At 63.0% G+C, this 56,921-nt stretch carries 52 protein-coding genes and 1 tRNA gene (2 of these 53 only partly in view); 22 read left to right on the top strand and 31 right to left on the bottom strand.

Translation table 11 applies throughout. The annotated features are described in order from the left end of the window. The 8 genes from hisC to AWB80_RS00610 form a co-directional block, all read right to left on the bottom strand. Positions 1–854, bottom strand: the 5' portion of a protein-coding gene (gene hisC, locus AWB80_RS00575) for a histidinol-phosphate transaminase (protein WP_061172701.1). The gene continues 214 nt to the left of window position 1, outside the view; 854 of the gene's 1,068 nt are visible here — the first part of the coding sequence; its start codon is at positions 852–854; the stop codon falls past the left edge of the window. Between the two features lie 13 nt (positions 855–867). Beyond that, a complete protein-coding gene (pth, locus tag AWB80_RS00580; RefSeq protein WP_061172702.1) occupies positions 868–1,470 on the bottom strand; it encodes an aminoacyl-tRNA hydrolase in 603 nt (200 codons plus the stop codon). 105 nt (positions 1,471–1,575) lie between these two features. Continuing rightward, positions 1,576–2,193 carry a 50S ribosomal protein L25/general stress protein Ctc gene (locus tag AWB80_RS00585; protein ID WP_061172703.1) on the bottom strand — a complete coding sequence of 206 codons (618 nt, stop codon included), beginning with the start codon at positions 2,191–2,193 and terminating at the stop codon, positions 1,576–1,578. Positions 2,194–2,344: 151 nt separating this feature from the next. Further along, a complete protein-coding gene (locus AWB80_RS00590) occupies positions 2,345–3,298 on the bottom strand; it encodes a ribose-phosphate pyrophosphokinase (RefSeq protein ID WP_061172704.1) in 954 nt (317 codons plus the stop codon). Positions 3,299–3,348: 50 nt separating this feature from the next. Beyond that, positions 3,349–3,425, bottom strand: a tRNA-Gln gene (locus AWB80_RS00595). Positions 3,426–3,478: 53 nt separating this feature from the next. Next, complete coding sequence (gene ispE / locus AWB80_RS00600; RefSeq protein ID WP_061172705.1) at positions 3,479–4,360, bottom strand: 4-(cytidine 5'-diphospho)-2-C-methyl-D-erythritol kinase; 882 nt, start codon at positions 4,358–4,360, stop codon at positions 3,479–3,481. Positions 4,361–4,379: 19 nt separating this feature from the next. Next, positions 4,380–5,006, bottom strand: a complete 627-nt coding sequence (lolB, locus tag AWB80_RS00605; protein WP_061172706.1) for a lipoprotein insertase outer membrane protein LolB — start codon at positions 5,004–5,006, stop codon at positions 4,380–4,382. Further along, complete coding sequence (locus AWB80_RS00610; RefSeq protein ID WP_061172707.1) at positions 5,006–6,865, bottom strand: tetratricopeptide repeat protein; 1,860 nt, start codon at positions 6,863–6,865, stop codon at positions 5,006–5,008. Before AWB80_RS00610 ends, lolB begins: the two co-directional genes overlap by 1 nt. Before the next feature lie 85 nt (positions 6,866–6,950). Between AWB80_RS00610 and mutM the strand changes: the two genes are divergently transcribed. After that, positions 6,951–7,781, top strand: coding sequence for a bifunctional DNA-formamidopyrimidine glycosylase/DNA-(apurinic or apyrimidinic site) lyase (gene mutM / locus AWB80_RS00615; RefSeq protein WP_061172708.1), 831 nt, complete (start codon positions 6,951–6,953; stop codon positions 7,779–7,781). Between the two features lie 6 nt (positions 7,782–7,787). Continuing rightward, entirely contained in the window at positions 7,788–8,852 is a 1,065-nt protein-coding gene (mutY, locus tag AWB80_RS00620) for an A/G-specific adenine glycosylase (RefSeq protein ID WP_061172709.1), read from the top strand. On the opposite strand, the gene AWB80_RS00625 is transcribed toward mutY, so the two are convergent. From AWB80_RS00625 to kdsD, 11 genes are all read right to left on the bottom strand, one after another. Then, positions 8,849–9,481, bottom strand: coding sequence for an LON peptidase substrate-binding domain-containing protein (locus tag AWB80_RS00625; protein ID WP_061172710.1), 633 nt, complete (start codon positions 9,479–9,481; stop codon positions 8,849–8,851). The two genes, mutY and AWB80_RS00625, sit on opposite strands and share 4 nt — an antisense overlap. 59 nt (positions 9,482–9,540) lie before the next feature. Continuing rightward, positions 9,541–10,413, bottom strand: coding sequence for an RNase adapter RapZ (rapZ, locus tag AWB80_RS00630; RefSeq protein WP_061172711.1), 873 nt, complete (start codon positions 10,411–10,413; stop codon positions 9,541–9,543). An 82-nt stretch (positions 10,414–10,495) separates the two neighbouring features. Then, the gene (hprK, locus tag AWB80_RS00635; protein WP_061172712.1) at positions 10,496–11,464 is read right to left on the bottom strand and encodes an HPr(Ser) kinase/phosphatase; all 969 of its coding nucleotides are present in this window, start codon (positions 11,462–11,464) and stop codon (positions 10,496–10,498) included. A gap of 187 nt (positions 11,465–11,651) precedes the next feature. After that, on the bottom strand, positions 11,652–12,143 hold the full coding sequence (gene ptsN / locus AWB80_RS00640; RefSeq protein ID WP_341866800.1) for a PTS IIA-like nitrogen regulatory protein PtsN: 492 nt from the start codon (positions 12,141–12,143) through the stop codon (positions 11,652–11,654). Between the two features lie 382 nt (positions 12,144–12,525). Continuing rightward, on the bottom strand, positions 12,526–12,885 hold the full coding sequence (gene hpf, locus AWB80_RS00645; protein WP_061172713.1) for a ribosome hibernation-promoting factor, HPF/YfiA family: 360 nt from the start codon (positions 12,883–12,885) through the stop codon (positions 12,526–12,528). A gap of 184 nt (positions 12,886–13,069) precedes the next feature. After that, on the bottom strand, positions 13,070–14,587 hold the full coding sequence (locus tag AWB80_RS00650) for an RNA polymerase factor sigma-54 (protein ID WP_061172714.1): 1,518 nt from the start codon (positions 14,585–14,587) through the stop codon (positions 13,070–13,072). A gap of 152 nt (positions 14,588–14,739) precedes the next feature. Then, entirely contained in the window at positions 14,740–15,507 is a 768-nt protein-coding gene (gene lptB / locus AWB80_RS00655; protein ID WP_087130909.1) for an LPS export ABC transporter ATP-binding protein, read from the bottom strand. A gap of 11 nt (positions 15,508–15,518) precedes the next feature. Next, on the bottom strand, positions 15,519–16,205 hold the full coding sequence (gene lptA, locus AWB80_RS00660) for a lipopolysaccharide transport periplasmic protein LptA (protein WP_061172716.1): 687 nt from the start codon (positions 16,203–16,205) through the stop codon (positions 15,519–15,521). 30 nt (positions 16,206–16,235) lie between these two features. After that, a complete protein-coding gene (gene lptC, locus AWB80_RS00665; protein ID WP_061172717.1) occupies positions 16,236–16,838 on the bottom strand; it encodes an LPS export ABC transporter periplasmic protein LptC in 603 nt (200 codons plus the stop codon). Between the two features lie 4 nt (positions 16,839–16,842). Next, on the bottom strand, positions 16,843–17,382 hold the full coding sequence (locus AWB80_RS00670) for a KdsC family phosphatase (protein ID WP_061172718.1): 540 nt from the start codon (positions 17,380–17,382) through the stop codon (positions 16,843–16,845). Next, positions 17,382–18,365 carry an arabinose 5-phosphate isomerase KdsD gene (gene kdsD, locus AWB80_RS00675; protein WP_061172719.1) on the bottom strand — a complete coding sequence of 328 codons (984 nt, stop codon included), beginning with the start codon at positions 18,363–18,365 and terminating at the stop codon, positions 17,382–17,384. The genes AWB80_RS00670 and kdsD overlap by 1 nt, the downstream gene beginning before the upstream one ends. 161 nt (positions 18,366–18,526) lie before the next feature. On the opposite strand from kdsD, the gene AWB80_RS00680 reads away from it, so the two are divergent. The 5 genes from AWB80_RS00680 to purU are packed head-to-tail and all read left to right on the top strand — an operon-like array spanning position 18,527 to position 23,521. Then, positions 18,527–20,521 carry a monovalent cation:proton antiporter family protein gene (locus tag AWB80_RS00680; RefSeq protein ID WP_061172720.1) on the top strand — a complete coding sequence of 665 codons (1,995 nt, stop codon included), beginning with the start codon at positions 18,527–18,529 and terminating at the stop codon, positions 20,519–20,521. 60 nt (positions 20,522–20,581) lie between these two features. Further along, entirely contained in the window at positions 20,582–21,148 is a 567-nt protein-coding gene (locus AWB80_RS00685; protein WP_061172721.1) for an adenine phosphoribosyltransferase, read from the top strand. Between the two features lies 1 nt (position 21,149). Beyond that, the gene (locus AWB80_RS00690; protein WP_061172722.1) at positions 21,150–21,764 is read left to right on the top strand and encodes a LysE family translocator; all 615 of its coding nucleotides are present in this window, start codon (positions 21,150–21,152) and stop codon (positions 21,762–21,764) included. A gap of 10 nt (positions 21,765–21,774) precedes the next feature. Beyond that, on the top strand, positions 21,775–22,620 hold the full coding sequence (locus AWB80_RS00695) for an NUDIX hydrolase (protein ID WP_061172723.1): 846 nt from the start codon (positions 21,775–21,777) through the stop codon (positions 22,618–22,620). Positions 22,621–22,651: 31 nt separating this feature from the next. Continuing rightward, positions 22,652–23,521 (top strand): formyltetrahydrofolate deformylase, encoded by an 870-nt coding sequence (gene purU / locus AWB80_RS00700; protein ID WP_061172724.1) that lies wholly within the window; start codon positions 22,652–22,654, stop codon positions 23,519–23,521. A 67-nt stretch (positions 23,522–23,588) separates the two neighbouring features. Here the strand turns inward: purU and AWB80_RS00705 are convergent, their stop codons facing one another. Both AWB80_RS00705 and uvrA read right to left on the bottom strand, forming a co-directional pair. Then, complete coding sequence (locus AWB80_RS00705; RefSeq protein ID WP_061172725.1) at positions 23,589–24,680, bottom strand: AI-2E family transporter; 1,092 nt, start codon at positions 24,678–24,680, stop codon at positions 23,589–23,591. Between the two features lie 91 nt (positions 24,681–24,771). Then, positions 24,772–27,645 carry an excinuclease ABC subunit UvrA gene (gene uvrA, locus AWB80_RS00710; protein WP_061172726.1) on the bottom strand — a complete coding sequence of 958 codons (2,874 nt, stop codon included), beginning with the start codon at positions 27,643–27,645 and terminating at the stop codon, positions 24,772–24,774. Between the two features lie 311 nt (positions 27,646–27,956). Between uvrA and AWB80_RS00715 the strand changes: the two genes are divergently transcribed. Both AWB80_RS00715 and AWB80_RS00720 read left to right on the top strand, forming a co-directional pair. Continuing rightward, positions 27,957–29,159 carry an MFS transporter gene (locus tag AWB80_RS00715; protein WP_061172727.1) on the top strand — a complete coding sequence of 401 codons (1,203 nt, stop codon included), beginning with the start codon at positions 27,957–27,959 and terminating at the stop codon, positions 29,157–29,159. A gap of 118 nt (positions 29,160–29,277) precedes the next feature. Beyond that, positions 29,278–29,820, top strand: coding sequence for a single-stranded DNA-binding protein (locus AWB80_RS00720; protein ID WP_061172728.1), 543 nt, complete (start codon positions 29,278–29,280; stop codon positions 29,818–29,820). Between the two features lie 81 nt (positions 29,821–29,901). Here the strand turns inward: AWB80_RS00720 and arsH are convergent, their stop codons facing one another. The 3 genes from arsH to AWB80_RS00735 form a co-directional block, all read right to left on the bottom strand. Further along, positions 29,902–30,624, bottom strand: a complete 723-nt coding sequence (gene arsH, locus AWB80_RS00725) for an arsenical resistance protein ArsH (RefSeq protein WP_061172729.1) — start codon at positions 30,622–30,624, stop codon at positions 29,902–29,904. A gap of 15 nt (positions 30,625–30,639) precedes the next feature. Beyond that, a complete protein-coding gene (gene arsB / locus AWB80_RS00730) occupies positions 30,640–31,701 on the bottom strand; it encodes an ACR3 family arsenite efflux transporter (RefSeq protein WP_061173070.1) in 1,062 nt (353 codons plus the stop codon). A 97-nt stretch (positions 31,702–31,798) separates the two neighbouring features. Then, positions 31,799–32,140, bottom strand: a complete 342-nt coding sequence (locus tag AWB80_RS00735; RefSeq protein ID WP_061172730.1) for an ArsR/SmtB family transcription factor — start codon at positions 32,138–32,140, stop codon at positions 31,799–31,801. A 555-nt stretch (positions 32,141–32,695) separates the two neighbouring features. On the opposite strand from AWB80_RS00735, the gene AWB80_RS00740 reads away from it, so the two are divergent. The 4 genes from AWB80_RS00740 (at position 32,696) to AWB80_RS00755 (ending at position 38,449) form a co-directional block, all read left to right on the top strand. Further along, complete coding sequence (locus AWB80_RS00740; protein ID WP_279628629.1) at positions 32,696–33,325, top strand: response regulator; 630 nt, start codon at positions 32,696–32,698, stop codon at positions 33,323–33,325. Positions 33,326–33,328: 3 nt separating this feature from the next. After that, positions 33,329–34,123: a response regulator gene (locus AWB80_RS00745; RefSeq protein ID WP_244206349.1), complete on the top strand. Its 795-nt coding sequence runs from the start codon at positions 33,329–33,331 to the stop codon at positions 34,121–34,123. 109 nt (positions 34,124–34,232) lie between these two features. Then, positions 34,233–34,883: a response regulator gene (locus tag AWB80_RS00750; protein ID WP_061172733.1), complete on the top strand. Its 651-nt coding sequence runs from the start codon at positions 34,233–34,235 to the stop codon at positions 34,881–34,883. A gap of 476 nt (positions 34,884–35,359) precedes the next feature. Next, complete coding sequence (locus AWB80_RS00755) at positions 35,360–38,449, top strand: ATP-binding protein (protein ID WP_244206350.1); 3,090 nt, start codon at positions 35,360–35,362, stop codon at positions 38,447–38,449. A 39-nt stretch (positions 38,450–38,488) separates the two neighbouring features. Here AWB80_RS00755 and AWB80_RS00760 read toward each other — a convergent pair whose 3' ends face one another. Then, positions 38,489–39,424, bottom strand: a complete 936-nt coding sequence (locus AWB80_RS00760; protein ID WP_061172735.1) for a LysR family transcriptional regulator — start codon at positions 39,422–39,424, stop codon at positions 38,489–38,491. A gap of 443 nt (positions 39,425–39,867) precedes the next feature. On the opposite strand from AWB80_RS00760, the gene AWB80_RS00765 reads away from it, so the two are divergent. The 3 genes from AWB80_RS00765 (at position 39,868) to AWB80_RS00775 (ending at position 42,605) form a co-directional block, all read left to right on the top strand. Then, the gene (locus AWB80_RS00765) at positions 39,868–41,025 is read left to right on the top strand and encodes a porin (protein ID WP_061172736.1); all 1,158 of its coding nucleotides are present in this window, start codon (positions 39,868–39,870) and stop codon (positions 41,023–41,025) included. A 208-nt stretch (positions 41,026–41,233) separates the two neighbouring features. Next, the gene (locus AWB80_RS00770; RefSeq protein WP_425266828.1) at positions 41,234–41,647 is read left to right on the top strand and encodes a CHRD domain-containing protein; all 414 of its coding nucleotides are present in this window, start codon (positions 41,234–41,236) and stop codon (positions 41,645–41,647) included. Positions 41,648–41,675: 28 nt separating this feature from the next. Then, positions 41,676–42,605 (top strand): alpha/beta hydrolase, encoded by a 930-nt coding sequence (locus tag AWB80_RS00775; RefSeq protein ID WP_061172738.1) that lies wholly within the window; start codon positions 41,676–41,678, stop codon positions 42,603–42,605. Here the strand turns inward: AWB80_RS00775 and AWB80_RS00780 are convergent. Further along, positions 42,575–43,423, bottom strand: coding sequence for an EcsC family protein (locus AWB80_RS00780; RefSeq protein WP_061172739.1), 849 nt, complete (start codon positions 43,421–43,423; stop codon positions 42,575–42,577). The two genes, AWB80_RS00775 and AWB80_RS00780, sit on opposite strands and share 31 nt — an antisense overlap. A gap of 105 nt (positions 43,424–43,528) precedes the next feature. On the opposite strand from AWB80_RS00780, the gene AWB80_RS00785 reads away from it, so the two are divergent. After that, positions 43,529–45,124, top strand: a complete 1,596-nt coding sequence (locus AWB80_RS00785; protein WP_061172740.1) for an MFS transporter — start codon at positions 43,529–43,531, stop codon at positions 45,122–45,124. Between the two features lie 17 nt (positions 45,125–45,141). After that, positions 45,142–45,612, top strand: a complete 471-nt coding sequence (locus AWB80_RS00790; protein WP_061172741.1) for a MarR family winged helix-turn-helix transcriptional regulator — start codon at positions 45,142–45,144, stop codon at positions 45,610–45,612. On the opposite strand, the gene AWB80_RS00795 is transcribed toward AWB80_RS00790, so the two are convergent. Then, on the bottom strand, positions 45,609–46,883 hold the full coding sequence (locus tag AWB80_RS00795; protein ID WP_061172742.1) for an amino acid deaminase: 1,275 nt from the start codon (positions 46,881–46,883) through the stop codon (positions 45,609–45,611). The genes AWB80_RS00790 and AWB80_RS00795 overlap by 4 nt on opposite strands. Positions 46,884–47,028: 145 nt before the next feature. On the opposite strand from AWB80_RS00795, the gene AWB80_RS00800 reads away from it, so the two are divergent. The 3 genes from AWB80_RS00800 to AWB80_RS00810 are packed head-to-tail and all read left to right on the top strand — an operon-like array spanning position 47,029 to position 49,816. After that, positions 47,029–47,925: a MurR/RpiR family transcriptional regulator gene (locus AWB80_RS00800; RefSeq protein ID WP_061172743.1), complete on the top strand. Its 897-nt coding sequence runs from the start codon at positions 47,029–47,031 to the stop codon at positions 47,923–47,925. A gap of 2 nt (positions 47,926–47,927) precedes the next feature. Then, entirely contained in the window at positions 47,928–49,406 is a 1,479-nt protein-coding gene (locus AWB80_RS00805; protein WP_061172744.1) for an N-acyl-D-amino-acid deacylase family protein, read from the top strand. Positions 49,407–49,438: 32 nt separating this feature from the next. Continuing rightward, positions 49,439–49,816: a RidA family protein gene (locus tag AWB80_RS00810; protein ID WP_061173071.1), complete on the top strand. Its 378-nt coding sequence runs from the start codon at positions 49,439–49,441 to the stop codon at positions 49,814–49,816. 99 nt (positions 49,817–49,915) lie between these two features. Here the strand turns inward: AWB80_RS00810 and AWB80_RS00815 are convergent, their stop codons facing one another. From AWB80_RS00815 to ilvA, 4 genes are all read right to left on the bottom strand, one after another. Further along, on the bottom strand, positions 49,916–50,578 hold the full coding sequence (locus AWB80_RS00815; RefSeq protein ID WP_061172745.1) for a hypothetical protein: 663 nt from the start codon (positions 50,576–50,578) through the stop codon (positions 49,916–49,918). Positions 50,579–50,764: 186 nt separating this feature from the next. Beyond that, positions 50,765–51,589, bottom strand: a complete 825-nt coding sequence (gene queF / locus AWB80_RS00820; RefSeq protein WP_061172746.1) for an NADPH-dependent 7-cyano-7-deazaguanine reductase QueF — start codon at positions 51,587–51,589, stop codon at positions 50,765–50,767. Next, a complete protein-coding gene (locus AWB80_RS00825) occupies positions 51,586–52,500 on the bottom strand; it encodes a 5'-nucleotidase (protein ID WP_061172747.1) in 915 nt (304 codons plus the stop codon). Before AWB80_RS00825 ends, queF begins: the two co-directional genes overlap by 4 nt. Before the next feature lie 9 nt (positions 52,501–52,509). Next, the gene (gene ilvA / locus AWB80_RS00830) at positions 52,510–54,033 is read right to left on the bottom strand and encodes a threonine ammonia-lyase, biosynthetic (protein WP_061172748.1); all 1,524 of its coding nucleotides are present in this window, start codon (positions 54,031–54,033) and stop codon (positions 52,510–52,512) included. Between the two features lie 519 nt (positions 54,034–54,552). On the opposite strand from ilvA, the gene AWB80_RS00835 reads away from it, so the two are divergent. Continuing rightward, positions 54,553–56,921, top strand: partial view of a DUF3683 domain-containing protein gene (locus AWB80_RS00835; RefSeq protein ID WP_061172749.1) — the 5' portion only. The gene runs 1,726 nt beyond the window's last position; 2,369 of the gene's 4,095 nt are visible here — the first part of the coding sequence; it begins with the start codon at positions 54,553–54,555; the stop codon falls past the right edge of the window.

Consider the following 56,921-nt stretch of genomic DNA (forward strand, 5'->3'; position numbering starts at 1 on the left):
GTCTGTAGCTGCGAGGTCAACCGCTCACGACTCGCGACGACCTTCGCGCAGCCTGCTTCAAACCACGCCTGATCTTCATACGACGCGAGCGCCGCGACTTGCGCGAGGCGATCCAGTGGATACGAATTGAAGCTGTCCTTCACGCGCGTGAGCGCTTCGATCAGGGCCGCATCGCCGAACGCGAAGCCGACGCGCATGCCCGCGAGCGAACGTGCCTTCGACGTCGTCTGCACGACGAGCAGGTTCGGATAGCGATCGATCAGATTCACCGCCGATTCCGCGCCGAAATCCACATACGCTTCATCGATGATCACCGGCGCATCCGGGTTCGCGTTCAACAGCACTTCGATTTCCGCAAGCGGCAGGGCGCGGCCCGTCGGCGCGTTCGGATTCGGCAGCAGCACGCCGCCGGACGGCGCGCGGTAATCGTCGACATCGATGGCGAAATCCGCGTTCAACGGCACGGTTTCGTATTCGACGCCGTAAAGCTGCGCATAGACCGGGTAGAAGCTGTAGGTGATGTCGGGAAAGCGGATCGGCCGGTCGTGCTTGAGCAGCGCCTGGAACGCGTGCGCGAGCACTTCATCGGAACCATTGCCGGCGAAGACCTGCTCGATGCGCAGCCCGTGATGTTTCGCGACCGCTTCGCGCAAGGCTCGCGCGGTCGGATCGGGATACTTTCGCAACGACGCGCCGTCGCCGCCGAGTTCGCCGCGAATCGCCTCGACCACGCGCGGCGACGGCGGATACGGATTCTCGTTGGTGTTGAGCTTGACGGGATGCGCCAGCACAGGTTGCTCGCCCGGCACATACGGCGTCAGACGATGGACGATATCGCTCCAGAAACGGCTCACAGTGGGCTCCAGATCAGGAATTACGGTGCAGGTTCATCATCGCACGCTCGGTTTCGCCGGCGACGACGAAAGGCATCACGGCGAGCGCGCGCTCGATCGACTGATCGATCACATCCTGTTCGTCGCGGCGCGGCGGCTTGAGCACGAAGTTCGCGACATCGGGCTTCGCGCCTGCGCGCGCGCCTTCGGGAATCAGGTCGCGCGGATGCCCGATGCCGATGCGCAAGCGCCAGTATTGCTGCGACGACAGATGCGCGGAAATATCCTTGAGGCCGTTATGTCCGCCGCTGCCGCCGCCGAGCTTCATCTTGACGGTGCCGGGCGGAAGGTCGAGTTCGTCGTGCGCGACGAGAATCTCGTCGGGCAGGATCTTGAAGAACTGCGCGAGCGCGACCACCGATTGACCCGAACGGTTCATGAAGGTCTGGGGTTCGAGCAGATGGATTTCGTGGCCGTGCAGGCGTCCCTTGCCGTAGAAGCCGTGAAAGCGGCGTTCTTCGCGCAGTGTCGCGCCGGCGTCGCGTGCGAACTGGTCGACGAACCAGAAGCCCGCGTTGTGCCGTGTCGCGGTGTATTCGGCGCCCGGATTGCCCAGGCCGACGATCAGCTTGATCATGTCGAATCGTGTAGAGCGAAAAAAAACCCGCCGGGGCTTGCGCGCCGGCGGGTCACGTCGACCGCTCTTGCGAACGGATCGAGAGGATAGCGGTGTTCCGCGTGCTTACTCGGCTGCCGGCTTTTCGCCTTCAGCTTCGCCAGCCCCTTCCGACACGACAGCAGCCGGAACGGTAGCCGAAGCCACGACCGGGTTTTCTGCCTCGACGGAAACCGTCAGGCTCACGCCCTTCGGCAGCGGGATGTCCTTCGCGTGCATCGTCTGGCCGGCTTCGATCTTCGCCAGATCGATTTCCAGGAACTCAGGCAGGTCTGCCGGCAGGCATTCCACTTCCAGTTCCGTCACGACGTGCGAGATCACCGCGCCCGCCAGCTTCACGGCCGGGTTGGTTTCCTGGTTCATGAAGTGCAGCGGCACCTTGGTGTGCAGCTTCTTCTTCGCGTCGACGCGCTGGAAGTCCACGTGCAGCACGAGCTGCTTGAACGGATGGTATTGCACGTCGCGCAGCAGAACCTGTTGCGACTTGCCGGCCAGTTCCAGATCGAGAATCGACGAGTGGAAAACTTCTTTCTTCAGGGCGTGCCACAGGGCGTTGTGGTCCAGTTCGACCAGTTGAACGTCCGTTTCACCACCGTACACGATACCCGGGGTCTTACCCGAGTTGCGCAGGCGGCGGCTCGCACCCGTACCTTGCTTGCTACGCTCGAAAGCGACGACTTTCATGTCTGACTCCTATATCTGCCCGCGACCAGGCAGGGAAACCGGGATCATCGAAAAGGTGTGATCCCACAACAAGCGACGCGAACCTTCGTACGTTCGCATCGATCATGCAAAAACGCGAAGCATGCGCCTCGCGTTCCTTGCTCAATTCTGTTTAACCTTCGGCGAAGAGCGACATCACCGAGTCGCCGCGCCGGATTCGCGAGAATGTCTCCGCGAGCAGGCCCGCGCTCGACAGCAGACGGATCTTCGGGCACGCGAGCGATTCGGCCGACAGCGGAATCGTGTCCGTGACGACGAGCTCGTCCAGCTGCGACGCCGCGATGCGCTCGCCCGCGCCACCCGAGAGCACCGGGTGCGTGGCATACGCGAAGACCTGCTTCGCGCCGCGGTCCTTCAGCACTTGCGCGGCCTTGCACAGCGTGCCGGCGGTATCGACCATGTCGTCCATGATCACGCAGGTGCGTCCTTCCACTTCACCGATGATGTTCATCACCTCGGCGACATTCGCCTTCGGACGGCGCTTGTCGATGATCGCGAGGTCCGTGTTCAACTGCTTGGCGAGCGCACGCGCGCGCACCACGCCGCCCACGTCCGGCGACACGACCAGCAGATGGTCATGGTTCTGCTTGCGCAGATCGCCGAGCAGAACGGGCGTGGCGTAGATGTTGTCGACGGGGATGTCGAAGAAGCCTTGAATCTGGTCGGCGTGCAGGTCCATGGTGATCACGCGATCGACGCCGGCAATTTCCAGCATGTTCGCGACGACCTTCGCCGAGATGGCCACTCGCGCGGAACGCGGACGGCGATCCTGACGCGCATAGCCGAAGTAGGGGATGGCTGCGGTGATCCGGCCTGCGGATGCGCGCTTGAGCGCATCGACCATGATCATCAGTTCCATCAGATTGTCGTTCGTGGGGGCGCAGGTGGACTGCAGAACGAATACGTCTTTACCCCGAACGTTTTCCTGAATCTCGACCATGATCTCGCCGTCTGAGAAGCGGCTGACCATTGCTTTGCCGAGAGGAATTCCAAGGATTTTGACGACTTCCTGTGCAAGCGCGGGATTTGCGTTGCCAGTAAAAACCATCAGGCCGTCACTGCTCATCGTGCACCTGTCTGCGGCTGGAGGCGAGAGGAAAAACGCGAGAAAAGGAATGGCAGGGGAGGAAGGACTCGAACCCTCGCATGCCGGAATCAAAATCCGGTGCCTTGACCAACTTGGCGACTCCCCTACACAACTCTGAGTCTCGCCGGGAAGTGTAGGACATACCCGACGAAACGAAACCTATGACGCGAAAGCGAAGAGAGGATGAGAATCCAGACTTGCTGTCACTACGCTCTTCCAGCTTGCCGGCAGTTTGGCTTGCGCCATTTCTGCTTCGGCTCGGCTGGCGAAAGCGGCGAACACGCTTGCTCCAGATCCGGTCATTCGCGCCGGTGCGAGATTGACAAACCACTCGAGCACCTGTGCAACTTCCGCGTACTTTTCTGCAACTACAGCCTGCATGTCATTTCGACCGAAGCTGTCTGGCCAGTTAGTGTCTGACCTTTGCGCTGCAAGAAAGTCCATCATTTTGGCGGCTTTCGTGTTCCGTGTCAAGCTTTTTTCGGAGAAAATCGCCGCGGTGGGGACGTGAGCATCGGGCGTTACAACCAGGAAGAAGCGTTTCGGCAGATCGACTGCCTGCAGCGCCTCACCCACACCTTCTGCGAATGCATTTTGCCCGAAGACAAAAAACGGCACGTCCGCGCCGAGTTGCAGGCCGAGATTCTGCAGAATCTCACGCGAAAGATCAACACCCCATAGACGATTTAACGCCAAAAGTGTTGTCGCCGCGTCGGAACTGCCTCCGCCGAGGCCCGCTCCCATCGGCAGACGCTTGTCGATCTCGATTTCCACGCCGAACGTCGTGCCCGTGTGTTGCTGGAGCAGGCGCGCGGCACGCACGATGAGGTCGTCGGCTTCGGGCACGCCCGGCACGTCCGTCTTGCGCGTGATGATGCCGTCGTCGCGGCGCGTGAAGTGCAGCCGGTCGCCCCAGTCGAGCAACTGGAAGACGGTCTGCAGTGAGTGATACCCATCCGGGCGGCGGCCCGTGATGTGCAGGAAAAGGTTCAGCTTCGCGGGCGCGAGGCAGTCACGGAGCGAATCGGTCGATGAGGGCATGCGTGTTGCAACTGCGAGGTTATTGATCGAGCACCAGCTTGATGTCGAGCGGCGGTTCGTTGCGCATCAGATTCACGCGCTTCACGCCGGTCGCGGGCGCGTCGGCGTAAGCGAGGTAATCGATCGTCCATCCGTCCTGCCTGATTTCCTTCGGACGGCCGTTGTTCGATTCCGGATCGAGCGTCGTCTGCGCGCGCGAACTCGGCGCGGCGGACGGCTGCAGCCAGTAACGCAGGCCTTCCACCGGCAACGCGAAACCGAGCGTGTTCTGCATCAGCAGGGATACGTTGTCGGCGCTCACCGGCTGGCGGTTGGGAAGTTCGAGCGTGGCGAGCGACGGCGACGACGTGACGATCGCCATCGTCTGGCCGAGCGGATTGCGCAGTTGCAGCGTGACGGTATCGCCCGTTTCCTGCCAGTCGAAGTTGCCGTACGCGTTGCGCTGCACGCCGTTTTGATCGTTGTACTGCACGGCGAAGCGTCCGTGATACGCGCGGCTCGTCTGCGTCGCGAGGGAAGTGCTTGCGTTCGTCGTCGTGGGGACGCGCGGCTGGACCGCGCAACCCGACATCACCAGCGCGGCCGCCGCCGCCAGGCCGAGCGCGCCGCGTCGAAGCGATGCGCCGGCAAAGAATTCAAAAGCCATCAAAGGTCGTTTACCTGGAGTCGTTTTAGCGTTTTGACGAGCGTGTCGTTGTCCGGTTCGAGCTTTAGCGCCTGCCGCCACGTGTCGCGCGCCTGATCCTGCTGACCGGACTTCCACTGCACCTCGCCCAGATGCGCGCCTATTTCGGCATTCGGCTGAAGGGTGTACGCGTTCTTCAGAATCTTCTCCGCTTCGGCCGAATTGCCCTGACGGAAACGCGCCCAGCCGAGACTGTCCATGATGAACGCGTCGTTCGGCGCGAGCGAAACCGCCTTTTCGATCAGCTTTACCGCTTCATCGAGCCGCTGGTTGCGGTCGACGAGCGAATAGCCGAGCGCGTTGTACGCCTGCGGGTTGTTCGGCTGCGTGCGCATCAGCGTGCGTAATTGCGTTTCCATCACGTCGTAATGACCGTTCTTTTCGGCGGCCATCGCGTAGTCGTAGATGAGATCGGGATCGTCGGGGAACGCGGCGACCGCTTTCGCGAGATTCGCTTCCGCTTCCTTGTACCGATGCGCCTCGAAGAGAATCGCGGAGTCGGTGCGCGCGAGCAGCGCGAGATCGCGCGGATCGGAGCTTTGCAGGCTACCGAGCAGCGCACGCGCGTCGTCCACCTTGCCCTGCTTCGCGAGCAGTTGTGCGCGCGTGATCTGCGCGGGCAGATACTGCTGGCTCGTGCGCGGAATCTTGTCGAGCCACTGGCTCGCGGCGGCTTCGTTCTTCTGCTCCAGCGCCAGTTGCGCGAGATAGATGTACGCCTGACCCGGGTCCGCGCCCGGCGTGCTTTCCGCCGTCTTCGCGTAGAGATTCAGAAAATCCTGCGCCTTGTCGAACTGCTTCTTCTGAATGTTGATGAGCGCGAGCGCCATCAACGGCGTCAGGTCTTTCGGGTCGTTCTTGCGCATGATCTCGAACTGCTTCTGCGCATCGTCGAGCCTGTCGGACGACAGATACAACTGCGCCAGCGCGAGCCGTGCGTCATGCGATTTCGGATTCTTGTCGAGATACTTTTCGAACGAAGCGATGCCTTCCTTGCGCTCCTCCGGACCCATGCGCGCGAGCGTGAGCGCGGCGGGCAGGTAATCCGGCTTCAGTTGCAGCGCCTTTTCGAGCGATGCCTTCGCGCCCGGCTGATCGTCTGCGATCAATTGCTGGCGCGCGAGCGCGAGCTGCACTTCGGGCCGGTCCTGATCGTTTTTCGTCAGATCCTTGAGCACGTTCAGCCCGCCGACGCGATTCGGTCCACGCGCGAGCAGCGACTGCAAGGAAAGAATGGCCTCGCCGCGCTGTTCGGGCGACACCTTCGCGAGTTCGCGCTCGAGCGTGGGTTTCGCGTCGTCAGGCTTTCCGCTGACGATCAACAGCGATGCGCTCAATTGCGCCGCGCGCTCCGAATGCGGCGCGAACTGCTGCCAGAGCTGCGCCGACGTAAGTGCATCGTTAGGGCTTTGCGCCGCGATCGCGATTTCGGTCGCACGCTGCGCGAAACGCGGATCGTGCGTGTCGCGGGCGAGCGAAAGATAGGTCTGGTAAGCGGGAGCGGGCTGGCCGCGTTGCAGCGCGACTTCGGCCGCCAGCACCTGGAACACGATCTGGCTGGACATTGCCACGTTCGGCAAGTCCTGCGATTCAGCACCGCTCACCGGTGCGGTCAGCAGATCGGCCGCGCTTTGTGCGTCGGACTGATCGTCCTCGCTCGGAACGGGCGACGCGTTCGGGGCCTGAGCGTGCGCGGGTGCGAATGCGAGCGCGGCCATCGCGAGCGCGACGGCGCCGGCGATTCGCGACATGGGCACGGCGAACGAATGCGCCAGGCCGGCGTGACGCTTGGCAAACAGCTTCATGACGAACGAGTTCATGGAATTCCAGACGATGTTTCGGTCGATTGTAACGCGGTCGCTAAAATACCGGCACAACCGTCCCAGCAAGTCTCTCTCCAGAAAAATGCCCGAATTGCCGGAAGTCGAAGTCACCCGCCGGGGAATCGAACCCTATGTCGCCGGACGGCGTGTCGAGCACGTGGATGTGCGCACACCGGCGCTGCGCTGGCCGATCCCGCCGCATCTTCCGAAGACGCTCGATCATCTGAAGATCGAGCGGGTCGAGCGGCGCGGCAAGTATTTGCTGTTCGAGACGGTGCAAGGGTGGCTGATCGTTCATCTCGGCATGACGGGCACGTTGCGCGTGCTGCGTCACGTACCGAAGCCGCCCGAGGCGGCGAAACACGATCACGTCGATATCGTGTTCGACGACTTCATCCTGCGCTTTCGCGATCCGCGCCGCTTCGGTGCGATCCTCTGGCATCCGCGCGCGGACGGCGACGTGCTCGATCATCCGCTGCTCGCGAGTCTGGGCGTCGAACCGTTCTCGCCGGAATTCTCCGGCACGCTGCTGTTTCGCGAGACGCGCGGGCGCAAGGTGTCGGTCAAGCAGGCGCTGCTCGCGGGCGATATCGTCGTGGGCGTGGGGAACATCTACGCGTCGGAGAGCCTCTTTCGCGCGGGCATCCGGCCGACGACCGCGGCCGGGCGCATCTCGCTCGTGCGCTACGACCTGCTCGCGGATGCGGTGCGCGTGACGCTCGCCGCTGCCATCGACAAGGGCGGCAGCACGTTGCGCGATTTCGTCGGCAGCAACGGCGAGTCGGGCTATTTCCAGCTCGACTATTTCGTCTATGATCGCGCGGGCCTGCCGTGCCACGTGTGCGGCACCGCGATCAGACAGATCGTCCAGGGCCAGCGCTCCACGTACTTTTGCCCGCGTTGCCAACGCTAATTTCCGATGCTCGCACTCACCGATTTTTCGTCGCGCCTCATCGCGTGGCAACGCATTCACGGCCGGCACGACCTGCCGTGGCAGAACACGCGCGACGCGTATCGCGTCTGGCTGTCGGAAGTCATGCTGCAGCAAACGCAGGTCTCGACCGTCATTCCGTACTACGCGCGCTTTCTCCAACGCTTTCCGACGGTGACCGCGCTCGCCGATGCGCCCATCGACGACGTCATGGCGCTCTGGGCCGGGCTCGGCTACTACTCGCGCGCGCGCAATCTGCATCGCTGCGCGCAGGTGGTTGCGCACGAGCACGGCGGCGCGTTTCCGCAGACCGTCGACGCGCTGGCGATGCTGCCGGGCATCGGACGCTCGACGGCGGCGGCGATCGCGTCGTTCGCGTTCGGCGCGCGCGCGACGATCCTCGACGGCAACGTGAAACGCGTGCTCGCGCGCGTGTTCGGCATCGAGGGTTTTCCGGGCGAGAAGCGCGTCGAGAACGCGATGTGGGCGCTCGCGGAATCGCTCTTGCCGGACGCCGCGAACAAGGACGAAGTGACCGCGTACACGCAAGGCCTGATGGATCTGGGCGCGACGCTCTGCGTGCGCGGCAAGCCGGATTGCGCGCGCTGCCCGTTCGCATCGGATTGCGTGGCGAAGGTGGAAGGACGGCAGCGCGAGCTGCCTGCCGCGCGCCCGAAGAAAGCCGTGCCGACGCGCAAGACGTGGATGCTGATACTGAAGGACGGCGATTCGGTCCTGCTGCAGAAGCGGCCGTCGATCGGCATCTGGGGCGGGCTCTGGAGTCTGCCCGAAGCGGCGGACGAGGCTGCGTTGACGGAAGTTGCGAACAATCTCGGCGCGAGCTATCAGCCGCTCCAGCGTCTCGCGCCCTTGTCGCACGCGTTCACGCACTTCAAGCTGGATATCGAGCCGCGGCTCGGCGAAGCGCGCGAAACGCCGCGCGAGTTGATGGATACGGAAACGGTCTGGGCGCCGCTCGCGCGGATCGATTCATACGGCCTGCCCGCACCGGTGCGCAAACTGCTCGACGCGCTGTCCGGCTCGCTGATCTAAAGCAACTGATGGTGCTGCATGTAGTGATGCACCACGTCGATGCGCGCGCCGGCGTCCATCAACTCCATGAGTTTCTGGCGGGCGCGCATCGGAATCGGCAGGATTTCTGCGAGGCGATTGGATACCCAGGTGGGATCGTCGTATAGAAACGGTTCGACGAACGGAAGGTTCTGCGGCTCGCGCTCCTTGATCGTGTCGACGATACGCTCCAGCACTTCCGCGCACGCGCCGAACTTCGCGAGCGTTTCGGCGCCCTGCAGCGGTTCGTCATCGCCCAGCAACTGGGCTGTGCCGACGAGCAGGTTGCTCGGCTCCACGCGATGATCCGTCAGCCTGAAGCGCGCGGTGCCGCGCGCCTGAACGAGCAGCAGGCCGAAAGTATCGACATCGCATTCCGAAATCTCGGCGAGGCAGCCGATGCTTTCCGGCACCGACGGATCGCCCGGTGACGCGACCTCGTGCCCGCTCTTCAGCAAACACACGCCGAAGGGCGTTTTCTCGCGCAGACACTCGCGCGCCATATCCAGATAGCGCGCCTCGAAAATCTTGAGCGGCAGCAAGCCGCCGGGAAACAGCACGGTGTGAAGCGGAAACAGCGGCAAGTCGGCCAGAACGGGATTCGAAGACATCGCGCCCCTCCAGGGTGGACCGCCAGCGTGGCGATCGGGTTCGCGTGTGAGGCGCGCTGTCACCCAGCCGGGATGGGCGCGTCACGATGCCGCACGATCACGTTTGCCGTCTCGCAAAAGCGCGCGGCGAGCGCCTCCGCGATGAACACCGAACGATGCTGGCCGCCCGTGCAGCCGATCGCGACGGTGAGATAGCTGCGGTTGTCGTCGCGAAAGCGCGGCAGCCATTTGCCGACGAACGCGCCGATATCGTCGATCATCTCGCCGACCAGCGGCTGCGCGGTGAGGAAATCGATGATCGGCTGATCGAGGCCCGTGAACGGGCGCAACTCGCGGTCGTAGTAGGGATTCGGCAGCGTGCGCACATCGAACACGAGATCGGCGTCGAGCGGCACGCCGCGCTTGAAACCAAACGACTCGAACATCAGCGTGAGATCGGCGGCTTCGGTCTCGACGAAGCGCTTGACCCATGCGCGCAGCACGTTCGCGCGCAGGTTGCTCGTGTCGATCTGATGACCGTACTCGGCAAGACCCGCGACCAGTTCACGCTCACGCTCGATCGCTTCGGCGAGCGAGTTCAGCACGCCGACATCGGCTTCGCGCATCGGCGGGCCGGACAGCGGATGCCGCCGGCGCGTCTCGGAGAAGCGTTGAATCAGCGATTGCGTGCTGGCGTTGAGAAACAGCACGCGCAGGTCGTAATCGTGCGATAGCTGTCGGATGATGGCCGGCACTTCATCGAGCGAGAGGCTCGAGCGCGCGTCGATCGCGACGGCGAGGCGCGCCTGGCCTTCTTTCGCGAGATAGGCGGCGAGTTCGGGCAGAAAACGCGGCGGCAGGTTGTCGACGCAATAGTAGCCGCCATCTTCCAGGGCGTTCAGCGCGACGGACTTGCCGGAACCGGAGATGCCGGTGATCAGGATGATACGCATGGGTCTCGAGGGATTCGCTTTCTCTTAGCTTAGCACCTGCGCCCGATTCGATCCGGCACGCGCGACGCGGTGCATCGCGCGATCAGATCAGTTTGCCGGGAAACTGGCTGTCGGGGTCCTGCATCGCAAGGCGCTGACGATCCATGAAATCGCGCAGGGTGTCGATGCCGCGCAGTTGCAGGATCGTGTTGCGCACGGCGGCCTCGACCAGCACGGCGAGGTTGCGGCCGGCCGCCACCTGAATCGTCACCTTGCTGATGGGCAGACCGAGCACGTCGACAGTCTGGCTCTCCAGCGGCAGGCGCTGGAATTCGCCGTCCGGGCGGCGCACGAGCTGCACGATCAGTTTGAGCTTCATCTTCCGGCGCACGGCGGTTTCACCGAAGATCGTCTTGATGTCGAGCAGCCCGAGACCACGCACTTCGAGCAGATTCTGCAGGAGCGGCGGGCAGCGGCCTTCGACGAAGTCGGGGCCGAGGCGCACGAAATCGACGGCGTCATCGGCCACGAGGCCATGTCCCCGGCTGATGAGTTCGAGTCCGAGCTCGCTTTTGCCGAGACCGGAATCGCCGGTGAGCAGCACGCCCATGCCGAGAATGTCGATGAACACGCCGTGCAGCGTCGCGCGCGGTGCGAGGATGCGCGACATATAAGCGCGCAGGCTGTCGATTACGGCCGCCGCCGACATGCGCGTGGTGAAAAGCGGCGTCGACGAGCGCGTGCAGCGCAGGACGAGTTCCGGCGGCGCGCCGACTTCGCCCGCGACCACCAGAAACGGCGGCTCGAGCGCGATCAGCTCGGCCATGTGGCGGGAGCGGTCTTCGTCGGACTGGCGCTGGTAGTAGTTGATCTCGGCGTCGCCGAGCACCTGGATACGGTTCGGGTGAATCAGGTTCAGGTGGCCCACGAGGTCCGCGCTCGATGTCGCGTTCGCGACCGTCTCGCTCGAGAATCCGCGTTCCCAGCCCTCGTGCCCGGTGAGCCAGCTGAGCTTCAGAGTGGCGGCGTTATCGTCGAAAATGCTTTGGGCGTTGATGCTGGACGTATCCATGAGGCCGGAACTCCGTTGGAAGCCGGGAGCAGCCTTCGCGGAACGACGAAGCGGGTCGCTTCGATACGCCGCATGGCGCTGCGTTTGACCGATTGTGCCCTAGAAGCTTCGCGTAAGCGAGGCGCCCCGTGGCGCAAGAGCGGCGCGGGGCGGGCTACAGACGCGATTCGCTATGTTCGCGTGGGTGTCACGGTTGCCATTGCGTGAGCACTTGATAAAGCGCGTCACGATTTTCTTCCTTGTGCAGACGCTCGCGCGCCTCGCTGTCGGAGAGCAGTTGCGCGATCTCCGAGAGAATTTCCAGATGCTGCTGCGTCGCCTGCTCGGGCACGAGCAGGAAGATCAGCAGAGAGACCGGCTGGCCGTCGGGCGATTCGAACGCGACCGGTTCGGCGAGGCGCACGAAGGCGGCGAGCGGTTGCTTCAGCCCCTTGATGCGGCCGTGCGGAATGGCGACGCCTTCGCCTAGGCCGGTCGAGCCGAGGCGCTCACGAGCGAAGAGATTGTCGGTGACGATGCTGCGGGCGATGCCGTTCTGGTTCTCGAAAATCAGGCCCGCTTGCTCGAATACACGTTTCTTGCTGGTAACGGACAGTCCGAGAACGACGTTCTCGATGGGAAGAAATTTGGCTAAACGATTCATGTTGGCAGGCTGATGCGTGGCCTGATAGCTCCTCATCGTAACCGCTGTCTGAAAGCGCTCACGGCGATGGTGAAACCAAAAGTGCGCTGGCGGCGTTCCCAAGCAGCGTTCCCGGCGGCGACCCCAAAAAATTACCGGACCATTATAGAACAGGGCAGCGCCCTATGGTGCGCCGCGCCATTGCACCGATCTGCGATCCAATTTGCAGGACAAAGCCCTGAAAATCAATGGCTTGTGCCTCCTAACGGCGAAAATCCAACAAAAAAGCCGCCAGTCGGGGCGGCTTCGGTTCGATGCGGGCGCGAGTTCGATCGGTTTCGGATGTTTGAGCATTTCCTCGAATCATGCCCGCCGTCCTGTGGCGGCGGGCTTCGCGGTCATCCGGCGATCAGGCGGCGCGCTCGCGGGCAGTGAACGTTCACTGCGACGGCGCTTCCACTTCTTGCGGTTCGCCGCGATATTTCACGGCTTCATGGGCGTGACCCTGGATCTTGCCCTTGTGCTTGATGACCTGCCGGTCGAGCTTGTCGACCATCAGGTCGATCGCCGCGTACATATCAGCGTCACAACTCTCGATAAAAATGTCCTTACCCTTTAGGTGCAGGTTGATTTCTGCCTTCTGCCTCTTTTCCTTTTCCCTATGATTGTCGACCGAGAGGACAACGTTGCCGTCGATCACTTGATCGAAATGACGGAGCACCCTGTCCAGTTTCGTGATCACGTACTCGCGCAACGCAGGCGTCAATTCGAGGTGGTGTCCACTGATCTTCAGATTCATAGTTGCTCTCCAAGCTAATGGCCGTGAGATCACGTCGGCTCGTCCGATACCGGTCGGCTATGCATTCCGTCAGCGCGTCATCCCGGCGCGACTGAAAAACGGGATGCATCGGCCGGCACGTCCGCGCTCTCGCGATGCGGCCGGGAAACGCCCATCGCAACACGCGATGGACTACAGAGACGGGTCATAGAGACTTGCGCAGATTCACTGCCGGGATCTTGAGGGCTTCGCGATACTTGGCGACGGTGCGCCGCGCGACCACGAATCCTTGTTCCGCCAGCAGTTCGGCGATGCGGCTGTCTGAAAGAGGAGTTTTGGGGTCTTCCGCTCCTATCAGTTGCTTGATGAGGGCCCGGATCGCCGTGGACGATGCCGCGCCTCCCGTGTCGGTCGAAACGTGCGATCCAAAGAAGTACTTAAATTCAAGCGTCCCGAATGGGGTGAGCATGTACTTCCCTGTCGTCACACGAGAAACCGTCGATTCGTGTAATCCCAGCGTATCAGCAATCTCCCGCAAAACCAAGGGGCGCATGGCGATTTCGCCATGTGCAAAAAAGTTCTTTTGACGCTCAACAATGGCCTGCGCGACACGCAGAATCGTCTCGAACCGCTGCTGGATATTCTTGATGAGCCAGCGCGCTTCCTGAAGCTGCTGACGCAGCGAACCGCTGCCGGGGTCGCCGCGATTGTTGCGCAGGATATTCGCGTACAAATGGTTGATCCGCAGCTTCGGCACGATTTCCGGGTTCAACTCCGCCGTCCAGCCGCTCGCGCTCTTGCGCACGAGAATGTCCGGCACGACGTAATCCGCTTCGCTCTTGCCGTACGCGGCGCCGGGAAAAGGCTCCAGCGACTTGATCAGCAAATGCGCGTCCCGCAGGGCGTCGTCGCCGGCCTTCAGTTGCTTGCGCAGGCGCGTGAAGTCGCGCGCGGCGAGCAGTTCCAGATGATTCGTGACGATCTCGAGCGCAAGCGTGCGCGTGGCCGAGCCGTCGAGCCGCAGCAACTGCAGCTTCAGACATTCCGATGCCGAGCGCCCGCCCACACCGGGCGGATCGAAACTTTGCAGCAACGCAAGCGCTGCGCTGAGTTCGTCGAGATCGACTTCGAGTTCCTCGGGCAGATCCGTCTGAACCTCATCGAGCGATGAAGTCAGATAACCGTCTTCGTCCAGCGATTCGATCAGAAACGTCACGAGCGCGCGATCGCGCTGATTCGCCGCGGTCATGCGCAACTGCGCCGTCAGATGGTCGCGCAGCGTCGTGGTCGATTCGTGGATTTGCAGCGGCGGGAGATCGTCGTCGTCGGACGCGTTGTTCGAGCGGCCGTAGTCTTCGAGATTCCATGAACTCGAATCCTGGCCGCTATCCGAACCCATGCCGTTGTATTCGTCGACGCCTTGCGGTTCGCTGTTTTCCGAACGTTCGGAACTGGACGTGCTCGACGACGAGCCATTGCTCATCATCGACTCGGACGGCGCGTTCTGCGTCGCCGGCGATGCAATCAGCGATCCGTCCGCGGCAACGCGCAGCGGGCTCGCGATCCAGTCGTCCTCGTTCTCGAGCAGCGGATTCTGGGCGATGGCCATCGCGACTTCCTGCTGCAGTTCGAGCGTCGACAACTGCAGCAGCCGGATCGACTGCTGAAGTTGCGGGGTCAGCGCAAGATGCTGCGAGAGGCGGAGTTGGAGGCTGGCTTTCATGGCAAAGTTTTATTCATTGTAGAGAGTTTGCCACGCGCGCGAAACCTCGCGGCGATTCCAAAAAAGCGCATGCCGCCCGGGAAGGGCGGCACGTAAGATTTGCTGCTTCGGCTTGATGCGGCGCACTAATTCCGCATGTCATCCGGCCGCGCTCACATGCGGAAGTGTTCGCCGAGATAGACGCGGCGCACGCTTTCGTTTTCGATGATCTCGCTCGGCGCGCCCGCCGCGAGCACGGAGCCGTCGCTGATGATGTACGCGTGATCGCAGATGCCGAGCGTTTCGCGCACGTTATGGTCGGTGATCAGCACGCCGATGTTGCGCTGCTTCAGAAACTTCACGATCTTCTGGATTTCCAGCACCGCGATCGGGTCGACGCCCGCGAACGGTTCGTCGAGCAGAATGAAGCTCGGATTGGTCGCGAGCGCGCGCGCGATCTCGACGCGACGGCGCTCTCCGCCCGACAGCGACAGCGCCGGATTCTCACGCAAGTGCGCGATCTGCAGTTCGTCGAGCAAGGCTTCCGCGCGCTGGGTTATGGCGTCTTTGGACAGGCGCTTGCCGGATTCGTCCGTTTGCAGTTCGAGCACCGCGCGGATGTTCTGCTCGACCGTGAGCTTGCGAAACACCGAGGCTTCCTGCGGCAGATAAGACAGGCCGAGATGCGCGCGCTGATGGATGGGCAGCAGGCTGATCGAATTGCCGTCGAGGTCGATCTCGCCGGCGTCGAGCGGCACGAGGCCGACGATCATATAGAACGACGTGGTCTTGCCCGCGCCGTTCGGGCCGAGCAGGCCGACCACCTCGCCGCTCTTCACATCGAGCGAGACGTCCTTTACCACGGTGCGCGACCCGTAACGCTTCTTCAGATTACGGACGACGAGCGAACTCGACTCGCCTTCCGGCTTGCGGTGGGGCATGGCGGGCGCATTCACTGCTGCGGGTTTCCTTGAATGGTGTTCGACGGAGCAAGCGTGGCAGGCGACCCGTTCAGCGGCGCGGCGCCGCCCGAGCGCGGCGCGAGCATCGCGCGCACCCGGCCGCTCGGATTGCCGGGACTAGCCTGGTCCTTGCCCGCGGTTGCCGTATAGAAGTCCTTCTGGCCGTCGTACGTGATCACGCTGCCGTGCACTTCGTCCTGCACTTTCGTCAGGCCCTGCAGGCGGCGCACGACGGCGCGCGTCGTGAGCTTGGTGAAGTCGTTCTTGCCGTCGTAGTCGATGCGCACCGCGTTGCCGTCGATGTACTCGTCCAGGCCGTCGCGCTTCTGGCGGAAATACGAGAGATTGTTGCCCGTCGACGTGCCGGTCGCGTACTGATAGCCCTGCGGATCCTGCGTGACTTCCACGCGATCCGCCTTGATGACGATCGTGCCTTTGGTCGCGACCACGTGACCGGTGAAGACGTTCTTCTGGCCGAGATCGTCGTAAGACATGTTGTCCGCTTCGATGTTGAGCGGCTTGTCGCGGTCTGCCTTCTCGGCGTGCGCCGGCAGCGCGGCCAGCGCGAGCCCGGCAGTCAGGGCGGCAGCGAGCCCGGCCCGCACGGCGTGCGTGGCGCGGCGCGCGAGCGTTGCGCGCGCATGGCCGCCATCGGGACGAGGGAACCTTTCGTTCATGCAGTCACAATTCGGATGGGAGTGCCGGGGTTATTTCGACGAGCCGCCGTTGATATCCGTGGCGGCGATCGCACCGCGCACGTTACCGAAGAGCTTCATTACCCGGGTCACGTTGTTGTAGTTCATGCCATCGGCCGTCATCACGGACGGGCCGCGCTGAAGTCTAACCGGTTTTTCCGTTTCGATGACATCGTCGTTCACCAGCACGCGAAAATGCTGGGAATCAGCCTGCATCTGCGGATCTCCGTAGCCGGCCGCGCGCAGGATGCGCGCGTCGTCGTAGAGATCGACGATCGAGACGTCGCCGTTGACCGTGCCGCGCAGAGCCGTGGCCGTGACGGTGGGCTTCTGCGGCTGGAACATGCGCATCGCGGGCAGCGTCAGGTCGCTGATTTCGTCGTCTTCGTAATGCACCATCGACTTCGCCGTCAGACGATATTGCGTCGTGCCGGTGGCGTCGAGTTCGGACACGGAAAAGTTGTTGGCGAAATAGTCGGGCGTGTGGCGCTTTTCCGGCGGCGGCGCCTGGCCGGCCGATGGCAGCGATGCCTGCAACAGCCAGTAAGTGCCGCCGGCGAGCGCCGCCACGGCGACGAGCGGCAGAAGCGAGGCGAGCTTTCCGGGACGCTGCATGGACTCAGCCTCCGAGCGCCGCCGCGAGCAGCGCGTCGTAGCGATGCTGCGCGCGCAGGATCGCATCGCAGACTTCGCGCACCGCGCCGTGTCCGCCGCGCGCTTCCGCCACCCAATGCACGCGCTGGATCACTTCGGGATGCGCGTTCGCGGGCGCTGCCGCGAAGCCGCAACGGCGCATTACCGCGAGATCGGGCCAGTCGTCGCCCATGTAGCCGCATTCGTCGGCCGCGATGCCGGTCGCGTCGAGCAACTCGGCGAGCGCGACGGTTTTATCCGCGACACCCTGATAAAGATGCGTGATGCCCAGTTCGCGCGCACGCGCCGCGACGATGCCGGATTGCCGACCCGTGATGATCGCCGTCTGCACGCCGACCGACTGCAGCATTTTCACGCCGTGGCCGTCGAGCGAATTGAACGATTTCATCGTGTCGCCGTCGGCGCTGAAGTAGAGGCTGCCGTCGGTGAAAACGCCGTCGACGTCGAACACCATCAGCTTGAGCCGGCTCGCGCGTTCGGCGGCGGTGGGAGGCTTCTGCGCCATCAGATTACCTTCTTGGAGAAGAGGTCGTGCATGTTCAGTGCGCCGATCAGCGTCGCATCGGTGTCCACGACCAGCATCTGATTGATGCGATAGCGCTCCATCAGTTCCACGGCTTCGACCGCGAGATGGTCCGGCGCGATCGTGCGCGGATTACGGCTCATGACGTCGGCGATCTTCAACGCGCGGAAGTCGCCGTCGCGCTGCAGGACGCGGCGCAGGTCGCCGTCGGTGAAGATGCCGTGCACGTGACGCTTTTCGTCGATCACGGCGGTCATGCCCATGCGCTTGTCGGTGATCTGGAAGAGCGCGTCCGAGACGGTCGCGTCGAGCAGGACGACCGGCACTTCGTCGCCCACGCGCATCACGTCCCGCACGTAAGTAAGCAGGCGCCGGCCGAGCGCGCCGCCTGGATGCGAGCGCGCGAAATCGTCGGGACCGAAGCCGCGCGCATCGAGCACGGCGACGGCGAGCGCGTCGCCGAGCGCCATCGCGGCGGTCGTGCTGGCGGTGGGCGCGAGATTCAGCGGGCACGCTTCCTTTTCGACACGAGCGTTCAGATGCATGTCCGCCAATTGCGCGAGACTGGATTCGGGACGGCCGGTGATTGCGATCAACTTCGCCCCGAGCCGCTTGATGAGCGGCAGAATGGCGACAAGCTCCTCGGTTTCGCCCGAGTTCGACAGCGCGATGAAGATATCGTCCGCGGTGACCATGCCGAGATCGCCGTGGCTCGCTTCGGCCGGGTGCACGAAAAACGCGGGCGTGCCGGTGCTGGCCAGTGTCGCGGCGAACTTGCGCGCCACATGGCCCGACTTGCCGATGCCCGAAACGACCACGCGGCCGCGACAGCCGAGCAGCGTTTCGACCGCGTTCGTGAAGTTTTCGTCGAGAAGTTCGGCAAGCCCGCGAACGGCGTCGGCTTCGATCTGGATTACGTCGCGAGCCAGCGCCAGCGCCCGGTCGCCATTGATTTTCGCTATCATGCGCGGAGTATAGCAAAGGCGATTCCGGGCCGCCCCTTAGGCCGTCCGGCGCGCCGCCGCCTATCCGCCCCCCGCGGGCCCCGGCGTCAGGGGCTTTTTCAAGATACCGGAGCGCGTCAACAAAGCGCTTCGGCTCGCCGCCGAACGAGGACGCTAGACGGATGACATCTCCGCTCGAAATGACGCTGTTGCTGCTGCTCTGCTCCGTGGCAGGCGTCGTCGTATTCCGCTATTTCAATCTGCCGCCGATGCTCGGCTATCTGGCGGTCGGCATCATCGTGGGGCCGCACGCAGCGGGTATCGCGCCGGATTCGGACCGCGCGCAGCATCTGGCCGAATTCGGCGTTGTGTTCCTGATGTTTTCCATCGGGCTGGAGTTCTCGCTGTCGAAGCTGCGCTCGATGCGGCGCATCGTGTTCGGACTCGGCGCGAGCCAGGTCGCGGCGACCATCGCGCTCGCGCTCCTGTTCGGCTGGATCGCGCATTTCTGGGTCAACATGACATGGCAGGCGAGCTTCGCGCTCGGCGGCGCGATGTCGATGTCGTCGACGGCCATCGTCAGCAAGCTGCTCGCGGAACGGCTCGAACTCGAAGCGGAGCACGGCCGCAACATCTTCGGCGTGCTGCTGTTTCAGGATCTGGCGGTCGTGCCGCTGCTCATCATCATCGCGGCGTTCGGTAACGGCAATTCGTCGCAGCTCGCGATGTGGCTCGGCATCGCCGCGGTGAAGATCGTCGTCGCGTTGACGGTGCTCCTGTTCGTCGGCCAGAAGTTCATGACGCGCTGGTTCGATATCGTCGCGCGGCGGCGCTCGCAAGAGCTGTTCATGCTGAACCTGCTGCTCGTCACGCTGGGCGCGGCGTTCATCACCGACAAGTTCGGCCTGTCGCTCGCGCTCGGCGCGTTCATCGCGGGCATGCTGATCGCGGAGACGCCGTACCGGCATCAGGTGGAAGAGGATATCAAGCCGTTTCGCGACGTGCTGCTCGGTCTCTTCTTCGTGACGACCGGCATGCTGCTCAATCCGCGCGTGATCTGGGAGCATCCGTTTCTGGTGCTCGGCTTCTTCGTCGTGCCGATTCTGCTCAAGGCCGTGATGATCACCGGTCTCGCGCGGGTCTTCGGCGCGTCGCCGGGCGTCGCGATGCGCACGGGTCTCGGGCTCGCGCAGGCGGGCGAATTCGGCTTCGTGCTGCTGAACCTGATCCTGGACTCGCATCTCGTCGACCCGATCATCCTGCAGGCGATTCTCTCCGCGATGCTCCTTTCGATGCTCGCCGCGCCGTTCATCATCCAGAACGCGGACCGCATCGTGCTGCGGTTGTCGTCGACGGAATGGATGCTGCAATCCTTGCAGATGACGAAGATCGCGACGCAGAGCCTGAAGCAGAGCGGCCACGTGATCATCTGCGGCTACGGCCGCGCGGGGCAGAATCTGGCGCGCATGCTGGAGCAGGAAGGCATTTCCTACGTCGCGCTGGATCTGGACCCGGACCGCGTCGCGGCGGCGGCGGCGGCCGGCGAATCGGTCGTGTTCGGCGATGCCGGGCGGCGTGAGTCGCTGCTCGCGGCGGGCCTGCATCGCGCGGCGACGATCGCGATCACTTATGCGAACACGCCTTCCGCGATGCGCGTGCTGCACAACATCCACGAGCTTGCGCCGACCTTGCCCGTGATCGTGCGCACGGTCGACGACGCCGATCTCGAAAAGCTCACCGCCGCGGGCGCGACGGAAGTGATTCCGGAGATCGTCGAAGGGAGTCTGATGCTCGCGTCGCACACGCTCGTGCTGATGGGCGTGCCGATGCGCCGCGTCGTGCGGCGCGTCGAGGAAATGCGCGATGCGCGCTACAGCCTCCTGCGCGGCTATTTCCGCGGCGCCGACGACGATGACGACGACGATGGCCACGAGCAGGTGCGGCTACAATCCGTACCGATCGACGCGAATTCCGAAGCCGTCGGGCATTCGCTCGACGATCTCGGGCTCGTCGGCGAGGGTGTCGAGGTGACCGCGATCCGGCGCCACGGCATCCGGGGCGTCGAACCCGACCCCGACACCAAGCTGCGCGCGAACGATATCGTCGTGCTGCGCGGCCTACCCGAAGTGCTGGCGCAAGCCGAAGAACGGCTCTCGCGCAATCGCCGGGCGGCGTAGTCTTCCTCTTTTGTCACCAAGGCGAACGCGCGGCCTCACGGCGCGGACTCCGGAGAAGTCATGTCCCTTACCCTTTCGAACGCCCAGCTCGACGCCGCGCGTTTCATCAAGGAGCGCGTGCGCACCGTCGACGGCTGGCCGCAGCCCGGCGTGCAGTTTCGCGACATCACGCCCGTCCTGCAGGATCGCCGCGCGCTGCGCACGCTGATCGACCTGTTCGTGCAGCGCTATATCGACGAGAACATCAATGTGATCGCCGGCATGGACGCGCGCGGTTTCATCATCGGGCCGATCCTCGCGTACGAGCTGAGCCTCGGTTTCGTGCCGATCCGCAAGAAGGGCAAGCTGCCCTACAAGACGCTCTCGCAGTCGTACGACCTGGAATACGGCAGCGCAACCGTGGAAATTCACGAGGATGCGTGCAAGCCGGGCGATCGCGTGGTGATCGTCGACGATCTGGTCGCGACCGGCGGCACGATGATGGCGGGCAAGATTCTGCTCGAGCGGCTCGGCGCGAACGTGGTTGAAGCGGCGGCGATCATCGACCTGCCGGATCTCGGCGGCTCGAAGCTGCTGCGCGACAACGGCGTACCGCTCTACACCGTGTGCGAATTCGGCGGACACTGATATGCCCAACTTCCTGCTCTTTCTGGCGGCATCGGTCGCGATTACCGTCGCGCCCGGTCCGGACAATCTTCAGGTGCTCGCGCGCGGTATTTCGCAAGGGCGCCTCGCGGGCGTGGTCGCGGCGCTCGGCTTCGCGTTCGGCGTGATCTTCCACACGACGCTCGCGGCGCTCGGCATCGCGGCGCTGCTGCGTTCGTCGCCCATGGCGTTTCAGGCGGTGAAGCTCGCGGGCGCGGCGTATCTCGTGTGGATCGGCATCAAGGCATTGCGCAGTCATGGCCTCGCGACCGCGCACGCGCGCCCGAGCCAGCCGCTTTCGACGGTGTTCCGGCAGAGCGTGATCGGCAACATGCTGAATCCGAAAGTCACGCTGTTCTTCATCGTGTTCCTGCCGCAGTTCGTCGATCCGCACGGCGCGCAAAGCGTGATGCTGCAAATGTTCGAACTGGGCGGCATGTTCATGTTGCAGACGGTCGTCGTGTTTTCGCTGTTCGGCCTCGGCGCGGGGATGATCGGCGCGTGGCTGAAGCGCCGTCCGCGCCTGGGCGTGTGGCTCGACCGGCTCGCGGGCGTGACGTTCATCGCGCTGGGTATTCGCGTCGCGTTGCGCGACTGAGGGTTTGCGCATGACTTTGCCCGCCATCCTCGCCGCGCGCCGTTTCGACGCTACCGCACACGCGCCGTTTTTCATCGGCGCTGAACGCGTCGGCTGGATTCGCCATACCGACGTCGACGCGCTGCGCCGCTGGCCGGACGTGTTCGAGATCGACGCGGCATCGGTACGCCTGCACGCATCGCTCGCCGATGTGAACACGCGCAGCGCCGCGCTCGGCGCGGTCATCGGCGCGCTTTACGCCGAAGGCCAGATCCCCGGCTGGCGCGACGAAACCTACGCAATCCGCAATGACTTCGATGCGCCGCCGCTCGCGTTCATCGAGCGTGCGGCATCGCGCTTCTTCGGCACGATGACTTACGCGGTGCATCTGAACGGCATCGTAAAATATCGGGATAAGGCGCCGCAGTTGTGGATCGCGCGCCGCAGCGACACCAAGGCGACCGACCCCGGCATGCTCGACAACATCGTGGCGGGCGGTATCGGCTGGGGCTTCGAGCTGATGCCCACACTCGTGAAGGAATGCTGGGAAGAGGCGGGCATGAGCGCGGAACTCGCGCAAGCCGCCGCGCGCGGACGCACCTTCCATGTGCTGCAGTCCGTGCCCGAAGGCACGCAGGCCGAGCAGATCTTCGTCTACGACGTCTGCCTGCCGCCCGATTTCGCGCCGCGCAATCAGGATGGCGAAGTCGGCGAGCATGGTCTCGCGCGCATCGAGGATGTCGCGCGCTGGATCGAGGAGGGCGCGCTTACCGTCGACGCCAGTCTCGCGACGCTCGACTGCATGCTGCGCCACCAGTGGATAGACGAGGACGCGTGCGAAGGCCTCGGCGCGCTGTTCGATCCGCCGCCGCTCTGAACATCAAGAATCAAACGAACGAGGAAAGGTCATGTCGACCGAACATAGTTTCTATCTGAAGTTGTCGTGCCCGGATCGTCCGGGGATCGTGCATGCCGTGTCCGGCTTCCTGTTCAACCTCGGCGCCAATATCCTCGACTCGGCGCAGTTCGGCGACAGCCGCACCGGCGAGTTCTTCATGCGCGTGCATTTTCAGGAAGTCGGCGGCGATCCCGGCCTCGAATCGCTGCGCAAGTCGTTCACCGATCTCGCCGATGAATTCGGCATGCGCTGGGAGTTGCATGATGCGTCGGTGAAGCCGCGCGTGGTCATCATGGTGTCGAAGATCGGCCATTGCCTGAACGATCTGCTGTTCCGTTATCGCACCGGCCAGTTGCAGATCGAGATTCCGGCGATCATCTCGAATCACAAGGATTTCTATCAGCTCGCCGCGAGCTATGACATTCCGTTCCATCATCTGCCGCTCCTGAAGTCGACGCCCGAAGCGAAGGCCGCGCAGGAAGCGCGCGTGCTGGAAATCGTCGATCAGCACGATACCGATCTCGTCGTGCTCGCGCGCTACATGCAGATCCTGTCGGCGAACATGTGCGAGCAGCTCGCGGGCCGCGCGATCAACATCCATCATTCGTTCCTGCCGAGCTTCAAGGGCGCGAAGCCGTACTATCAGGCGTTCGATCGCGGCGTGAAGCTGATCGGCGCGACCGCGCACTACGTGACGTCCGATCTCGACGAAGGCCCGATCATCGAACAGGAAGTGGAGCGCGTCGATCACAACATGACGCCGGATCAGCTGACGGCGATCGGCCGCGATGTCGAATGCGTGACGCTCGCGCGCGCGGTGAAATGGCACGCGGAGCATCGCATTCTGCTGAACGGACACAAGACTGTCGTGTTCCGTTAAAAAACGTGCTTCAGACGCAAAAACGCCCGCAAGAATATTGCGGGCGTTTTCATTTGCGGGCGGCGCTTCAGACGAGCCGCAGATAAATCAGCTCGCGCTTGATATATCCGTAGAAAATCGGCGCGGCGATCACGCCGGGAATACCGAACGCCGCTTCCATCGCGAGCATTGCGAGAAGCAGTTCCCACGCGCGCGCCTCGATCTGGCCGCCGATAATGCGCGCGTTCAGGAAATATTCGAGCTTGTGGATCAGGATCAGGAACGCGAGCGACGCAACCGCGGTGCCAAACGACACCGACAGCGAAATCCCGACGATGATCGTGTTGGAAATCAGATTGCCGATCACCGGCAACAGCCCGACGATGAAGGTGATCAGCACCAGCGTTTTCGAAAGCGGCAACCGCTCGTGAAAGAGCGGCAGCGCGACGAGCAGATACAGCGCGGTGAAAACGGCGTTGATCGCGGAAATCTTGATCTGCGCGAACACGATGCGGCGGAAGGCGTCGGCGAAGCGCGACACGCGTGCGACGAGCGCCGTGGACAGCGGCAGCCGATGATGCATCGCGCGCGGTGCGCTGACCGCGATGATCGCTCCGACGATCATGCCGATCACGATATGCCCGAAGCCGCGCGCCATTTCCTTGCCGCCTTGCTGCAGCATTTCGGCGTGCTTGTGCATCAGTTCGGTGGCTTTGTCCTTCATCTGCACGGTGTCCACGGGCAGATAATTCGCGATCCAGTCCGGCACGCTGAGACGCGCGCTGGACGTGATGCTCATCAGCTGGTCGAGCAGTTTTTGCAGGCTGGGGAAATCGCGCTCGAAATGTTCGATGGTGGCGATCGTCGCACCCGTCAACCCGCCGACGATGATCGCGGAGATCAGCCCGACCGCGATGAGCCGCGCGCCCTTGCTCACGACGTGACGCTCGATCACGGGCGCCATCATGTGCGTGAGCTGGAACACCAGCATGCCGGCGAGCATGCCGCCGAGCAGTTGCAGCCTGAGCGTGAGGTACAGCGCCAGCAGCGCGAGGATATAGCTGCCGATTTCCACCGCCGACAGCTTCGGCAAGCTCATGTCGCTCGTCAGCCTGACGTGGCGCGTCGGCAGGTCCCGTACCCGTGCCTCCTCGTTGGCCGCTTCGTTACGCTTCGCCATGACTGCGTTCCTTTCCCCTGCTGCGTACGACGGTTATTCGTGCCGCGGCGCGCGCGGCGCATTTCCACGGTCTGGCGCGGCGCCCCTGCGCTCAGGCCGCTGATTTGGCTCGTTGCAACAAGGGTGCCAGATATCTGCCGGTGAAACTCGCTTTCGATTTCGCGACCTGCTCCGGCGTCCCCTGCGCGATGATCTGCCCGCCACCCGCGCCGCCTTCCGGACCGAGATCGATCACCCAGTCGGCGGTTTTGATTACGTCGAGATTATGCTCGATGATGACGACCGTGTTGCCCTGATCTCGCAGCCGATGGATCACTTCGAGCAAAAGCGCGATGTCGTGGAAGTGCAAACCGGTCGTCGGCTCGTCGAGAATGTACAGCGTCCGACCGGTATCGCGCTTGCTCAGTTCCAGCGAAAGCTTGACGCGCTGGGCCTCGCCGCCCGACAGCGTGGTCGCGGACTGGCCGAGCCGGATGTAGCCGAGACCGACGTCGAGCAGCGTTTTCAGCTTGCGCGCGACCACCGGCACCACCTTGAAGAACTCGTGCGCGGACTCGACCGTCAGGTCCAGCACCTCGCTGATGTTTTTGCCCTTGTACTGGATTTCCAGCGTTTCGCGGTTGTAGCGCTTGCCGTGGCACACGTCGCAGGGCACGTAGACATCGGGCAGAAAGTGCATTTCCACCTTCAGCACGCCGTCGCCCTGACACGCCTCGCAGCGTCCGCCCTTGACGTTGAACGAGAAGCGGCCGGGATCGTAACCCCGTTCCTTCGCCGCCGGCACGCCCGCGAAAAGCTCGCGGATCGGCGTGAACAGGCCGGTGTAGGTGGCCGGATTCGAGCGCGGCGTGCGGCCGATCGGAGATTGATCGACGGCGATCACCTTGTCGAAGTGCTCCAGACCTTCGATCGATTCGTATGGCGCCGGCTCCGTCGAGGAGCCGTACAGGTGCTGCGCGACCGCGTGCTGAAGGGTGTCGTTGATAAGTGTGGACTTGCCCGAGCCGGACACGCCCGTCACGCAGGTCAAAAGTCCGACAGGCAGATCCAGCGTCACGCGCTTCAGATTGTTGCCGTGCGCCTCGGCGATGCGCAGCATGCGCTCGTCCGGCGCGGTGCGCTCGGCGGGGTAGCCGATCGTGCGCTTGCCGGACAGATACTGGCCGGTGATCGAATTGGCGTCTTTCTGCACCTGAACCGGCGTGCCCTGGGCGACGATCACGCCGCCGTGCACGCCCGCGCCCGGCCCCATGTCGACGACATAATCGGCCATGCGGATCATGTCCTCGTCATGTTCGACGACGATCACCGAATTGCCGATATCGCGCAGATGCTTGAGTGTATTGATGAGCCGGTCGTTGTCGCGCTGATGCAGGCCGATGGACGGCTCGTCGAGCACGTACATCACGCCGGTGAGCCCGGAGCCGATCTGCGACGCCAGCCGGATGCGCTGCGCCTCGCCGCCGGACAGCGTTTCGGCGCTGCGTTCCAGCGACAGATAATCCAGCCCGACGTTGTTGAGGAACGAGAGCCGCGCAACGATTTCCTTGACCACCTTGTCGGCGATTTCGCCCTTCGCGCCTTCGAGCCGAAGCGTCTGGAAGTAGCCGAGCGCGTCGCGCAGCGGCCAGCCGCTGATTTCGTAGATGCCACGCGCCTGGTCGTTCGCGCCGACTTTCACGAAACGCGCCTCGCGCCGCAGACGCGTGCCTTCGCATGCTGGGCAGGGCTGATTGTTCTGGTATTTCGCGAGTTCCTCGCGCACGGCGGCCGAATCCGTTTCGCGGTAGCGCCGCTCCAGATTCGGGATGATCCCTTCGAACGCATGCTCACGCACCGATGCGCGTCCGCGCTCGTTGATGTACGAGAACGGAATCGCCTGCTTGCCGGACCCGTACAGAAGGATCTTTCGCACTTTCTCGGGTAGATCCTCGAACGGCGCGTCGATCTCGTATTCGTAGAATGCCGCGAGGCTCTGCAGCATCTGGAAATAGAACTGGTTGCGCCGGTCCCAGCCTTTCACCGCGCCCGCCGCCAGCGACAGCGACGGATGCGCGACCACGCGCTTCGGATCGAAGAAGGTGATCTGGCCGAGCCCGTCGCACTCGGGGCACGCGCCCATCGGATTGTTGAACGAGAAGAGGCGTGGCTCCAGTTCCGGCAGCGAGTACGAGCAGATCGGGCACGCGAACTTCGAGCTGAACAGCTTCTCCTTTTCGGTGTCCATTTCGAGCGCGATCGCGCGGCCGTCGGCGAGACGCAGCGCCGTTTCGAACGATTCCGCGAGACGCTGCTTCATGTCCGGCCGCACTTTCAGGCGGTCGATCACGACATCGATCGTGTGCTTGTCGTTCTTTTTGAGCTTGGGCAGCGAATCGACTTCGTAGATTTTCGCGACGCCCTCGTTCGCCGTGCCGCCGCCCGAACGGATGCGAAAACGGATGAAACCCTGCGCCTGCATTTCCTCGAACAATTCGACGTGCTCGCCCTTGCGATCCGCGACGACGGGCGCGAGGATCATCAGCTTGGTTTCCTCGGGCAGCGCGAGCGCGGCATCGACCATTTGCGAGACGCTTTGCGCCTCCAGCGGAATCAGGTGATCCGGGCAATACGGCGTGCCGACGCGCGCGTACAAGAGACGCAGGTAGTCGTGGATTTCGGTGACGGTGCCGACGGTCGAGCGCGGATTGTGCGAAGTCGCTTTCTGCTCGATGGAAATGGCAGGCGACAAACCTTCGATCAGGTCGACGTCCGGCTTTTCCATCAGCTGCAAGAATTGCCGCGCGTACGCCGAAAGACTTTCGACGTAACGGCGTTGGCCTTCCGCGTACAGCGTATCGAATGCGAGCGACGACTTGCCCGACCCGGACAGCCCCGTGATCACAATCAGCTTGTGGCGCGGCAGGTCGAGATTGACGTTCTTCAGATTGTGGGTGCGAGCCCCACGAATGCGAATTTCTTCCACGAGTGTGTTCCGGGGTTCTCTCTGGTGTTTTCAGCGGCGCTTTCATCCGCTCCGGCGGGCCATGTTGCCTGTGCCGGGCGGAAAGAGAGGGGGCCAAACCTGCTACTATAACGACTTTTAAAGGGCGCAGCGCCCGAGCCCGAAGGGCTGGATGCGCGGCGATCGGCCGGCGCGGGGGCTTGCTGGCGAGGCACGCGGCGGGCCCAGGCCGTGCGTCCCATATAGTGCCGTTTCGAGCAAGAACAAGGCGACCGCGCCTGGCTGCACCGCAGGCCAGGCCAGACGCGACTCTCATCCATTTCCCGTTTCTGATGTCCAATCCGTCTGCCACGTCCACACGTCTGAGCGCGCCGGAACTGCGCGCGACCGTGTCGCTCGCCGCGATCTTCGCCCTGCGCATGCTCGGGCTCTTCATGATCATGCCGGTGTTTTCCATCTACGCGAAAACCATCCCCGGCGGAGACAACGTGCTGCTCGTCGGCATCGCGCTCGGCGCGTACGGCGTCACGCAGTCGATGCTCTATATCTTCTACGGCTGGGTATCCGACAAGTTCGGGCGCAAGCCGGTCATCGCATTCGGTCTGCTGGTGTTCGCGCTCGGCAGTTTCGTCGCAGCCGTCGGGCACTCGATGGCGTGGATCATCGCGGGGCGCGTGATTCAGGGCATGGGCGCGGTGTCATCGGCGGTGATTGCGTTCATCGCGGACCTGACGCACGAGGAAAACCGCACCAAGGCAATGGCGATGGTCGGCGGCAGCATCGGCGTGTCGTTCGCGGTGGCGATCGTCGGCGCGCCGATCGTGTTTCACTGGGTCGGTATGAGCGGGCTTTTCACGGTGATCGGCGTGCTGTCGATTCTCGCGGTCGGCGTGGTTTTCTGGGTCGTGCCAGATCCGCCGGCGCATCCCGTCCACGTCAAGGCGCCGTTCGCCGAAGTGCTGCATAACGTCGAGTTGTTGCGTCTGAACTTCGGCGTGCTCGTGCTGCACGCCACGCAGACCGCGCTGTTCCTCGTCGTGCCGCGCATTCTGGAGGAAGGCGGGCTGCCGGTCGCGTCGCACTGGAAGATTTACCTGCCCGTGATGGCGCTCGCGTTCGTCATGATGGTGCCGGCCATCATCGCCGCCGAGAAACGTGGAAAAATGAAGAGCGTCATGCTGAGTGCGATCGGGCTTATCCTGATCGGCCAGTTGTTATTGGGCGCCGCTCCCCATACGCTGTGGTCAGTGGCCGCCATTCTGTTCGTGTACTTTCTCGGCTTCAACGTGCTGGAAGCGTCGCAGCCTTCGCTGGTGTCGAAACTCGCACCGGGCACGAGAAAGGGCGCGGCAGCGGGCGTGTACAACACGACGCAGTCGATCGGCCTTGCCATGGGCGGGGTGATCGGCGGCTGGCTGCTCAAGCTCGACGGGCCGAGCGCGGTGTTCTTCGCCTGTTCGGGGCTGGTGCTCGCGTGGCTACTGGTCGCGGCCTGGATGAAGCCGCCGCCGCGCCGGACCGAGCGCGCGGCCTGAGCGAATTTTTGAACCATCGAATCAAACCGGCGCGGTGCAGCCGAAGTCACGTCTGAAGACGGGATCGGCCAATCGCATCGCACGGTTGACAGTTAGCAAGGAATCTACCGGAGAAATCATGGCATCAGTCAACAAGGTCATTCTCGTGGGCAATCTGGGCGCCGACCCGGAAACCCGCTATCTCCCGAGCGGCGACGCCGTGGCCAATATCCGTCTCGCGACGACGGACCGCTACAAGGACAAAGGCTCCGGCGAATTCAAGGAACTCACGGAGTGGCATCGTGTGGCGTTCTTCGGCCGGCTCGCCGAGATCGTCAACGAGTATTTGAAGAAGGGCTCGTCGGTGTATATCGAAGGGCGCATCCGTACGCGCAAGTGGACCGACCAGTCGGGCCAGGAGCGTTACTCGACCGAAATCGTCGCCGATCAGATGCAGATGCTCGGGGGCCGCGGCGGCGCGGCCGGTGGCGGCGATGACGGCGGCTACAGCCGCAGCGCACCGATGGAGCGCTCGGGTGGCGGTGGCGGCGGTGGCGGCGGCCGGGCGCCGGCGGGCGGACGCCCGAGCGGCGGCGCTGGTGGCGCGGGAGGCGGTTCGAGCCGCCCGAGCGCGCCGGCGGGCGGCGGCTTCGACGACATGGACGACGATATTCCGTTCTGAGGTTTCGCAACCGAAAGCGTAAAGATCAACCCCGCCTGCGTGCGGGGTTTTTCTTTATCTGTCTGGGCAAAATCGCCAGCATCATTTGTGTTCCATCGCGATTGCCGCGAGCGAGCTTGCCTGCTCAGGCCGCGCTTCCTTGCGTTCGCTATAGCGATTCGTGAGGTAATCCGAGCGGTCACGCACCAGCAGCGTGAACTTCACGAGTTCTTCCATCACATCGACGACGCGATCGTAGTAGGACGAAGGTTTCATCCGGCCGGTCTCGTCGAACTCCTGCCAGGCCTTGGCCACCGACGATTGATTGGGGATGGCGACCATGCGCATCCAGCGGCCGAGCACGCGCAACGCGTTCACCGCATTGAACGACTGCGAACCGCCGCACACCTGCATGACGGCGAGCGTGCGACCCTGCGTCGGTCGAATTCCGGCTGACTCCAGCGGCAACCAGTCGATCTGGTTCTTGAACACGGCTGCGAGCGTGCCATGACGTTCGGGGCTGCACCAAACCTGTCCTTCTGACCATTCGGAGAGCTTGCGCAGTTCGACCACCTTCGGGTGATCGGGCGGCACACTGTCGACCATTGGCAGACCGGACGGATCGAACACACGCGTCTCGGCCCCGAACGTTTGCAGCAGACGTTCGGCTTCCAGCGTGAGAAAACGACTGTACGACGTCGGTCGCAGCGAGCCGTATAACAACAGGATCCGCGGTGCGTGCGTCGAGATCGATTGAGGATGCAGTTTCTCGTTGTCGGGGATGTCTGTGTGGGCAGCGTTCAGGTTCGGGAGATCTGGAAACATGTCGGTGAAAAGTGTTCAGGCGGCTTCATACCAGCGTTGCGAGCGATTGACGACGCCCACCACCAGCAGCATGACCGGCACCTCGATCAGCACGCCGACGACCGTGGCGAGTGCCGCACCCGAATGAAAACCGAACAAACTGATGGCTGTGGCAACGGCCAGCTCGAAGAAGTTGCTCGCACCGATCAGGCTCGACGGTCCCGCGACACAATGCGCGACAGCGAGACGGCGATTGAGCAGATAAGCAAGGCCCGAGTTAAAAAACACCTGGATCAGGATCGGGACCGCGAGCATCGCGATGATGAGCGGTTCTCCGACGATTGCTTCGCCCTGGAAGCCGAACAGCAGCACAAGCGTCGCGAGCAGTGCAGAGATCGACCACGGAGCCAGGCGGGCGACCGTGTTCTTGAAGTAGGCTTCGCCGCGAGCGAGCAGGTGCTTGCGCAGCCATTGGGCAAGCAGCACCGGAATGATGATGTACAGGCAAACCGAAACGATCAACGTACCCCACGGCACCGTGATCGACGACAGCCCGAGCAGCAGCGCCACCAGCGGTGCGAACGCCACGACCATGATCGTGTCGTTGAGCGCGACCTGCGACAGGGTGAAATACGGGTCGCCCCGGCACAACTGCGACCACACGAAGACCATCGCGGTGCAGGGCGCGGCCGCCAGCAGGATCAACCCCGCGACGTAGCTGTCGAGTTGATCGGCAGGCAGCCAGGCGGCAAACACGTGGCGCACGAAAATCCATCCGAGCAAAGCCATCGAAAACGGCTTGACCAGCCAGTTCACGAGCAAGGTCACACCGATGCCGCGCCAATGCCTACCCACCTGCGCGAGTGCCGCGAAATCGATCTTGACCAGCATCGGAATGATCATCACCCAGATCAGCACGCCGACAGGCAGGTTGACTCGCGACACTTCCATGCTGCCGATCGCGCGAAAAAGTCCCGGAAAGATCTGCCCCAGGCCGATGCCCGCGACGATGCATAGGGCCACCCACACCGTCAGATATCGCTCGAAGAAGCCGATCGCCGGCGTCGCGTCAGTGCGCATGGTGTCCTTGGTGCTCATCGGATTTTTCGACGGGTTGTTGGCCATCACGCGCATCTCTTGTAAACGCGCGCGCTCCCGTCGAGATCCTGAACCGACACTTGGATATGAATGCGCTTCATGCTGTGTCTCCGCAGCAGTCCGATGGATGACTGGCGTCGCATGGCGCGCCCGCGCAGCAGTTTTCCGTCAGAAAACCAATCAGGCGGTTCATGGCTTCGAAGTTGGCCGAGTAGAAAACAAAGCGACCTTCCTGGCGCGCGGTGACGAGTTCAGCGTGCGCGAGATCCTTGAGATGAAACGACAGGCTCGATGGTGCGAGCCCGACTTGCTGCGCGATCTCGCCAGCGGCCATGCCGTCGGGGCCCGCAACCACGAGCGTTCGAAACACCGCGAGCCGCGATTCATGAGCGAGCGCGCCGAGCGCGCCGAGCGCGCGTACAACGAGATTCGAGTCCATGTCTGACACGATAGCGCAGTCATTTCGATATTTCAATAAATATCGAAATGAGAGCCCCGCTCAGTGGTGGCTGGAACCGTTCTGACCATCCCGCAACAATTTGCGCACATCGAAAGATGGGCCTCCGGCCTTTATAGCCCGAGGCCCATTTTTTTCATTGCGGCAAGGCGCCGTCCGAATTATGACCCGCGCCCACCCCGTTTTCCTCCGCCGCATATTAATCTCTCGCCATCGTGTCTTTGACTGGGTGCGACCTGATTCGAAGTCGAAAGTTTGTGGGAGCCTAATCGGATTTTTCCTATGGTATGCGAATTAATCGCATCCTATTTTTGAAGCAATTATTCAAGAGAATAAAACCACCATTTGTTTGCTTAATGTCATTGAATTTGGCTGCTTTTTCGGCGTGTTGTTTATCGCACTTCAGTAAACGCCAACTCAATGAAAGGGTGGTCGAGTCTGCTGGCGGGGAGGTATTCCCACGGGTGAGCTCGCTGCTGCAGGCAAATTCCAAAAACCCACAAAATAACCGGGGGCCTCTTGAAGCTTCGAATCGTATTGGCTGACGATCATCCTTTCGTTCTTCTCGGGATGAAAGCGCTCTTTGCCAGCGACGACGGAATGGAAGTCGTCGGCGAGGCAAATAACGCGAGCACGTTGTTGTCCGAACTCGCCATCAAGCCTTGCGACATCCTGGTGACGGATTTCGCCATGCCCGAGCCGGGCGTGGATGCCAACGACGGATTGCTGCTGATTCGCAAGGTGCGACAGGATTTTGCGAACATCAGCATCGTTGTGCTGACCAGCGTAAGCAATGTCGCCATCCTGCGTTCCATTCTGAACGCCGGCGCGATCAGCCTCGTCAACAAAGCCGAGCCGATCGAACTCGTGGCGACGGCCGTGCGGCATGCGAGTGTCGGGCGGCGGTTCGTGAGTGCGTCGTTCGTTGCGGCGCTCGCCGAGGCGGGCACAGAGACGGACTTCTCCTCGGACGAGCCGCGTCTTTCGCCGAGAGAGATCGAAGTCGTCCGGTTGTTCGCCAAGGGACATTCGATCACGGAGATCGCGAAAGAGCTCGATCGAGACGTGCGCACCATCAGTCGACAGAAGCGCGATGCGATGAACAAGCTCGGGGTCAGGAACGATCCTGGATTGTTCGCATTTGTTCGCGCACGCGGACTGGGATGATTTTTGATTGTTTTATTTCGGATGCATCTTATGTATCTCAATGTTTCGGTATCCGATGCTTGTGCTTCGTTTTTGGATGTGGATTTTATTTCGCGTGACGCGAAGGGGTTTGAGTCGATGGAATTCGGGAACGGAAGCCAGGTGTTCTCGCACGCTAAACGGATAAGGCTCGCAATAGCGGATGATCATCCCCTCGTCATCCTCGCAATCGAGCGCCTCGCTGGGAATTTTCCCAATGTCGAAGTGGTGAGTCGCAGCATGAATTCGACTCAGCTCGACGAGTCGCTCGCACGGGGCGAATGCGACGTGGCGATCATCGATTTCTTCATGCCGGGCGGACGCCATGGCGATGGCATCGATCTGATCCAGCACGTGGCGGCACAGTATCCGGAGGTTCGCACTGTCGTTCTGTCACGCAGCGACGACGCGGCGATCGTCAAACACGCGCTGGAAGCAGGAGCCCATGCGTTCCTCAGCAAGGAAGATCGGCTCGATCTGATATATGTGGCCATTGTTTCGGTCATCGCCAACGAGACGTATCTCGGTCCCGCCATTCGCCGCCGCCTGACGCTCGCGGATGCCGAAAGTCATGCGCGGTTCATTCGCCAGAGGCTCACGAGCCGCGAGCTCGAAGTCATCGAGCGCTATGCGCGCGGCGCCAACGTCACCGAGATCGCCAAAGAATTGGAGCGCAGCGTGAAGACGATCAGCGCGCAGAAATGCGCGGCCATGCGAAAACTGGATCTGTCGACGGACGCCGATCTCTATCGTTTCATCGCGGACAGCGGCTTGATCTAGAAGCGGTGTTCGCAAAGCGCGCACGACGCGTGACCAAAGACCGGAGGAGACGACGCACAGTCCGTTAAGGATCGATGCGTGCCGGGCAATCTCAACAAAACGCACAAAAATGAGAAAGAAAACGCCGCTACGGGCGATCGTTGCCGACGACCATCCTGTCGTCGTCAAAGGCATTCAAAGCCTCCTCGAGCGTGATGGGGCATTGCGAGTCGTGGCCACCGCGCGCGACACATTGGAACTCGCAGAAGCAGTCGACACCACGCCGTGCGACTACGTCTTTTCGGACATCGGCATGCGCGGCATCGACGGCGAGAACAGTTCGATCGGATTCCTCCGGCGCCTGTCGTGGCAGGAGCGCAGACCGAAAGTCATCGTGCTCACGATGATTTCTCAGACGCGAATGCTGGCGGGGCTCGTCCAGATGGGCGTGGACGGCGTAATCGACAAGCGCGACGGTCTCGCATGTCTCAGCGATGCGATATCCGTGGTCGAAGCCGGTGGCCGCTTCCTTTCTCCAGGCGTGGAAGCGGCGGTGCGACATCTGCCGGTTACATCGCCGGCGCGCGCAGGCGTGCTGAGCCGGCGCGAATGGGAAGTCTTTCAGCTCTACGCCAGCGGCCTTCTGGTGCATGAGATCGCCGATTATTTCGGGCGAAGCCGCAAGACCATCGCTACGCAAAAGCGAAGCGGCATGCGCAAGCTAGGCCTTGAAAGCGAAGGGGAACTGGTCGCTTATCTGCAGCAGATCGGTTTGATCTGACGCTGGCCCGACCGTCGATCGTGCTTATTTTCTGTGCAAATTGGGACGGTTCCGATTCGATTCTGATCTATTGCGGTTCAGACTCGAATCATTTGCATTCGACAGGCAAGCACGAAGCGCGCGGACGGCCGAGTCACATGTGACGAACCGGTGTCCTCGCGGCCTTGCTCAGCCGGCGATGCGACTTTCGTTGCAAGCGTCGGCCCGCATCTGAGGGGTTCGCATTGAGATCATTGTTCGGGCGTTGGCTTCTTCTACTTTTCTTCATCGCCCCGCCTTATTGCCATGCCGCCAAATCCGGCACGCACGCCAGCGCTCCATCGGTCACCGCCGAGGCCCGCGCGAATACGCTTCGCGCAACCACCAAAGTCGAGTTGGACGAATCCGAGCGCGGTTACTTACGCGCATTGAAACCGATCGTGGTTGGCGTGATCGAAGGAAGCGAAACAGAGGACGCTTCGCTCGAATCGTCGCGAGTGGCTCTCGCGAAAATCGAACAGTCACTGGGCGTGACGTTCGATCCAAAGCCTTTCCGCGACTGGGCACGGGCCGCGACCGCATTTCAGCGCGGCGAGATCGACATGATCGTGGCGCCGAGTCCGCCCGGACGCCTGAATTACGCCATGCACTCCGAACTGCACCCGCTCGATGAACTGATCAAGCGGGCGTTCGCGCAAATTCCCGAGTCCGGCTCCGCTGCTGCCCGGACCACGGCGTCGGGGGCGTCGGGCTGGAGCGTCACGGCGCTGCGTCTTTTGCCGGCGCTTATCGGCATTGCCGCAGTGCTGTTCGTGACCCTTCGCGCGTTCATCCGCCTGCAACAGGAAATGCACCGGCGCATGGAGACCGAACAGCGTCTCGCGACGCAACTCAGCTTCCAGCAAACGATGATGGAGGTCGTACCGTACCCGCTCATCGCGAAGGACATGGAGAACCGCTACATCGCGGTGAACCGCGCGTTCGAGGAGGCGCTCGGCGTGCGGCGCGAGGACATTCTCGGCCGCACGAGTCTCGCTGTGACGGCGTGGGGCGCGGAGCACAGCCGGCTGCTGCACGAACTGACGCACGCGACGCTGACCACCGGCCAGCGGCAGGAAGTCGAAGCCGAATTCTGCGACCAGCAGAATCTGTCGCGCTGCGGTCTTTTCTGGACGGGCGCGTTCACCGCGTCGAATGGCGAGCGCGCGGGCGTCGTCGGCACGATGATCGACATCACCGACATTCGCGACGCCGAAACCCGCGCGCGACAGACCGAGCGGCGCCTTCATGACGTAACGCGCTCGCTGCCCGCCGTCGTGTTCCAGTTGCGCCGTGAGAGCGACGGCACGTACAGCCTTCCTTATATCGATGGCGACACCCGTCAACTGCTCGGGCTCGACGTCATCGCGCTCGCCGATGATCCGATTCACGCGTTGACGCACGTCAACCTCGAGGACAGCGCACGTCTGCTCGCCGAGATCGAGACGTCGGCGCGCACGCTCGAACCGTTGCATACCGAGTTTCGATCGACCATCGAAGGCGTCACGCGCTGGATTCGGGCCGATCTCGTCGCGCACCGCGAAGACGACGGCGGCGTGGTGTGGAGCGGATACTGGGCCGATGCCAGCGTGGAGCATGCCCGCGCGGACGAACTCGCCCGCGCCCGCGATACCGCCGAAGCCGCTTCGCGCGCGAAAGACAATTTCCTGGCGATGATGAGCCACGAAATCCGCACGCCGATGAACGGCGTCCTCGGCCTCGTCGAAGTGCTCGAAAACACGCCGCTGAATCCGGATCAATCCCAGATGCTCGGCATGATTCAGGATTCCGCGAGCGCGCTCCTGCAGATTCTGGACGATCTGCTCGACTATTCGAAGATCGAGGCCGGGCGCCTCACGATCGAATCGACCCCGATCGATCTGCGCGAACTCGTGGATAACGCGATCGGCCTGCTCGCCGGACGAGCGCATGAAAAGGGGCTGCGCGTGCGCGTCGACGTGGCGCCGGAAGTGGCTGCATTGGTGCGGGGCGACAGCGTGCGCCTCAGACAGATTCTCTTCAACCTGATGAGCAACGCGATCAAGTTCACGATCAAAGGCGATGTCGCGCTGCATGTTCGCGCAGTCGAGCAACGCGACGCGGAGCAGATGATCGAACTGTGCGTCAGGGATACCGGCATCGGCATCGCGGCCGAGGCCCAGCAGAGCCTCTTCGAGCCTTTCGTGCAGGCGGAGACGTCCACGACGCGCCGCTTCGGCGGGACCGGGCTTGGGCTGACCATTTGCAATCGCCTCGTCGAACTGATGGGCGGAACCATGAGTCTCGAAAGCGCGATCGGTGTCGGCACGGCAATGTACGTCCGTCTCGTGATGCCCATCGAGACGCTGCACTATCAGATCAACGGACTGCGCGGCAAGCGCGGCATCGTCGCGATCGACGACGACCGCGTGGCGGCCGCGCTCATGCATTATGGCAAGGCACTCGGCCTCGTGTTGCAGCGTTATGCGCCCAGCGAACTCGCGCGATCGGAACCGGCATCGCTCGAAGACGTCGAAATCGTCTTTCTGAGCGATACCCACAAGAGCGCCTTGCCGCTCGGCTCGCGTGTGATCCACGTGACCGAGAAACCGAAGCCGACCGGCTATCGAATCCTCGAAGACGACATTCGCGTGAGCGTGAATCCGATCTCATGGCGCGGACTCGGCGCGGCATGCGTCGCCGCGCTGACCGGCATGCCGCAAATCGTCTCGGGCGCGACGCTCGGTCATGACACGAAGATGGAGGCGCCGGACCGTGGCGACGCGCTGCGCGGCGGCAAGCTCGTACTCGTGGCCGAGGATCACCCGGTGAATCAGGAACTGATCCGTCATCAGCTTTCGTTGCTTGGTTTCGCCTGCGATGTCGTGCACGACGGCGTCGAGGCGCTCGCCACGCTCGCGGATACGCGCTACGGCTTTCTGATCACCGATTGCCACATGCCGAACATGACGGGCTACGAGCTCGCGCGCCGCATCCGGGCGGATGAAACCGGCACGGCGCGTCGGCTGCCGATTCTCGGCATTACGGCGAGCACCGCGCCCGACGAGCTGCGCAGATGCCGCGAGGCGGGCATGGACGATTGCCTCGTGAAGCCCACGCGGCTCGCAACCTTGCGCGAGCATCTGAACCGCTGGTGGGTGACCGATCAGGCCGTGGCCGTGCCCGGCCCGCACGTACCGGAAGACGCAACCGTGTTGCCGCGCGAGGACGACGAGCTCGATATCGGCGCCATGGCGCAGCTATGGGGCAGCGAAGCGACGGTGAAGGCGTTGCTGGATGCGTTCGTCTCGTCGTTCCGGGATGATCTCGTGGCGCTTCGGCGGCTGCTCGATCGTGGCACCGTGGATGATCTGCGCGACTGGCATCATCGGGTCGTCGGGGCGGCCAGCGTGTTGCAGTATCGGCCGTTGCTTCGCGCGCTGGAGGATTTTCGCCGGGACCTGCCGACGAAAACGCGAAACGCGCGGCGTCGGGAAGGGCTTGCGCTGATCGCGCGATGCGAACAACTCATCGAGCGCATTCAGGAACAAGGCGCAACGATTCTCTGATTGCGTGGTCGCGGCGCACGGGCGCCGCGTTCACTGGTCTTATTCCGACAACGCCGCGTGATTCGCGTTGACCGATTCGCGCTCGCGGAAATAGGCCAGCGCGAAATCGACGAACGCGCGTGTTTTGGCCGACACGTGCCGGCGGCCCGGATAGACGATCGACACGTCCTTCTGCGCGTCCTTGAGTGCGTAGCCCGGCAGCAGGCGCACGAGTGCGCCGGTGTCGATGTCCTGCGCCACATAGCTCTCGGGCAATACGGCGATTCCCATCTCGGCGAGCGCCGCCTGCCTCAACATGTGCGAACTGTTCACGGCGTAAGCGGGATCGAGCGCGACACTTTCCTGCACACCCGAAGGCCCGACGAAGGACCACGTCGAACCGTGAATGTCCGCAGATGGCGCAAGAAACTCGTGTTGCGCCAGCGCGGCGGGACGCGCGGGCGTGCCGCGCCGTGAAAGATATCCGGGCGACGCGACGAGCACCGCCGCGACGCTGACCAGTGGGCGGTTGATGAGCATGCCGCTACTGACAAGTTGCGGCATGACGATGCCGACATCGAAACCTTCCGCAACGAGATCGACCGGACGATGCAGCAACGTCAGGCGCAGTTTCACGTTTGCATAGCGCTCGCGAAACTCACGCAGCATCGGCGTGAGGCCGAGCAATGAAAACGACGCAGACGCCACGAGCTTCAGCGTGCCAGATGGATCCACCGAACTGTTGGCCACCGATGCCTCGATAGCCTCGACCTGATCGATGACCGCGCGGCAGCCTTCGGCATAGGCGCGGCCGGCTTCGGTCAGAGAGACGCTTCGCGTCGTGCGGTTCAGCAGACGCGTATGGAGATGGGCTTCCAGCAGCGAGACATAGCGCGTCACCACGGCGTTGGACAGATCGAGCGCGGCGGCGGCGCGGCCGAATGATTCGGTTTCGGCCACCTTCATGAAGACGCGCATCGCTTGGAATTGATTCATGGATGTAGCGAGGTGAGAGGCGTCTTGCGAACGGTTCGTGTAGGCGAGCAGAGGCGGGAGCGTGAGCACTGCTTACTCGCGTGCGCGATGCTAATGCTGAGGCGACAGAGCAGGAATGGGAGCACTCTGATTTGTCATGTGTGTCTCAATGTGACCACTGTCGCATGTATGCAACTGATCTCCGCGATAGACCCGGAAAACACGCGCGACGCGAACGGTAAGTCCACGCCGCCTAAGCGTTTATCCATATTGAAAATGCATTTTTCGATTTATTCGAAAGATCTTTTGTGTTTCTTTCGGCAGTTTCTCAAAAAAGGCGGGCAATAAACTTTGTCCTGCCGAATATCGGTGCCGAGCCGCATGAGCGAAGAGGCAAATCCGAGCTCGACAGGCGTTCGGCCTGAAGCAACCCACGAGTCGCACGACTCACGAAAGGAACACTCATGAAAAAGAATTTGATCGTAACGGCCGTCGCAACGCTGGCCGCATCGTTCGCAACCGCTGCCAGCGCGCAAAGCAGCGTCACGCTGTATGGTCTGGTCGACGCGGGTCTGACGTATGTGAACAACGTGCGTAACGAAACGGGCGAAAGCGCGAAGGCAAGCTCGTTTGGCGTGACGAGCGGCAACGTGAATCCGAGCCGCTGGGGCCTGCGCGGTGCTGAAGATCTCGGCGGCGGCATGAAGGCTGTTTTCACGTTGGAAAACGGTTTCAATATCGCTAACGGCACCGGCGACGGTCGCCAGTTCGGCCGTCAGGCGTACGTCGGCCTGTCGACTGCTCAAGTGGGCACGCTGACGCTCGGTCGCCAGAACGATGCTGTCGCCGACTTCCTCGGGCCGATGAGCGCCACCGGCACGTGGGGCGGTACGTACTTCGCACACCCGGGCGACATCGACAACCTCGACGGCAACGCATTCCGCATCAACAACTCCGTCAAGTTCGTGAGCGCGAACTACGCTGGCCTGACGTTCGCCGGCGCATATGGCTTCTCGAACTCCGCAGGCAGCTTCGCGGCGAACCGTGCATACAGCTTCGGTGCGGGTTATGCAAACGGCCCGTTCAAGCTTGGCGCTGCATACACGCAAGCGAACGGTTTCAACTCGAACACGGCCGGCGCGATCACGGAAAGTGTGGTGTCGCCGATCATTGCGGGCGCTCAGCAGACGGCGCGTCTGCGCACGTTTGGTGCCGGCGGCAGCTTCTCGACGGGCCCGATGACGTTCGGCGCGGTGTGGACGCAGACGCGTTCGGACAACGACAGCGAAGTGGTGGCTGACTCCTCGAGCATCGCCAACAACTACGAAATCAATGGCCGCTACGCCTTGACGCCGGCACTGTCACTTGGCGCAGCGTACACGTTCACGTACGCCAAGACCGAAGATCCGCGGGCGGAGTCGAGGCGCGTTCGTCGTCACCAGTTCGGTTTGCAAACGGACTACGCACTGTCCAAGCGTACTGACATCTACGCGGAAGGCGTGGTGCAGATCGCTAGCGGCGGTGGAGAAGGTGTGTACCCGGCCGCCGGCATCAACGGTGCTGATACCTCCTCGAGCAGCCGTCAGGTTCTCGTGACGACGGGTATCCGTCACCGCTTCTAAAGCGCTCGAAGCAGTACCGAGCTTTAGCTAGGTAGAGAAGGGCGCCGCAAGGCGCCCTTTTTCGCATACGCGCCCGTTCGCAACGAAGCGAAAGGCGCCGCCCATCCGGATGCTCTACCATGACGATGCGGCCATCGTCTCGACGACGCCCTGTCCGCCGAACAGGAGAGCAACAATGATCTCGACATGCAGACCACATGTCCGCTGGATGGCCGTTCCGATCCTCATGATGCTTGCCGCGAGCGCAGCCTGCGCCGACACCGTCGCGCTGAAAGCCAATCTCCAGCCTTCGAGCGAAGTCCCGCCGCGCGTAAGCAAAGGCCACGGCACCCTGGACGCGACCTTCGACACCGACACCAAAGTATTCGCCTGGACCGTGACATACGCGGAACTATCCGGCCCGGTGACGATGGCGCATTTCCACGGTCCCGCGCCGGTCGGCCAGAACGCGAAGCCGCAGGTGCCCGTCGACAAGAAAGCACTCGCGAGCCCGATGAAAGGACAAGCGACGCTGACCGATCAACAGGTCAACGATCTCATGACGGGGCAGTGGTACTTCAACATTCACACGCAGGAGAACCCGACCGGCGAGATACGCGGTCAGGTGATGCCGTCGAATTGACGCGGGTTCACGCATCCCAAGATCCACGATGAGCTGGCAAAGCGCGCTGGCGTGTTGGGTCGTGCGCAGGCGCATGCGTCCGCATTCGGCAGAACCCGAAGTCGATGTCGAACTGGCGCGAAACTACGCGTCGCGTCGAATCTGGTCGCCGCGTGTGCCGAAAGGCTGGCGGCTCGATATCCGCGATTCGAGCGCCGAAGCGCCACGACGCGGCGAATGGCTCACGCCGCCGGCAACTCCCCGCGCAACCATCCTCTATCTGCACGGCGGCGGCTATTACTTCTGCTCGCCGCGCAGTCATCGCGCGATCACGTTCGGGCTGGCCGTGCCGGCGAATGCGCGTGTCTTCTCGCTCGACTATCGTCTTGCGCCCGAGCATCGCTTTCCCGCGGCGCTCGATGACAGCGTCGCCGCATACCGTCGCTTGCTGGAAGATGGCGTTCCCGCACAATCGATCGTGATTGCCGGCGATTCAGCCGGCGGCGGTCTCGCGCTCGCAACGCTCCTCGCCGTACGCGACGCCCGCGACCCCCTACCCGCGGCGGGTGTTCTGTTCTCGCCGTGGACGGATCTGACCTGCGGCGGCGACTCGATGCGGACCAACGACGGACGTGACCCGATGTATCACGCGTCGGTGTTTCCGCGCGTGGCCGCCCAGTATCTCGGCACTGCCGATGCACGCACGCCTTATGCATCGCCGCTGTTCGGCGCATTCGAAGGCTTGCCGCCGCTTCTGATCCAGGTCGGCGACACGGAATTGCTGCTCGACGATTCCACTCGCGTGGCTGCGCAAGCGCGCGCGGCGGGCGTGCGCGTCGAACTCGACATCTGGCGCGACGTCCCGCACATCTTCCAGATCTGGGCGCCGTTCATGCCAGAAGCGCGCGAGGCGCTCGCGCGCGCCGCCACGTTCATCGATGCGGCTGTTCATCGCCCGCCCAACACCTCGATCGTCTGATAAGCACGCTCGACCGCCGACGCGCCATAGCGCCGTTCCAGCCGGCGCACGGTGAAGTGGCCATGCGCCATCTGCTGAAAATGATCGATGAACACCGTGTTCACCATCGCGCCGAGCACCGCGCCGATCGCCGGAATCGACTTCGCGGCGACCTGTTCGCTGACCTGCACCGAAAACCGCGACGCGATGGTCTGCAGAAACTTGAGCAGCGCCGTCGATCCGTGACTGCTCAGACCCTTCGCCGCGATCTCGTTGGTCGCGCGCGACACCGACTGCGCGAGCGCACTGCGCACGATGAAATAGCCGATATCGGCGCTGTCGTCGCTGGCTTTGGTGCCGCCCATGCCGAGCACCATCATGCATTGCAGTTGCGTATCGACGCGATGCACGTCCTCGCCCTCGCTGCGCGCGATGTCGCAGATGGAGCGGAACATCAGCGTGGTCGTGACCGGCAATTCGACCGGCAGCGCGAACAGCCCGAACGCGCCGCCCGCCGCGCCGGTCGTCGCGACAGCCAGTTTGTGCATCAGGTTGTGCGGCTTGTCGGGCGGCGGCGCGAGCAGCGAGTCCGACGGCGCGCTCTTGCCGATGGTGCGCAGCGCGAGCTGGAGGCACTTTTTGAGCGCGATTTGCGTCGCCTCGTCGACTTTCTCCTGCGCGACGGACGGCATGCGCCCCATCAGCTTTTCGATGGGCGCGCCGACGACGCTCGCGAGCTTCATCGTCAGCGACGGGCTTTCCAGCAACTCCTTCGCGCGCGCCAAGGCCGCGAAATCGTCGGGCGTGAGCGGCGAGGTGATGATCGGCGTCGGTTCCATGCGATGTTTTCTGTCCGGTGAAGGGTAAATTGCCATGCAGATTAGAGCGCAACACCGTGCTATGATTCCATTTCCGTTGACTAGTCAATCATTGCGCCCACAAAGATGGCCGTTCACACAGCCGCGCATCATTCCAGCGGACAAGTCCTGCCGTTCCGCGAATCCCTCATGGCGATGCTGGGCGTCTCGTTCGTCACGATGCTCGTCGCGCTCGATCAGACGGTGGTCGGCACCGCGCTGCCTACTATCGTCGCCGAACTCAAGGGTTTCGATCTCTACGCGTGGGTCGCCACGTCGTATCTTCTGACTTCCGTCATCACCGTGCCGATTTTCGGGCGGCTCGGCGACTATTACGGCCGCAAGCCGTTCGTGATCGCGTCGATTGTCGTGTTCACCGTCGCGTCCGTGCTCTGCGGGCTCGCCAACAGCATGATGTTCCTCGTGCTCGCGCGCGGCTTGCAGGGCATCGGCGGCGGGATGCTGGTCGGCACGGCGTTCGCGTGCATCGCCGATCTCTTTCCGGACAATGTCGTGCGCCTGCGCTGGCAAGTGCTGATGAGCTCCGCGTTCGGCATCGCCAATGCGGTCGGGCCGTCGCTCGGCGGCATTCTCACGCAATACTACGGCTGGCGTTCGGTGTTCTATGTCAATTTGCCGGTGGGCATCGTGTCGCTCTTTTTCGTATGGCGGTTTCTGCCGCATCTGCGCCACGTCGCGCATGAAGGCAAGATGCGCCTCGACTGGCCGGGCGCGGTGCTGATCGCGATCGCGCTCGGCGCGCTGCAATTGTTCGTCGAAATGCTGCCGAAGCACGGCCTCGGCGCGGAAACCGCCGCGCTGCTCGCGATGAGCGTCGCGGCCGGTTTCGCGCTGTGGAAATGGGAGATGCGCTGCGATTACGCGATCCTGCCCGTCGACATGTTCCGCAACAAGGCGCTCGCCGCGCTCTTCACGCTCGCGATTCTCGGCGGCTTCACGATGTTCTCGCTGTTGTTCTACGCGCCGCTGCTGTTCCAGGGCGGCTTCGGCATGTCGCCGAAGGATGCGGGCATGATGATCACGCCGCTTGTCGTGTTCATCACGATCGGCAGTATCGTCAACGGGCGCATCGTGACGCGTCTGAAGAACGCCAACCTGATGCTGTACGTCGGCTTCTCGCTGCTAGCCGTGTCGTGCCTGGGCGTGGTCGTCGCCACGCATGACATGCCGCGCGCGCTGCTGCTCGTGATCATGCTGCTCGGCGGCCTCGGCCTCGGCTTCGTGATGCCGAATCTCACCGTGTTCGCGCAGCAGACGGCGGGGCGCGCGCATCTCGGCATCGCGACCGCGTTGCTGCAATCGCTGCGCATGATCGGCGGGATGATCGGCACCGCGCTGACCGGCACGCTCGTAAGCCATCTCTATGCGAGCGGCGTGAATCTCGCGCTCGAAAAGGATCGCGCGCTGCATTGGACCGGCGATCTCTCCGACCCGCAAATCCTCATCAATCGCGACGGCCAGCAGGCGCTGCTCGCGCAATTGACGGCGGCGGGCCACAACGGCGCGATGCTGCTCGAAGCCGCGCGCGAAGCGCTCGTCGCGGCGATACACATTGGCCTTGCGCTGGCGGCGCTGGTCGCGGTGGTGTCGGTGTGGCAGTCGCGTCGCGTGCCGCCGGTGCGACTGAAAGGGCCGCAGGAGCCGACGATCCTCGCCGAATGACTACGGAAATCGAAAGCATGAATGAACAGGACCGTATCGCCGTCGTGCAGCAGTTCGGGCGCACGTATCGCGCGTTCATGTCGGCGTTCGAGGCGGCCGTCGGTCAGCCGATGCCGCGCTGGCGCATCCTGCTCGCGCTGCACGAGCACGCCGGCGTGCTGTCGCAGAAGAAACTCGTCGAGCGCCTGAAGGTGGACCCGGGCGCGCTGACGCGGCAACTGAAGACGCTGGAAGGGCTGGGCTGGATCGTGCGCAGCGTCGACGCGCGCGACAACCGCGTGTCGAATGTCGCGCTGACCGCGCAAGGGCGCGCGATCGCCGAACAAGGCTTGCCGCGACGCAACGCGTTCCTGCACGACACGATGGCATCGCTGCCCGACGAGGCCATCGAAGCCTTGTCGAGCGCGCTGCACATGTTCGAGGGACGCATTCAGGAAGTGGCGGCGGCCAATGCGTCGCAAGCGGCCGCCGTCGAAGAGAAAGCTTAGAAAAACGTTTCGATCACTTCGGTGACGCGATACTTCGGATCGACGACGAGAATCTGACGCCACTTGTCGAAGGTCAGGCACGGATGCGAGATGTCGAACGCGATCATGTCGCCGACCTTCACGTCGTCGCCCGGCTTGATGCGCAGGTACGCGTGCTGATCCATCAGGCCGAAAATCTCCCAGCCTTCATCGGACGCGATATCGCGCGGCGCCTCATTGCCCGGACGATAATGCTTCGCCGGCTCCGGCATGCCCGCATCGAACGCGGAATCGCGCTTGCCGAGCCCGATGATCACGCGATCCGGCTCCGGAATCGACTGCACGTACGCCCACAGTTGCAGCGCGGGCTTCAGGCCTTGCCCCATTTTCTTCGCGATCGGATTGCGCGCGAAGATCTCGTTTTGCGCTTTCTTGTAGATGCCGACGTCGTGCGTCAGATAGCAGCCCGGACGCAGCACGACCTCGATCGCATCGCTGTGCGCCTTGGCGAATTCATCGGCGACGACGTCGTACCACGCCGATCCCGCGCCCGAGAGAATCGCGGGCTTGCGCGCGATTTTGCCTTCGGCGATCAGCTTGCGCGTGACATCGACGGCGCTTTGCAAAAACTCGCGCACCTTCGTTTCGTCCTGCAGCACGCCTTCATACAGCTCGATGCCCGCCAGCTCGATCGTGTCCGGCCAGCGCGCGATCGCGGCGAGCACGGCATCGCACTGCGCGTCGTCGCGCACGCCCGTGCGTCCGCCCGGCACGCCCAGTTCGATCAGTACGTTCAGCTTCTTGCGCACCGAACTGAAGAATTCGCCGAGTTGATCGACGCCATCGGCGGAATCGACCAGACAGAAGAACTCGAAGTTCGGATCGGTGAGCAATTCGGCGATCATGCCCATGTTGCGTTTGCCGACGAGCTGATTCGCCATCAGGATGCGATGCACGCCGCCGCGATACGCCGCGCGCACCTGATGCGCGGTCGCGAGCGTGATGCCCCACGCGCCCGTTTCGAGCTGACGGCGAAAGAGTTGCGGCGCCATGGTCGTCTTGCCGTGCGGCGCGAGCTTCACGCCGTACTCGCCGACGAATGCCTGCATCCACTTCAGGTTATGTTCGATGCGATCGGAATAGAGCACGGCGGCGGGCAGACTCACGTCCTCTTCGAGCAGACTCCATTGCAGGCGCGACGCGTCCTGCAACTGGATGCTCGTACCCGGCACCATGCCGAGACCTTTGCCGAACGGGTCGATCGTGGCGTTCTGATAGTTTGTAACTTTCATGTGCTGCTACTCCATCGTCCGTTTAAATAAACCCCGTGCACGATCCAATGCGCATCAGAGTTGACGGTGCTATGTTAACCAAAGTAGCATCCGTGATGGAAATGTTATTTAGTAACACAGACCTCAGGTAAACCCTCAAACCGACATGAACGGCCACGCCGACCCGCTCAGTTTCGACATCGTCGCACGCATCGCGGAGCGCGCGCCCGAGTTGCGCGGCGCCGAGCGCAAGGTCGCCGCGCTGATTCTCGACGACCTGACGGGCGCATCGCGCGCGAGCATCGGCGCGCTGGCCGACAAGGCGGAGGTGAGCGTCGCCACGGTGACGCGTTTCGCGAAGGCCGTCGGCTGCGCGGACGTGCGCGAACTGAAGCTGCGGCTCGCGCAGGCGGCGGCGGTCGGCCAGCGTTTCCTGACGCGCCGTCCGGACGAAGGCGATGCGGCGCCCGATACGCTCGCCGCGCGCATCTTCGACGAAGTGCAGGCGACGCTCGCGCAGAATCAGGGGGCGCTTGCCGCCGCGCCGATCGCTCAGGCGGCCGACACGCTCGCCGCGGCCTCGATGATCTACGTGTTCGGCATGGGCGGCGGCTCGACCGCGCTCGCCGATGAAATGCGCTTTCGCCTCGTGCGGCTCGGCCGGCCGGTTGCGTCGTATCAGGACGGGCTGTTGCAACGCATGGTCGCGTCGACCTTGTCGAAAGAGCACGTCGTGATCGCGCTGTCGGTGACGGGGCATACGCCCGAGATCGTCGAAAGCTGCGGGCTCGCGAAACAGTACGGCGCGCGCGTGATTGCGCTGACCGCGCCCGCGTCGCCGCTCGGCGCGCTCGCGGACTGGCTGATTCCGGTCATCGCGATCGAAACGGACTTCATCTACAAACCGTCGTCGTCGCGCTACGCGATGATGATGGCGCTCGATTTGCTCGTCACCGAACTGGCCGTCAAGCAGGCCGATCACAGCCGCGAACTCCTGCGCCGCATGAAGCACGCGCTCGATTCGCATCGCGGCGGCGGCGAGCGTCAACCCTTGGGAGACTGACCATGGAAAAGTGCGACACGCTGATCGTTGGCGCGCGCCTGATCGACGGCACGGGCGCGCCCGCCGTCCTGCGCGATGTAGCGGTGCGCGACGGGCGCATCGTCGCGATCGAGGCGCCGGGCGGCCTGTCCGGCTGGAGCGCCGACGCAACCTTCGACGCCGAGGGCAAAGTGCTCGCGCCCGGTTTCATCGACGTTCACACGCATGACGACACGCACGTGATCCGCTCGCCGCAGATGATGCCGAAGATCACGCAGGGCGTGACGACGGTGATCGTCGGCAATTGCGGGATCAGCGCGTCGCCGGTGACGCTCAAGGGCGATCCGCCCGATCCGATGAACCTGCTCGGCGACGCCGCCGCGTTCAGATATCCGACCTTCGCCGCTTATGTCGACGCCGTCAACGAGGCGCAACCGACGGTGAACGTCGGCGCGCTGATCGGCCATACGGCGTTGCGCAACAACCATATGGACCGGCTGGATCGCGCGGCTTCCGGCGATGAAGTCGCGGCCATGCGCGCGCAGCTCGAAGAAGCGCTGGATAACGGCGCGCTCGGTTTGTCGAGCGGGCTCGCATATGGATCGGCGTTCAACGCGCCGCCGGAAGAAGTGCAGGCGCTGGCCGAGCCGCTCGCGAAGGCGGGCGCGCTCTACACGACGCACATGCGCACCGAATTCGACGCGATCCTCGACGCGATGGACGAGGCGTATCGCGTCGGCCGCCATGCGCGCGTGCCGGTGGTGATTTCGCATCTGAAATGCGCGGGGCCGTCGAACTGGGGGCGCAGCACGGAAGTGCTGAAGTCGATCGAAACCACGCGCGACGGCCAGCCGGTCGGCTGCGATTGCTACCCGTACAACCGCAGTTCGTCGACGCTCGACCTGAAGCAGGTGACGGGCGATATCGACATCACGATCACATGGTCGACGCCGCATCCGGAAATGGCGGGCAAACTGATCCGCGAAGTCGCCGACGAATGGCAGGTCAGCCAGCAGGAAGCCGGGAAGCGCCTGCAACCGGCGGGCGCGGTGTATCACAACATGTCGGAAGACGACGTGCGGCGCATCCTCTCGCATCCCGCGACGATGGTCGGCTCGGACGGCTTGCCGAACGATCCGCTGCCGCATCCGCGTCTGTGGGGCGCGTTTCCGCGCGTGCTCGGCCACTATGCGCGCGATACGGCGCTGATTCCGCTCGAAGAGGCGGTGCGCAAGATGACGAGTCTGTCGGCGCGTCGTTTCGGTTTGACGGAGCGTGGCGAGGTGAAGCTCGGCTATCACGCGGATCTGGTCGTGTTCGATCCCGAGCGCGTGCGCGATGCCGCGACGTTCGCCGAGCCGCAACAGGCGGCGGACGGCATCGACGCGGTGTGGGTGAATGGCGTTTTGACGTATCGCGAGCGGGCCGTGACCGGCGCGCGCGCGGGACGTTTCGTGGCGCGCGGTTCCGCATCCAGGCTGGATGCGCAGGGCGCGTTTTGAGAATTTGTTTGAGTCAGGAAAAGGAGTTGAAGATGAAGCGTTATGGCGTTGAAGGTGGCAAGGGACAAGGCGGCGCGCATATGCCGTTCGCACGCGCGGTCGAGGCGGATGGCTGGCTGTTCGTATCGGGCCAGACGCCGATGGAAAACGGCGAGGTGATCAACGGCTGCATCGTCGAGCAATCGCACAAGGCGATTCAGAACGTGCTCGCGATTCTGAAGGAAGCGGGTTACGGGACGGAGCACGTGGTGCGCTGCGGCGTGTGGCTGGATGATCCGCGCGATTTTGCTTCGTTCAACAAGGTGTTCAAGGAGTACTTCGGCGCGAATCCGCCGGCGCGCGCGTGTGTCGTGTCGTCGATGGTGATCGACTGCAAGGTCGAAGTGGATTGCGTGGCTTATAAGAAGTAGGAGGCTCAGTGAGTCCGGGCGCGATGCCTGTACTTGCCCTTTCTGACGAGTGAGAGAATGGCCGCACGCCTTGCCAGGCTGCGGCCGTCGAAAAGCGGCCTAGAGCTGCAAGTATTCTTTCGATACGACCGAGGTGCAATCGTCCGCTGCTTTCTGCAAAAGCGATTTCAGAAGCTTCGCGTTCTCCGAAAGCAAGTCATCCTCGGATGGTAAGTGCGCCTCGTCTACAGGCCGCGCAACGCACAAGGTTTGCGCGACGACTTCCTGCTTTGCCGTATCGATTAGCCTCATACGTGTGCTGTACGTAACGCGATAGCTTAGCCATTGCGTCGGTAAGTAGCTAAACATCCAATTAATGGTCTTTACATCGATCAGATAATCGGTGTCCGTGTGTTTGCTTGAGAGAGCAGCAACATCATCCGTGTCGACCAGACCGGTTTGATGGGGGGCTCGCAGCATCCCATGTTTCTCCGTCAATCGATCCATCAATTGGCGGCTGATGCTCAACGAGGGGTCTTCAATGCCGTTTTCTTTCACGATGGAATTTCCTGCCGACATCATCACGACTGCTCCGAGGGCGCCGAACATCGCCTTGCCCGGTGTCATCGCGGTGAAGCCGGGCTTTTCATACTCGGTATAGTCCACACGTTTGTTTGTCAGCGTGGCAATGGATTCTTTTGGTAGCGGTTTTTGATCCACAGACACGCAGCCCGTGAGTGCGATCGAAACCAATATTATGAGATACTCGCGTATCGACAACATATGTAATCCTAAATATTTAATTAATTTTGATCCGGCGCAAGCCCGAGCGGACCAGCTGTTTTGTTGGATCCAAAGGTTACTGCCGAGCCCGCGACATTATCCGGGGTCGGCAGTTTGAGGGGAGTGCGGACTGTAAAAAACGCTAATTTATTGCAGTTTTGCTTATGAATTGAGCGGCGCTAAAAGTTACTGCCGCGCCAACCTCGCATTATCCGGCATCGGCAAATTGAAGTTGGTGCGAAACGGATTGATATCCAGCCCGCCGCGCCGCGTATAACGCGCGTAGACCGCAAGTCGTTCCGGCTTGCACTCCCGCATGATGTCCATGAAGATGCGCTCCACGCATTGCTCATGAAACCCGGTATGTCCGCGATAAGAAACGACATACCGCAACAACCCCGCGTGATCGATCTGCCCGCCGTAATAGCGGATCTGCACGCTGCCCCAATCCGGCTGCCCTGTCACCGGGCAATTCGATTTCAACAGATTCGAAAACAGCGTCTCTTCGACCGGCACTTCATCATGCGCCGCCTTCAGCAGCGAAGGATCGGGCGAGAACACGTCGCAATCGAGATCGAGACGGTCGAGCGACAAACCGTCGAATTCCTCCATCGCCAGTTTGCTGAAATCGGCCGGCGCCGCGAGTTGCACCGAAACCGTCGCGCCGCACACCGCCGAGACATCGCGCTTGATCGCGGCGCGCACGTCATCGATCGAGTCGAACGGCGTCTGCGCGAACGAGCCGAGATACAGCTTGAACGACTTCGATTCCACGATGTTCGGCGAATCCGCCGGCACGAAAAACGTCGCGACCGCGATCTGCGGCTTGCCGCGCCGATTGAGCCACGAAAGCTCATACGCGTTCCAGATATCCGTGCCGAAGAACGGCAGACGCGCGGGCACGGCGATCGCGTCGCGCGCTCGCTTGCGGTCGATCGGAAACAGCAGCGACGCATCGTACTGTTCGGTGTAGTGGACGGGCTTGCCGAGCGGAGATTGATCGGGTGTCATGATGCGTTCGCTATGCCGCTGAGAACGTGCCCCGTCGCGGTGACGACGCGAGCCGATTCGCAATGGCGAATTTGATCGTCGAAGAAAAAATCGGGCTCGAATTCGCGCAGGAATTCGCCCTTGTCGAGGCCGCCGAGAAACATCGCTTCGTCGATTTCGATGTCCCAGGCCATCAGCGTGCGGATCGCGCGCTCGTGCGCGGGCGCGGAACGCGCGGTGACAAGCGCGGTGCGGATGTGCATCGGCGACTGGCTGTCGTGGTCGTCGGCGATGCGCTGTAGCTTGTTCAAAGCCGCCAGCAGCGGCTTCAACGGACCGCCCGGAAGCGGTGAATCCTTCTTTTGCGTCTCGTGGCCGACGAACGCGGAAAGGCCATCGCTCTGGAACACGCGCTCGGCTTCGTCGGAGAACAGCACGGCGTCGCCATCGAACGCGATGCGGATTTCGTCTGCATAACGGCTCGCGGCGCGCGGCGTTTCGGGCAGGACGCGCGCGGCGGGAAAGCCGGCGGCGAGCGCGTCGCGCACGTCGTCCGGATTCGCCGACAGAAACAGCGACGCCCGCAACGGCTTCAGATACGCGAACGGCGAGCGGCCGCGCGTGAACACGCCGCGCTCGATCGCGAGGCCATGCTCGCGGCACGAATGAAACGCACGCAGTCCGCTGATCGGATCGCTGCGCGACAGGATCACCACTTCGACGCGCTGCTCGTTCGCATTCAACGCGAGCAGCTTGCGGATCAGCCCGAACGCGACGCCCGGCTTCGCGGGTGTTTCCAGCCGCGAGCGTTGCAGCGCTTCGTATCGGGCGAGATCGCCCGTCTCGAAGACGCGATTCTCATCCTCGAAATCGAACAGCGCGCGCGATGAAATCGCGACGACGAGCTTGTCTTCGAGCGTGAACTTCGGCATCGACACGCCTTACGCGAGGAACAGTCTGTAGACCGGGTTCGCGCCTTCGTCCCACCACGGATAGCCGAGCGTCGCGAGAAAGCGCTCGAACTCCGCGTTGTCCGACTGCGGCACCTGAATGCCGACGAGAATCGAGCTGTAGTCCGCGCCCTGATTGCGATAGTGGAACAGGCTGATGTTCCAGTCGGGCGCCATCGACGAGAGGAACTTCATCAGCGCGCCCGGGCGCTCAGGGAATTCGAAACGCAGCAGACGTTCGTCGCGCGCGAGCGGCGAGCGTCCGCCGACCATATAACGGATGTGCTGCTTCGAGAGTTCATCGTGCGACAGATCGACCGTCGCGAAACCATGCTCGATGAACGACGTCATCATCTGCGCGGTTTCCTTGCGCGCCTTGATCTGCACGCCGACGAAGATGTGCGCGGCGTTTTCATCGGCGATGCGGTAGTTGAACTCGGTCACGCTGCGTGTGCCGACCAGTTCGCAGAAACGCCTGAAGCTGCCGCGTTCTTCCGGAATGGTCACGGCGAACACGGCTTCGCGCGCCTCGCCGACTTCCGCGCGCTCCGCAACGAAGCGCATGCGGTCGAAGTTCATGTTCGCGCCCGACGTCACCGCGATGAGCGTCTTGCCTTCGATGCCTTCGCGCTCCGCATACAGCTTCGCGCCCGCGACGGCGAGCGAACCCGCCGGCTCCAGCACGCTGCGCGTGTCCTGAAACACGTCCTTGATCGCGGCGCAGAGCGCATCGGTGTCGACGGTGATGACTTCGTCGAGCAGTTCGTGGCACAGCCGGAACGTTTCCTCGCCGACGAGCTTCACCGCCGTGCCGTCCGAGAACAGACCGACTTCGCTCAGCGTGACGCGCTCGCCCGCCTTGATCGATTGGGCCATCGCGCAGGAATCCTCGGTCTGCACGCCGATCACCTTGATCTCGGGCCGCACCGCCTTGACGTAGGCCGCGACGCCCGCCGCGAGGCCGCCGCCGCCGATCGGGCAGAAGATCGCGTGAATCGGGCCCTGATGCTGGCGCAGGATTTCCATCGCGACGGTGCCTTGCCCGGCGATCACGTCGGGATCGTCGAACGGATGCACGAACGTCAGGCCGCGCTCCTGCTGAAGTTCCACGGCGCGGGCGTAGGCGTCGCTGTACGACTCGCCCGCGAGCACCACTTCGACCGTCGGACCGCCGTGCGCGCGGATCGCGTCGATCTTCACCTGTGGCGTCGTGGTCGGTACCGCGATGACCGCCCGGCAGCCGAGCCGCGCCGCCGACAGCGCCACGCCCTGCGCGTGATTGCCCGCCGACGCCGTGATCACGCCGCGCGCGAGTTCGTCCGCGCGGAGATTCGCCATCTTGTTGTAAGCGCCGCGAATCTTGAACGAGAAAACTGGCTGATTGTCCTCGCGCTTGAGGAACACGGCGTTGTGCAGGCGCGCGGACAGGCTGCGCGCGGGTTCCAGCTCGCTTTCGCGCGCGACGTCGTACACACGCGCGGTCAGCACTTTTTTCAGGTAGTCGGGATGTGTCATGCGAGGGATCGTCAGGCGGCCGCGATGCGCGCGGGTTTTGAGGGCGAAAGCGTCAATGATAGCGCCAACCGGGCATCGTCCGAATGTGCGATGTGTTCGGACCGTCCGGACGGTCGTGCAAAAAAGCGTCGAAAATGCCGGAAACGTGTCGCGAATTCGCACGCAAAAGCCCCTTCTCGCTGCTAGCGCTCGCAAACGCGTGTCATCGTGATGGGTTAGAATTTCCTTTTACGAATCAGCAATCAGGATCGGCAGATGCACCGGCAGCTTCGGATCGATTTACTGGCGCATGTCTCCCGCGAGTCGCATCCCGCGGCGGAGAGGGATGCGCGCCACGCACGATCGTGGCGTTGATCCAGGGCACATCGAAGGCGCCGTGAACGCGATTCGCCTCATTGACATAGAGGCGATCCGGCGGCCTTCGCCAAGATTAGTCTCATTCGAAAATTTGCGCCCCCACGCGCATCGCTGGCCTTTCCGCTTTCATGGCGCGAGCGCCGGCACACCGAACCGTCGAACATGAACGCACCCCAAGCCTTCGATCCGAACGGCGCCCATGCCGCCTTGGTGCTCGATAACGAGCCGCGTCTCCGCGAAATTCCCTATAACTACACGTCGTTTTCCGATCGTGAAATCGTCATGCGGCTGCTGGGCGACGAAGCCTGGGCCGTGCTCGACGAACTGCGCAACGAGCGCCGCACCGGCCGCTCGGCACGCATGCTGTATGAAGTGCTCGGCGATATCTGGGTCGTGCGCCGCAATCCGTATCTGCAGGACGATCTGCTCGACAACCCGAAGCGTCGCGCGCTGCTCGTCGAAGCGCTGAATCACCGGCTCGCGGAAATCGAAAAGCGCCGCAGCGCCGATCTCTCCGCTCATAGCGAAGAAGCCGGCAGCCGCGAGCGCGCCGGGCGCGTGCAATTGCTGATCGCCGCCGCGCGCCGCGCCGTCGACGATTTCGCCGCCGAGTTCGACCGCATGTCCGACTTGCGGCGCCGCGCCTCGCGCGTGCTGGGCCGCGAAACACAAAAGGACAACATCAAGTTCGACGGCCTGTCGCGCGTCGCGCACGTCACCGACGCGACCGACTGGCGCGTCGAATATCCGTTCGTCGTGTTGACGCCGGATTCGGAAGCCGAGATCGCCGGTCTGATCAAGGCCTGCTTCGAACTCGGCCTAACCGTGATTCCGCGCGGCGGCGGCACCGGCTATACCGGCGGCGCGATTCCGCTCACGCCGTTTTCGGCGGTCATCAACACAGAAAAGCTGGAACAGCTCGGTCCCGTCGAAATGACCGATCTGCCGGGCGTCGATCACAAGGTCGCAACGATTTTCTCGGGCGCGGGCGTGGTCACGCGGCGCGTCACGGAAGCGGCGGAGCAGGCGGGCTTCGTGTTCGCCGTCGATCCGACCTCGCTCGATGCATCGTGCGTCGGCGGCAATGTCGCGATGAACGCGGGCGGCAAGAAAGCGGTTTTGTGGGGCACGGCGCTCGACAATCTCGCCTGGTGGCGCATGGTCGATCCCGAAGGCAACTGGCTCGAAGTCACGCGTCTGGATCACAACTGCGGCAAGATTCACGACGTCGAAGTGGCGCGCTTCCGGCTCGACTGGTTCGACGGCAATCGTCCGCCGGGCGAAAAGCTGCTGCGCACCGAAAACCTCGACATCGCCGGCCGCACGTTCCGCAAGGAAGGGCTCGGCAAGGACGTCACCGATAAATTCCTCGCAGGTCTCCCCGGCGTGCAGAAGGAAGGCTGCGACGGACTGATTACGTCCGCGCGCTGGATCCTGCACAAGATGCCCGCGCACACGCGGACCGTCTGCCTCGAATTTTTCGGCCAGGCGCGCGACGCGATTCCGAGCATCGTCGAAATCAAGGACTATCTGTTCGAGACGTCGAAGCAGGGCGGCGCGATTCTCGCCGGCCTCGAGCATCTCGACGAGCGCTATCTGCGCGCGGTCGGCTACGCGACCAAGAGCAAGCGCAACGCGTTCCCGAAGATGGTGCTGATCGGCGATATCGTCGGCAATGACGCCGATGCCGTCGCCGCCGCAACGTCCGAAGTCGTGCGCATGGCGAACGGCAAGAGCGGCGAAGGCTTCGTCGCGGTGAACGCCGAGGCGCGCAAGCGCTTCTGGCTCGACCGCTCGCGCACCGCGGCCATCGCGAAGCACACGAACGCGTTCAAGATCAACGAAGACGTCGTGATTCCGCTCGACCGCATGGGCGAGTACACGGACGGCATCGAGCGCATCAACATCGAGCTGTCGATCAAGAACAAGCTGCAACTCGTCGATGCGCTCGAAGCGTTTTTCCGCACCGGCAAGCTGCCGCTCGGCAAGACCGATGACGCGAACGAAATCCCCAGCGCCGAACTGCTCGAAGACCGCGTGACGCAGGCGCTCGATTTGTTGAAGCGCGTGCGCGAACGCTGGACCTTCGTCGGCGACAAGCTCGACATGCCGTTGCGCGAGGCGCAGCACTATCTCGTCAATCTTGGATACGAAGCGCTCGCGGAGAAGTTCGCGGATCGCGTCGACGTGCAGCCGGACGCGAATATCTTCCACGTCGCGCAGGATCGCACGGTGCGCATTTCGTGGAAGCAGGAGATTCGCGGCGAACTGCGCCAGATCTTCAACGGCGGCGAATTCAAGCCGATCCTCGATGAAGCGCAGGCCATTCACAAGCAGGTGCTGCGCGGGCGCGTGTTCGTCGCGCTCCACATGCACGCGGGCGATGGCAACGTGCACACGAACATTCCGGTCAACTCCGACAACTACGAGATGCTGCAGGACGCGCATCACGCGGTGGCGCGCATCATGAAGCTCGCGCGTTCGCTCGACGGCGTGATTTCGGGCGAGCACGGCATCGGCATCACCAAACT

This window comes from Caballeronia pedi, from assembly GCF_001544915.2.
Classification (GTDB): Bacteria; Pseudomonadota; Gammaproteobacteria; order Burkholderiales; family Burkholderiaceae; genus Caballeronia; species Caballeronia pedi.

What these genes read in the sequence shown, in the direction of transcription:
- AWB80_RS00775 (WP_061172738.1), top strand. Translation starts at nt 41,676, where the DNA reads ATGAGCTGGCAAAGCGCGCTGGCGTGTTGGGTCGTGCGCAGGCGCATG.
- AWB80_RS00715 (WP_061172727.1), top strand. Translation starts at nt 27,957, where the DNA reads ATGTCCAATCCGTCTGCCACGTCCACACGTCTGAGCGCGCCGGAACTG.
- AWB80_RS00765 (WP_061172736.1), top strand. Translation starts at nt 39,868, where the DNA reads ATGAAAAAGAATTTGATCGTAACGGCCGTCGCAACGCTGGCCGCATCG.
- lptC (WP_061172717.1), bottom strand. Translation starts at nt 16,838, where the DNA reads ATGCAGCGTCCCGGAAAGCTCGCCTCGCTTCTGCCGCTCGTCGCCGTG.
- lptA (WP_061172716.1), bottom strand. Translation starts at nt 16,205, where the DNA reads ATGAACGAAAGGTTCCCTCGTCCCGATGGCGGCCATGCGCGCGCAACG.
- AWB80_RS00650 (WP_061172714.1), bottom strand. Translation starts at nt 14,587, where the DNA reads ATGAAAGCCAGCCTCCAACTCCGCCTCTCGCAGCATCTTGCGCTGACC.
- mutY (WP_061172709.1), top strand. Translation starts at nt 7,788, where the DNA reads ATGCTCGCACTCACCGATTTTTCGTCGCGCCTCATCGCGTGGCAACGC.
- AWB80_RS00610 (WP_061172707.1), bottom strand. Translation starts at nt 6,865, where the DNA reads ATGAACTCGTTCGTCATGAAGCTGTTTGCCAAGCGTCACGCCGGCCTG.
- arsB (WP_061173070.1), bottom strand. Translation starts at nt 31,701, where the DNA reads ATGAGCACCAAGGACACCATGCGCACTGACGCGACGCCGGCGATCGGC.
- AWB80_RS00815 (WP_061172745.1), bottom strand. Translation starts at nt 50,578, where the DNA reads ATGTTGTCGATACGCGAGTATCTCATAATATTGGTTTCGATCGCACTC.
- AWB80_RS00810 (WP_061173071.1), top strand. Translation starts at nt 49,439, where the DNA reads ATGAAGCGTTATGGCGTTGAAGGTGGCAAGGGACAAGGCGGCGCGCAT.
- AWB80_RS00750 (WP_061172733.1), top strand. Translation starts at nt 34,233, where the DNA reads ATGAGAAAGAAAACGCCGCTACGGGCGATCGTTGCCGACGACCATCCT.
- AWB80_RS00735 (WP_061172730.1), bottom strand. Translation starts at nt 32,140, where the DNA reads ATGGACTCGAATCTCGTTGTACGCGCGCTCGGCGCGCTCGGCGCGCTC.
- kdsD (WP_061172719.1), bottom strand. Translation starts at nt 18,365, where the DNA reads ATGATAGCGAAAATCAATGGCGACCGGGCGCTGGCGCTGGCTCGCGAC.
- AWB80_RS00670 (WP_061172718.1), bottom strand. Translation starts at nt 17,382, where the DNA reads ATGGCGCAGAAGCCTCCCACCGCCGCCGAACGCGCGAGCCGGCTCAAG.
- lolB (WP_061172706.1), bottom strand. Translation starts at nt 5,006, where the DNA reads ATGGCTTTTGAATTCTTTGCCGGCGCATCGCTTCGACGCGGCGCGCTC.
- AWB80_RS00720 (WP_061172728.1), top strand. Translation starts at nt 29,278, where the DNA reads ATGGCATCAGTCAACAAGGTCATTCTCGTGGGCAATCTGGGCGCCGAC.
- mutM (WP_061172708.1), top strand. Translation starts at nt 6,951, where the DNA reads ATGCCCGAATTGCCGGAAGTCGAAGTCACCCGCCGGGGAATCGAACCC.
- AWB80_RS00770 (WP_425266828.1), top strand. Translation starts at nt 41,234, where the DNA reads ATGGCCGTTCCGATCCTCATGATGCTTGCCGCGAGCGCAGCCTGCGCC.
- AWB80_RS00780 (WP_061172739.1), bottom strand. Translation starts at nt 43,423, where the DNA reads ATGGAACCGACGCCGATCATCACCTCGCCGCTCACGCCCGACGATTTC.
- AWB80_RS00685 (WP_061172721.1), top strand. Translation starts at nt 20,582, where the DNA reads ATGTCCCTTACCCTTTCGAACGCCCAGCTCGACGCCGCGCGTTTCATC.
- AWB80_RS00590 (WP_061172704.1), bottom strand. Translation starts at nt 3,298, where the DNA reads ATGAGCAGTGACGGCCTGATGGTTTTTACTGGCAACGCAAATCCCGCG.
- AWB80_RS00690 (WP_061172722.1), top strand. Translation starts at nt 21,150, where the DNA reads ATGCCCAACTTCCTGCTCTTTCTGGCGGCATCGGTCGCGATTACCGTC.
- hprK (WP_061172712.1), bottom strand. Translation starts at nt 11,464, where the DNA reads ATGGATACGTCCAGCATCAACGCCCAAAGCATTTTCGACGATAACGCC.
- AWB80_RS00680 (WP_061172720.1), top strand. Translation starts at nt 18,527, where the DNA reads ATGACATCTCCGCTCGAAATGACGCTGTTGCTGCTGCTCTGCTCCGTG.
- arsH (WP_061172729.1), bottom strand. Translation starts at nt 30,624, where the DNA reads ATGTTTCCAGATCTCCCGAACCTGAACGCTGCCCACACAGACATCCCC.
- rapZ (WP_061172711.1), bottom strand. Translation starts at nt 10,413, where the DNA reads ATGCGTATCATCCTGATCACCGGCATCTCCGGTTCCGGCAAGTCCGTC.
- hpf (WP_061172713.1), bottom strand. Translation starts at nt 12,885, where the DNA reads ATGAATCTGAAGATCAGTGGACACCACCTCGAATTGACGCCTGCGTTG.
- queF (WP_061172746.1), bottom strand. Translation starts at nt 51,589, where the DNA reads ATGACACCCGATCAATCTCCGCTCGGCAAGCCCGTCCACTACACCGAA.
- lptB (WP_087130909.1), bottom strand. Translation starts at nt 15,507, where the DNA reads ATGCCCCACCGCAAGCCGGAAGGCGAGTCGAGTTCGCTCGTCGTCCGT.
- ilvA (WP_061172748.1), bottom strand. Translation starts at nt 54,033, where the DNA reads ATGACACATCCCGACTACCTGAAAAAAGTGCTGACCGCGCGTGTGTAC.
- AWB80_RS00625 (WP_061172710.1), bottom strand. Translation starts at nt 9,481, where the DNA reads ATGTCTTCGAATCCCGTTCTGGCCGACTTGCCGCTGTTTCCGCTTCAC.
- AWB80_RS00760 (WP_061172735.1), bottom strand. Translation starts at nt 39,424, where the DNA reads ATGAATCAATTCCAAGCGATGCGCGTCTTCATGAAGGTGGCCGAAACC.
- AWB80_RS00705 (WP_061172725.1), bottom strand. Translation starts at nt 24,680, where the DNA reads ATGGCGAAGCGTAACGAAGCGGCCAACGAGGAGGCACGGGTACGGGAC.
- AWB80_RS00790 (WP_061172741.1), top strand. Translation starts at nt 45,142, where the DNA reads ATGAATGAACAGGACCGTATCGCCGTCGTGCAGCAGTTCGGGCGCACG.
- AWB80_RS00695 (WP_061172723.1), top strand. Translation starts at nt 21,775, where the DNA reads ATGACTTTGCCCGCCATCCTCGCCGCGCGCCGTTTCGACGCTACCGCA.
- AWB80_RS00785 (WP_061172740.1), top strand. Translation starts at nt 43,529, where the DNA reads ATGGCCGTTCACACAGCCGCGCATCATTCCAGCGGACAAGTCCTGCCG.
- AWB80_RS00800 (WP_061172743.1), top strand. Translation starts at nt 47,029, where the DNA reads ATGAACGGCCACGCCGACCCGCTCAGTTTCGACATCGTCGCACGCATC.
- AWB80_RS00825 (WP_061172747.1), bottom strand. Translation starts at nt 52,500, where the DNA reads ATGCCGAAGTTCACGCTCGAAGACAAGCTCGTCGTCGCGATTTCATCG.
- AWB80_RS00585 (WP_061172703.1), bottom strand. Translation starts at nt 2,193, where the DNA reads ATGAAAGTCGTCGCTTTCGAGCGTAGCAAGCAAGGTACGGGTGCGAGC.
- AWB80_RS00795 (WP_061172742.1), bottom strand. Translation starts at nt 46,883, where the DNA reads ATGAAAGTTACAAACTATCAGAACGCCACGATCGACCCGTTCGGCAAA.
- ptsN (WP_341866800.1), bottom strand. Translation starts at nt 12,143, where the DNA reads ATGAGGAGCTATCAGGCCACGCATCAGCCTGCCAACATGAATCGTTTA.
- ispE (WP_061172705.1), bottom strand. Translation starts at nt 4,360, where the DNA reads ATGCCCTCATCGACCGATTCGCTCCGTGACTGCCTCGCGCCCGCGAAG.
- AWB80_RS00805 (WP_061172744.1), top strand. Translation starts at nt 47,928, where the DNA reads ATGGAAAAGTGCGACACGCTGATCGTTGGCGCGCGCCTGATCGACGGC.
- pth (WP_061172702.1), bottom strand. Translation starts at nt 1,470, where the DNA reads ATGATCAAGCTGATCGTCGGCCTGGGCAATCCGGGCGCCGAATACACC.
- purU (WP_061172724.1), top strand. Translation starts at nt 22,652, where the DNA reads ATGTCGACCGAACATAGTTTCTATCTGAAGTTGTCGTGCCCGGATCGT.